Consider the following 55,558-nt stretch of genomic DNA (forward strand, 5'->3'; position numbering starts at 1 on the left):
GGTCCGGAGTAACATGGATGTTGGACGCGACGACATCGATGCGCTTGGCTAGCAAAGCGGGGATGAGTTGGCCAAACGGCATGACCTCGTAATTAATCTTGGCGATGCCGGCCCATTTGAGGGCGGCTTCGGCAAGCTCGACGTCAAGGCCGGCGGCCTTCTTGCTCGACGGATCGAGCGAGGAGTAGGGCGGCGACGGCGATATGCCAAGCGTTACGCCATCCGTTCTGGCTTTGGTCAGCGACGGGTCCCCGCAATTCTCGAATAGCGGGGTAGCCTCGTGCTGGAACTCCTGCGCCATGGCGGAGCCTGCGACGACGACGAAGATCGCCGTCAATACGGTCTTCAACATTGCATCTCTCCCCTGTCCGGATCGGCCAACCTGAACGTCGCCGTTGCCTAGAGAAAAATATGACTTATTGGAATAAATCTGTCCATACGAGTCTTCGTGCGCCCTGACGGTGCCCGAAATAATATGCTTTATGTGGAGCGAGCATCGGTGGCGGGGCGCAACGTGGCGTCGAGCGCGAAGGCTCGGCGATTGGTCGGTGGCCATTTTTGCGTTGGGCAACACGCGCGATCGGCTATCGATGACTGCGGCATCCTGCCAGCATTGTTTACGGGCCTGCGGTGCAAGGCACCCGGCGTAAAATGGAGATCAGGCTTGGTCGAACGGTCATCTACGCCTCGCCGGCGCGCAGAAGCGGACATCTCTGCCGCGGCTGCGGCGGAGGAGCGCGGCACGCGCCAGACACGCCCTTCGGGCTACAGGATCAGCGGCCTTCAGGGGCATGTGATCACCGAGCTCGGCCGCGCCATCGTGTCCGGCCGCTTTGCGCCGGGGGAGCTCTTGCCGCGTGAAACGGAGCTGATGGCCGAGTTCTCCGCCAGCCGCCCCTCACTGCGCGAGGCCCTGAAGGTGCTGGCCGCCAAAGGTCTGATCGAGATGCGCCAGAAGGTCGGCACCAGTGTCCGCCCGCGCGACCTTTGGAACACGTTCGACAGCGACGTGCTGGCCTGGCATTTGGGCGAAGAGGGCACCAAATCCACGCAACGCGACAGCATGCTGCGTGATCTCATTGAACTCCGGCAGGTTATCGAGCCCACCGCCGCACAGATGGCCGCCGGCCGGGCGACCATGGATGATTTGCGCCGCCTTCGTGTCGCCCTGCATGCGATGGAGGCGGCAACAGGAGATTTGGCAAGCTATGCGCGGGCTGATGTGCAGTTCCACATGGCCGTTTTCACCGCGAGTCATAACGTGCTGTTCGCCAGCTTTGCGCATCTCGTGGCCGATTTTCTGCGTATCAGCTTTTCGATCCAGCAAAAGGCCCTCAATGAGGCCGACAACCGCATCGAGGACGATGTCGCCCAGCACCGGCTGGTGTTCGAAGCCATTAATAGCGGGGAAGGCGAGAGCGCCGCGCGGGCGATGCGCAATGTCATTCTCAACGGCAAGAATTCAATGCTCGCGACGCTGGACTAGCCGGCATCCTGTTGTCGCGCTTGGCGATCCATCACGGTGAACCCGCATGTCGCACGTCGATCTTGCCTGGGCGCATGGTACTCTTCGGGCAATACCGACCGGGGCGATGATCGCCGACCTGTCATTTCGTCTCGCCTCGGGTCACGTCTTCGCGCCATTCGCGCACCGCCATTGGTCGCCGGCGGATCCTGGTTGCGCCGGGCTTCCGCCCCATCTGCAACATCTCGGTGCGGAGTTTGCCTGCCTGCCTTTTGGAGTGGGAGGCCCGGTTCGGGACGTTGCGTCACCCTGGCAGGCACTTAATGTCGAACGTTGCAATGACCCGCCTCATGGGCTGGCGGCAAATGCCGCATGGACACTTGAACAGCAAACTGACACCCGGCTGTGCTTCACGCTGGATTATCCGTCCGACCATGCGATCCGGCGCCTGACCCGCATCCTGTCGGTGCAACCGGAGGCACCAGCGCTCGACCTCGTCCTGCGGATCGAGGCCCGCCGGACGGCCTGCATCTCGGTTGGCCTGCACCCGATCCTCTCGCTCAATGCGCCGCCGGAGAGCGTCAGGATCCGCGCGCGCTTTCGCCAAGGCTTCACCTACCCTGCGGCCGTACCGGGCGACGCGATGCTGGCGGCGATCGGACAAACCTTTGGTGAACTCTCTTCCGTGCCCGCGCGCGCAGGTGGGACGGTGGACCTCTCCCGGCTTCCGAAAGTGATGCCGGTGGATGACGTGGTTCAGCTTTGCGCGCTCGATGGTCCGGTGGAGATCATTTTTGCCGAGCAGAAAGCGGCGCTGACATTGGATTGGGACCGCAGCCTGCTGCCCTCCTGCCAATTCTGGATCAGCGATCGTGCGCTCGGCCACGCGCCATGGGCGGGTCGCTATCGCGGGCTGGGCGTGGAGCCGATTGCCTCGGCGTTCGACTTCTCGGAGGCGGTGTCGCTGGCAAAAAACCCGATCCAGACCACCGGTACGGCAACGAGCCTCGCGATAACGCCGGATCGGGTCACCGACATTGCCTATCGCATTGAAGCGCGAAGGGCCTGATCCGGCGCATTAGAACGTCGCGGAAAGGCCACCATCGACCAGCAGGATCTGCCCCGTGACATAACGGGCATCGTCCGAGCACAGGAAGAAGGCCGGGCCGGCAATGTCGACAGGCTTGCCGGCCCGACGCAGCGGAATGCGGCCGTGCTTGACGTAAATGTCCCGGAACCAGTCGGTCTCATGTTCATGGCCGGCGCCGCCAGGCAGCTGCGCCATCCGCGTGTCGATGAAGCCCGGTGCCAGCGCATTGACCAAAATGCCATCATCCGCGAGGTCGCACGCAAGCGCACGGGTGAAATTGACCAGAGCGCCCTTCGCTGTGGCATAGGCGAGGGAATCTCGGGTGCCGCGAAGGCCTTGAATGGAAACGATGTTGAGGATGCGCCGCCCCGCTCCCGCCTTGCGGATAAGCGGCAGCATCGCCAGCGTCACGCGGATCGCGCCATCCTGGTTGATGTCGAGGACAACTCGGTAGTGATTGAAGGTCATCCCATCGATGCCGGCACTATCCAGGATCGCCGCGTTGTTGACGAGGATTTCACAGCGCCCGTGACGTTGATCGACGGCCCGGTAAAGCGCCGCGACAGAGGCAGGATCGGCGATGTCGACCCTCACGGCCATGGCGCGCTCTCCTAATGCCGCCGCAACCTCTTCTGCGCCCGCCTCGTCTATGTCGGCGACCACTACGCTGGCACCCTCGGCGGCGAGCCGCTCGGCAATGCTACGGCCGATACCCTGCGCCCCTCCGGTGACGACGGCAACACGCCCCTCGACGCGGCAAATGGCGGGCGTGGCGGCGGCGCTGGTGGTGCTCATGATGGATTCCCGATGGTGGCGTCGTGATAGGGCGACGGCAAGCGCGCGCGGCCGGGACAGGCGCAAGAGAGCTGCGATTCAGTCGGCTACGATAAAATATGATATTTTATGCAGTCAACCAAGCCCCGATCGGCGACGCGCGAAAATCCCTTTAAACACGACGCGGAGCAGCGCCTGGAATGTCCGGAAAGCATGAGCTCCTGATTGACCGAAAAAATAAAATATGATTTTTTGATCGCAACAAGAAGCGGCCTAATCGGCACCAGCGGAGAACGGACAATGATTTGGACGTCAAAGGCAGTCGCAGCATCGCTCACCGTATTCGCACTTCTCGCATCGGGCGCGGCATATGCCGGGCCCAAGGGCGAGGTGCGCCTCCTCGCTTATGAAGGTTATGCCGACCCTGCCTGGACGGAAGAGTTCGAAAAGGAAACCGGCATCACCGTGAAGGTGACGTATGTCGGCGGTGTCGACGAGCAGATCGCCAAGATGAAGGCATCGAATGGCAAGGATTATGACGTCGTCACCGTCGACACCGCCAGCCTCAAGGCCTTCGCTGACCAGAAGCTGATCGCGCCCATCGACAAGCAGAAGCTGACCAGCGCCAAGAACCTGCTGCCCGCTTTCCGCTCGATGGACAACGCCACGTTCGACGGCGCGACCTATGGGGTGCCGTGGGCCTGGGGCTCGCTCGGTTTGGTCTATGACAAGAAGACCTTCCCGACGCCGCCCGACAGCTGGGAGGTTCTGTGGGACCCCGCCTATAAGGGCAAAGTCATCTCGCTGGACGATGCCAATAATGACATAAATTTCGGCGCTATCGTCCTGGGCATCAAGGACCCCTTCAATCTCACGGACCAGCAGATGGCCGAGGTGAAGGCCAAGCTGATCGCGCTGAAGAAGAACCTTCTGACCTACTTCGCCGGCTTTGACGAAGGCACCACGATCTGGAGCGAAAACAACGTCGTGCTGATGTTCTCGATGGGCGAGCTCGCGGCGATCAACCTGCAGAAGAAGGGCTTTGACGTCGGCTATGTCATTCCCAAGGAAGGCGCCGTCGGCTGGCTCGACAATCTGACGGTCAGCGCCGGCACCTCCAACACCGATGCCGCCTATGCCTGGATGAATTTCGCGCTGCAGAAGAAGATCGGCGCCGATATGGCCAAGAAGTATGGCTACGGTGCCACCACGGACGCACCGCAGGGCATGGACTATGCGGACCGCCTCATCTGGGCGCAAAATCCGGAAAACTACACCCGCCGTCAGGCGGTCTGGAACGAGGTCAAGGCCTCGGAATAATCGGTCACCGCCTCGGTGCGATCCCCCGGTTTGAGGCGGCCACCGGGCGCTCCACTCGATATGGCGGCGACAAACGGGCCGCCACCTTTTCAATCAATGTGTGAGACGACGCGCGTGCAGCCATTGCTCCATCTCGAAAACATTTCGAAGCGCTATGGCAGCGTGCGCGTTCTCGACGGCATCGACATTGCCGTGGCCGACAACGAGTTTCTGACCATTCTTGGCCCGTCAGGCTCCGGCAAGACCACCATACTGCGCATCATTGGCGGCTTCGAGAGCATTGATGGCGGTCGATTGATGTTCGATGGCCGTGATCTGGCTGCGGTGCCGATCAACCGCCGCCCGTTCAACACTGTGTTCCAGGACTACGCCCTGTTTCACCACATGAGCGTGGCGGAAAACATCGGCTACGGCCTCAAGGTGCGCGGGCGGCCTAAGGCCGAGATCGCGACCCGGGTTGCGGATGTGCTGGAGACCGTGGGTCTCGGCGCTTTCGGGGCGCGTTACCCCGCCCAGCTCTCCGGTGGACAGCGCCAGCGCGTCGCGCTGGCCCGCGCCATCATCTGCGAGCCGCGCATGATCCTGCTCGACGAGCCGCTCTCCGCGCTCGACGTGGATCTGAGGGCCCAGATGCAGCGCTTCCTGAAATCGCTGCAACGGCGACTGGGCATCGCCTTCGTGTTCATCACCCATGATCAGGAAGAGGCGATTGCACTGTCCGACCGCATCGTCGTGGTCAATCACGGCCGCATTGAGCAGGAAGGCGCGCCGGAGCAGCTCTATCGCCGGCCCCGCACGCCGTTCATTGCCGCGTTCCTGGGTGAGAACAACCTGCTTTCCGGCGTCCTCGCCGCCGTCGACGGGCAGCTCGGCCAGGTCGACACAGCGGCCGGACGGCTGGTCGCCACGGCGGATGGCCCGTTGCCTGCCCTGGGCCAGGCCGTGCAGGTCGCGGTGCGTCCGGAACATATCACCCTCTCCCCCGCGAGTGCCGCGACACGGGACGCGCTCACGGCCGAGGTCGCCGATATTCGCTTCCTGGGGGCCAACATATTGATCGAGCTGACGCATCCCGCGTTGCCCGACACGGTGCTGAAGGTCCGCCGGCTGGCCGATGGATCCGCCGCCGATTTCCGCACCGGCCAGAAGCTCAACCTGAGCTGGGCGGTGCACGACGCGGCTCTTTTGGTTCCGGGCGGATGAGGAGGAACGGATGAGCGCTGCCCCGACCCGATCCGACACATCCTCATGCCGGCGCGCGAGAGCGCTCGTCGCGCTCCGGCACGCGCTCAATCTGGGCCTGCCGATACTGTTTGTGTTGATCCCGATCCTGTCCTTCGTCTTGGTCAGTTTCTGGACCCTTCAGGATGGCCAGATCGTCCGCACATTCACCCTTGCCAACTACCGCAGCTTCTTCACCGAAGGCAGCTATCTGCCCGTCTATCTGAGCACGGTGTGGCTTTCGTTGCAGGTCACATTCGTCAACGTGACCCTGGCGACCGCCATTGCCCTCTTCATCTTCCGGCGCACGCCAAGGGTCCGCTTCTTCATCTTGATGAGCTTCATGCTGCCGCTCTTCATGAGCTACATCATCAAGGTGTATGCGATCCGTACCATTCTCGGTCAGCGCGGCCTGCTGAATGAAGGGCTGATGGCACTTGGACTGATCGACCAGCCGATCGAGGTGCTGCTGTTCTCACGCACCGCCATCTTCGTCGCCCTCGCCGTGATCTACCTGCCCTATGCGATCCTGCCGATCTATCTGGCACTCGACCGTATCCCGGCCAATTATCTCGCGGCCTCCGCCGATCTTGGGGCAAGCGCGTTGCAGGGTCTGCGCCACATCGTTTTGCCGCTGGGCCGGCCCGGCATTGCGGCAGGGGCGGTGTTCACCTTCATCCTCACCTTCGGCGATTTCGTCACGCCGCAAATGGTGGGTGGGACGCAGGGCTTCACCTTCGGGCGCATCGTGTTCAGCCAGTTCGGGCTTGCGCTCAATTGGCCGTTAGGGTCGGCGCTCGCCGTCATCCTGCTCGCGACCACGCTGCTGGCCGTGGCGCTCGCCGGCCTGACCCTGCGGCGGGAGCATGTGCGATGAAGCAGAAGGCGCCGTTCATCGACAGCCTGCTTGGTTTCACGGCGGTGGTCGGCCTCGTCGCGCTGTATGCGCCGCTGATCGCGGTGGTGGTGCTGTCGTTCTTCCAGATCACTCGCCTGCGGGGAGTGATCGGCTTCGCTCCCTTCTCGCTGGAGCCCTATGCCGCACTGGTCGCCAACCACGAGATCCTCTCGGCACTGGCGACCTCGCTGACGGTGGCGACCATTGCCAGCCTTGCCTCGCTGGTGCTCGCCTTGATGTTCGCCTTCTACTTTGTCACGGCGCGGCGGGGTTTCGGCCTGCTGATGCAGGTGATGGTGTTCCTGCCCTTCCTGCTGCCGCCGATCATCACCGGCCTGGCGCTGCTGATCGCCTTTCGCGAGATCGACTTTTCACGTGGCCTTGCCACCGTCATCATCGGCCATGTCGTGTTCATCGTGCCGGTGGTCTATCGAACCGTGCTGGTACGCCTGCAATTGCTCGGGAGAAGCCTGACCGAGGCCTCGCTCGACCTGGGTGCTTCGCAAACGCAGACGCTAGTCCACGTCATCCTGCCACAAATGCGTCCGGCGCTGATTTCCGGGCTGCTGCTGGCCTTTGCCATCTCCTTCGATGAGACGCTGATCACGCTGTTCGTCGCCGGCTCCGAGACGACGCTGCCGATCCGGCTGTGGGCGATGATGCGGGTCGGTTTCGTACCGGAAATCAACGCCCTGGCAACCCTCATCCTGCTGTTCACCGCCGCGATCACCGTCGCCATCGGGCTGATGCAGCGCAGCCAGGGGGAGCGCGCGTCCTGAACGCCACTACCCGTCGCGCGCGCCGACAGCATCGAACACACACCTCCTCCGGAGAAGAAGCCTTCCCATGAAAATCGAGACCGTCGACTTCTTTTATCTTGCGATGCCGGAGATCACGACCGCCGCTGACGGCAGCCAGGATGCGCTCGTCGTGCGTGTTACGGCCGGCGGCTTCATCGGCTGGGGCGAGTGTGAAGCCGCGCCGCTGCCGTCGATCGCGGCCTTCATCTGCCCGATGTCGCACGGCGCCTGCCAGCCGGTGCAGAATGCCGTGCTCGGCCAGCCACTCGATGGACCGGCGGACATCGCCCGTATCGCCGCGCAGGTGGAATACGACTGCATGGACCTGCTCCAGGCGGCCCATACCTGGTCCGGGATCGAAATGGCACTGTGGGACCTGCTCGGCAAGGTGCGAAGCGAGCCCATATGGAAGCTGCTCGGCTATGGCCGCTCGTTCCGCAAGACGCCCTATGCCTCACAGCTGTTCGGCGATACGCCGCAAGAAACGCTGGAGCGTGGCCGTCGCTCGCGCAGCGACGGATTCCGCGCGGTCAAGTTTGGCTGGGGTCCGATCGGCCGGGGCGCGGTCGACGCCGATGCCGACCATTTCGTCGCCGCCCGCGAAGGGCTGGGGTCTGATGGCATCCTGTTGGTCGATGTGGGGCAGGTCTTCGGCGAGGACGTGGAGCGCGCCGCACGCCGTATTCCCGCGCTGGAGGCGGCAAGAGCAACCTGGCTCGAAGAGCCCTTCGCCGCCAGCGCCTATGGCGAATATGCCGCCCTTGCCGCGCGCACCAGTGTGAAAATGGCCGGCGGGGAGGGGGCTCATAACTTCCATATGGCGCGCAACCTCATCGATTACGGCAATATCGGCTTCGTGCAGATCGATTGCGGGCGGATCGGCGGCATCGGCCCGGCCAAGCGGGTGGCGGACCATGCCGCTGCCAAGGGGGTCACCTATGTGAACCACACCTTCACCTCCAATCTCGCCTTGAGCGCGTCGCTGCAACCTTTCGCCGGCGTGGAAGATTCGGCGCTCTGCGAATTCCCGGTGGCGCTGAAGTCGCTCGCTGTCGATCTGACCACCAATCACATCCAGCGCGACGCCGATGGCGAGATCGCCGCGCCCGATGCGCCGGGCCTTGGCATCGACATCGACCTCACGGCGCTGGAGACATACCGGGTGGAGGTGGAGATCGCGATTCAGGGGAAGATCGTGTTCCGCTCGCCGGTAGCAGCGTGACAATTGGGAGGCTGGCGTGGTCCCTGCCCCGATGTCCAGTCCCGCCAGCGCCGCCATCATCCAGGTTGTGGCTCAAACCCATGACCTGCTCGGCGAGGCGCCGCTCTGGCACCCGCTGGATGGTTGCCTGTACTGGCTCGATCTCGTCGGAGCGCGCCTGCATCGCCTGGCGGCGCAAAGCATTGTCGAGACGCGGCAGATCGACCGTCCTTCGCCGCTCGGCTCCATTGTCGCCGGCCCGGTTGCCGGCAGCCTCATCCTGTCCGCCCTTGACGGGCTTTGGCTCTATGAGTGGGCCTCCAACACGCTGGAGCCGCTGTGCCATCCGGAAGCGCCGCGCGACGGCATCTCCTACAATGACGCCAAGGTCGATCGCGCCGGGCGGCTGTGGATCGGCACCAGCGATCTGGCGGAGCAGGAACCGCGCGGGGCGCTCTGGTGCTGGACGCCGGGCGCCCCGCCGGTCTTGGCGGATGCCGGCTTTACGGTGGTCAATGGTCCCGCCTTCTCGCCTGACGGGTGCACCCTCTATCTGAGCGACAGCGTGGATCGGCGCATCCTGGCCTATGATCTCGCGCCAGACGCCTCGCGGCTCACCAATCGCCGTGTGTTTGCTGTGATGGCGGAGGATGAAGGCTATCCGGATGGGTTGACGGTCGATACCGACGGCGGCGTCTGGGTGGCGCATTGGGATGGCTGGCGTATCACTCGTTTCTCCCCACAGGGCGAGCGCAGCTTGCGGGTGCCGATGCCGGCCCCGCGCATCACAAGCCTCACTTTTGGTGGAGACGGACTGGCGACGCTGTTCGCGACAAGTGCCCGGCTGGAGCTGGAAGGCCCGATGCTTCAGGCGGCTCCGCTATCCGGCTCCCTCTTCGCTGTGGATGTCGGCTTTGCCGGCGTCGCGGAACGGCCTTTCATGCCGAGCTTGCCCAAGCGCGCCGAGGAAGACCGTCCTTTCCGATAGCCGCTCCGACGTCGCGGTGTTAGTGCGAGCTATGGGCAATCACGTCCGGAACGGTCTGACAGGAGCTCGGCGAATTGAGCGTGGCGTTTGCAAAGGAAGAAAGTGCCGAGGCAGCATCGGAGACCATTCTCCCGCCGCGCCCGATTTCCGATCGGACCAATCTTGTCACCGAGCTTGGCCTGCATATGCTGCAGGAAGAGTTGGCCGGCGCTCGGCGCGCGCTAGCGGCGGCCCAAGCAATTGAAGACATCAATGAAAGGCGCCGGCAGTCGGCGATACCCATCCGCGACATCAGCTACTTTTCCCAGCGCGTCGAGACAGCCCGGGTCTCCTCGACGCCATCCTCAAACGACATCGTTGCGTTCGGTCACACCGTTCGCTTCGAGCGTGATGATGGACGCGTGCAGACCTACCGCATTGTAGGGGAGGATGAAGCGAACCCCACGCTGGCGACGATTTCGCACGGTTCTCCTGTTGCCATTGCATTGATGGGCAAGGCCGTTGGCGACGTTGTCCAACTCGGGCGGCACAGTCTCGAAATCCTCTCTGTCTCCTGATTGATCCAAGCCCGATTGATCGAGGCCAGCGGCCACCTCGTTCCACCAAAAAGGCGGATGATGCGGGGGGCAGGTCGTTCATAGCGAAAGCCGCGCCGCAAGAACGGGCTCCGCGTCGAAACAAAAAAAGCCCGGCACTTGGCCGGGCTTTTTGATTGGATCCGTCAGAGGCGCTCAGTCCTTGGCGCGCTCGACATAGGAACCGTCGGCGGTCATCACCACGATGCGGGTACCGACCGCGATGTGCGGGGGCACGGCCGAGCGGACACCGTTGGAGAGGATGGCGGGCTTGTAGGAGGAGGAGGCGGTCTGGCCCTTCATCGCCGGCTCGGTTTCCACCACTTCGAGCACCATGCGCTGCGGCAGCTCGATGGCGATGGCGACGCCCTCATGCACCGACAGATGCACGTGCATGCCGTCGCTGAGATAAGCGGCCTGCTCGCCGATCACATCCGGCGACACCGCGATCTGGTCGTAGTTTTCCGGGTTCATGAAGTGGAAGCCTTCACCGTCCGAATAGAGGAAGGTGTAGGGACGGTCCTCGACGAGGGCGCGCTCCACTTGCTCGGTGGTGCGGTAGCGCTCGGAGACCTTGGTGCCGTCGGAGATGCGGCGCATGTCGAGCTGCGTCACCGGCGTGCCCTTGCCGGGATGGATATTCTCGGCGGTGAGCACGACATAGAGCTTGCCGTCCATGTCGACCACGTTGCCCTTGCGCAGCGTGCTGGCGATGACCTTGACCATTGCGGTCCTCTGGCTGTTGGGTGCGCCGCATCGCGCGGGGCACCGCTGGGATTCCGTTGCGGCCTCCTATACAAGCGCGCCCGCTTTCCGCCAACCCCGCCCGCAGCCCCCACTGCGCGCGCCGGAGCATCGCCATGTCCGTATCCGCCTCGCCCTGGTGGTCGCCCGAGAGCCATGCCGACCGGCGCCCCTTCCTGCTGGCGCGGCAGAAGATCCAGGCCGCGCTACGCGCCGCCTTCATCGAGCGGGACTTCATCGAAGTTGAGACGCCGATCCTGCAGGTCTCGCCCGGCAACGAAACCCATCTGAAGGCCTTCTCCACCGAGCTTGAGCGGCCGGACGGCTCGCGGGCGCCGCTCTATCTCCACACCTCGCCGGAATTCACCGCCAAGAAGCTGCTGGCGGCCGGCGAGCAGCGGCTCTTCACCTTCGCCCGCGTCTTCCGCAATGGCGAGCGTACGCCGCTGCACCATCCCGAGTTCACCATGCTGGAATGGTACCGCGCGCATGAGGGCTATGAGGCGCTGATGGACGATTGCGCGGCGCTGATGGCCGTGGCCGCGCGGATGGTGGGGGCGCCCGTCTTCCAGTTCGACGGCCTGTCCTGCGACGTGACGCTGGCGCCCGAGCGGCTCACCGTCACGCAGGCCTTTTCCCGCTTCGCCGGCATCGATCTGATGGCAACCGTCGGCGCGGGCGGCAACGACCGCGATGCCCTCTGGCAGGCCGCGCGCGCCGCCGCCATCCGTGTGGCGCCCGATGACACATGGGCCGATGTCTTCACCCGGGTGATGGTGGAGAAGATCGAGCCGCATCTGGGTATCGGGCGCCCGACGATACTGTGCGACTACCCGACCTCAGAGGCCGCCCTGGCGCGACCGAAACCGTCAGACCCGCGGGTGGCGGAGCGATTCGAGCTCTATGTCTGCGCGGTCGAACTCGCCAATGGCTTCGGCGAACTCACCGACCCGGCCGAGCAGCGCCGCCGCTTCGATACGTGGATGGACGAGAAGGAGCGCCTCTATGGCGAGCGCTACCCCGTCGACGAGGATTTTCTCGCCGCCCTCGCTCAGATGCCGGAAGCCTCGGGCATCGCGCTCGGCTTTGACCGGCTGGTGATGCTGGCGGCCGGCGCGCGGCGGATCGAGGACGTGCTGTGGGCGCCGGTCGCACCCTGAACGGGCTCAGCCCAGCGCGTCGATATGGCCGCGCACCTTGGCGAAGACGGCGTGGAACATCGGGGTCGTCAGCACCCCGGTATTCGTGTTGTAGCGCGAGCAGTGGTAGCTGTCGAAAAGCACCAGATTGCCCAGCCGGTGCACGGCGCCATGGGCGAATTTGTGGTGCGAGAGCCGTTCGCCATGCGCGGCCAGCACCTGATCATGGGCGATCTTGCCCAGCGCGACAATGGCGCTGAGGCTCGGAAGCAGGCCGATCGTGGCGGAGAAGAACGGGCGGCAGGTCCGTATCTCTTCGGTGGTCGGCTTGTTCTCCGGCGGCACGCAGCGCACGGCATTGGTGAGGCGCGCATCGACCAGCCGCAGCGAATCGTCGGGCCGGGCCTCGAACGTGCCGGTGGCAAAGCCGAATTTGATCAGCGTCGAATAGAGCAGCTCGCCCGCATAATCGCCGGTGAACGGGCGGCCGGTGCGGTTGGCCCCGCGCAGCCCCGGCGCCAGGCCGACGATCAGCAGCCGTCCGTCGACCGGCCCGAAGGAGGGCACCGGCGCGTTGTGCCAGCCGGGCTCCTGCTCCCGCCAATGGTCACGGAAGGCGACGAGGCGCGGGCATAGCGGGCAGTCGCGCGGCGGCTCGGGCGCCGCCACCGCCGGGGAGCCGTCGAGCGTCGCCATTGGGCTCAGGCGTCCGCCGTGTCGTCGTCGGAGGAGGGCGCCGGTGTGCGACGTTCCAGGAAGCGGGGCGTCTCCTGCATGCGGCCGGAACGGTCCGCCGGGTCGCGGCCGACGCGGGCCTGCAGGTCCACCAGGTCGAGGAATATGTCCGCCTGCCGGCGCAGTTCGTCGGCGATCATCGGCGGCTGGGTGTGGATGCTGGAGACCACCGTCACCCGCACGCCCTTGCGCTGCACCGCCTCGACCAGCGAACGGAAATCGCCGTCACCGGAAAAGATCACGATGTGGTCGACATGGTCGGCCAGTTCCATGGCGTTGACCGCCAGCTCGATATCCATGTTGCCGCGCACCCGGCGGCGGCCCTGGCTGTCGGTGAACTCCCGCGCCGGCTTCGTGACGACCGAATAGCCATTGTAATCCAGCCAGTCGAGCAGGGGGCGGATCGACGAATATTCGGTGTCTTCGACCAGCGTGGTGTAATAGAACGCCCGCAGAACGTAGCCGCGCCCCTGGAAGTCCTTCAACAGGCGCTTATAGTCGATATCGAAGCCGAGCGACTTGGTGGCGGAGTACAGATTTGCCCCATCAATAAAGAGGGCGATCTTTTCCATGCCGTTGACCATAATGATAAAATACCCGGACTGATAAATCTGGATCGGTCGCGGACGCCCCGACGACGCAGGGCCCCGTCCGCCGCCTATAGACATAACCGATTTATGGCGACGGCGAGACGAAGCGGCCTGTTGTCCGCGGCTTTTAATCGCTTGATCGTGAGCGGCCCGACCGCACACCCGGCTGGGAAAGCTTGCCCCTGAGGCCGGATTGGTTTAAGGACCCCGCTTCCTTATCCCGTCAGGAGTGCCGAAGCATGGCTCGCGTCACCGTCGAGGACTGCATCGACAAGGTCGACAATCGCTTCGAGCTGGTCCTTCTTGCCGGCCACCGGGCGCGCGCCATCGCGTCCGGCGCGCCGATCACGGTTGACCGTGACAACGACAAGAACCCGGTTGTGGCCCTGCGCGAGATCGCCGACGAGACCGTCTCGCCGGAAGATCTGCGCGAGGAACTGATCCACTCGCTCCAGAAGTTCACCGAGGTGGACGAGCCGGAACCCGAGGCCGTCCCCATGATTGCCTCATCCCATTCGTCGGGCGGCGACGATTCCGACGTCATGCTCGACCGCATGACCGAGGAAGAACTGCTCGCCGGCCTGCAGGGCCTTGTGCCGCCCGAGCCGAGCGACGACGACGAAGGCTGATCAGGTGGGCTGATCGGTTTCGGGCTTGTCGCCTGAACCCAAATCACGCAAGCGGCCCGGCCATGTGCCGGGCCGTTTCCGTTTAGCCTGCCTTTTCCACGACATGCGGCTTGCGCTGGCCGGGCTTGCGGACGATATCTAGCCCAGCGGCCGCCTCGGTCGATCCTTTTCGCGAGTCCCTGTCATGATGCGGCAGTACGAGCTCGTCGAGCGCGTGCGCCGGTACAATCCCAATACCGACGAAGCGCTGCTCGATCGCGCTTACGTCTATGCGATGCGTGCCCACGGCACGCAGAAACGCGCCTCGGGCGATCCCTATTTTTCGCACCCGCTTGAAGTCGCCGCCATCCTCACCGACCTCAAGCTTGACGACGCCACCATCGTGGCGGCGCTCCTGCACGACACGATCGAGGATACCGACGCCACTCGCGAGGAGATCGACCGCATCTTCAGCCCGCAGATCGGCGCGCTGGTCGAGGGCCTGACCAAGATCAAAAAGCTCGATCTGGTGTCCAAGCAGGCCAAGCAGGCCGAGAATCTGCGCAAGCTGCTGCTCGCCATCGCCGATGATGTGCGCGTGCTGCTGGTGAAGCTCGCCGACCGCCTGCACAATATGCGGACGCTCAAATGGGTGCCGGAGGAAAAGCGCTCCCGCGTCGCCCAGGAGACGCTCGACATCTATGCGCCGCTCGCCGGGCGCATGGGCATGCACGACATGCGCGAGGAGTTGGAGGACCTGTCCTTCCGCCAGCTGTCGCCGGAAGCCTATGATTCCATCCTCGGCCGGCTGCAGGCGCTGAAGGAGAACAATGGCGAGCTGGTCGCAGCCATTGAGCGCGAACTTTCCGACGCCATCGCCCAGAAGGGCATCGAGGCCGTCGTCACCGGGCGGCAGAAGCGCCCGCACTCCATCTGGCGGAAGATGGAGCGCAAATCGGTGGCGTTCGAGCAGCTTTCCGACATTTACGGCTTCCGCATTCTCGTCGACACCGTCGAGGCCTGCTACGCCGTGCTCGGCGTGGTGCACACCAAATGGCCGCTCGTGCCGGGGCGGTTCAAGGACTACGTGTCCACCCCCAAGCAGAACGATTACCGCTCGATCCACACCACGGTGGTCGGGCCCGGCCGGCAGCGCGTCGAGCTGCAGATCCGCACCCGGCAGATGCATGAGATCGCGGAATACGGCATCGCCGCCCACGCGCTCTACAAAGACACGGGCGGCTCCGATCCGCTGACCCGCGATTCCAACGCCTATGCCTGGCTGCGCCGCACCATTGAATTGCTGGCCGAAGGCTCCAGCCCCGAGGAATTCCTGGAGCACACCAAGCTCGAACTGTTCCACGACCAGGTGTTCTGCTTCACCCCCAAAGGCCGGCTCATCACCCTGCCGCGCCGCGCCACCCCGATCGATTTCGCCTATGCCGTGCATACCGGCGTCGGCGACCGGGCGGTCGGGGCGAAGATCAACGGCAAGATCTCGCCGCTGGTCTCGGAACTGCAGAATGGCGACGAGGTGGAAATCATCACCGCGTCGGGCCAGACGCCGCCGGCGGCGTGGGAATCCATCGTCGTCACCGGCAAGGCCCGCGCCGCCATCCGCCGCGCCACCCGCGCCGCCGTGCGGTCGCAATATGCCGGGCTCGGCAAGAAGATCGTCGAGCGGGCCATCGTGCGCGCCGGCAAGGTGTTCTCCGAGGAGAAGCTGGCGACCTCTGTCGGCCGCCTGGCACGCACATCGCTGGAGGATGTCTATGCGGCGGTCGGGCGCGGCGAGATGCGCTCGGACGACGTGGTGAAGGCGGTCCATCCCGAATGGACCGGCCCGCGCCCGGAGGAGCGCGCCGCGCTCAAGGGCGAAGGCTGGTTCGAGCTGGAGCAGGGCCAGAGCCTGAAATTCAAGATCCCCGGCATCGAGAGCGACCCCGATCCGCTCACCGCCATCCCGATTCGCGGCATCAACCGCGAGCTGCCGGTGCGCTTCGCCCCCAATGGTGGCGCCGTGCCGGGCGATCGCATCGTCGGCATCCTGTCGCCGGGGGAGGGGATCACCATCTACCCGATCCAGTCGCCGGCGCTGCAGGATTTCGAGGAGGAGCCGGAACGCTGGCTCGACGTGCGCTGGGATGTCGAGGAGGACGACCCGCAGCGATTCCCGGTGCAGATCGTCGTCGTCGCCACCAACGAGCCGGGCTCGCTCGCCCAGATCGCCCAGGTGATCGGCGAGCGCGACGGCAATATCGAGAACCTGCGCATGTCGTCGCGCTCGGCCGATTTCACCCGGATGGTGATCGACATCGGTGTCTATGACTTACGCCATCTCAACGGCATTCTCACCGATCTGCGCGCCCGGCCTGTCGTGTCGAGCGTGGAACGGGTGAACGGCTGATAAGGAACCGTTAACCCTATCCGGCGTTTCCTCAGCAGTTCCAGAACGCGACCGCAGGAGACACCGATGAGCGAGCAGATCCAGGCCAATGTCCGCATTGTTTCGGGTGTCGCCAAGGTCCTGTGGGGCCGGCTCGTCGGCGATGGCCACCGTGTCGCCAGCGGCCGCGTCGAGCAGCTTTCGGGGGAAGCGGCGCTGGCCTGCGCCCGCGCCCGCAGCCGCGCCGTGCGCGAAGGCTCCGTCGCCGGCGCCTGAGCGAGCGCGGCGAATGGGTGACGTGGCCCCACGGATGGGCTATCACGCCACCCATTCAGCAACCTGCTCCGGGCGTTCGAAATGACACAAGACGAGGTCGTGGCCGAGTTCCGTGCGGCGGGTGCGCTGCTGGAGGGGCATTTCATCCTCTCCTCTGGCCTGCGCAGCCCGATTTTCCTGCAGAAGATGTTCATCTTCCAGGACCCGGTCCGCACCGCGCGCCTGTGCAAGGCGCTGGCGGAGAAGGCCGAGGCCGCCTTCGGCAAGATCGATTATGTCGTGTCGCCGGCGGTGGGCGGCATCGTCCCGGGCTATGAGACCGCCCGCCAGCTTGGCGCGATGGCGGTGTTCGTCGAGCGCGAGGGTGGCACCTTCCAGCTGCGGCGCGGCTTCACCATTCCGCCCGAGGCCAAGGTGCTGATGGTGGAGGACATCATCACGACGGGCCTTTCCTCGCGCGAATGCCTCGCCTCGATTGCCGAGCACACCTCGAATGTCGTCGGCGCCGCCTGCCTGATCGACCGTTCCAACGGCAAGGCCGATCTCGGCGTGCCGCTGGTGGCGCTGGCCCGGCTCGACATTCCCGCCTATCCCGCCGACGCGCTGCCGCCGGAACTGGCGGCCCTGCCGCCGGTGAAGCCCGGCTCGCGCAGCATCCAGGGGGTGAAGGCGTGACCACGCTCATTCCCCCCATCCGGCTCGGCGTGAATGTCGATCACGTCGCCACCATCCGCAACGCGCGCGGCGGCGACCTGCCCGATCCGGTGCGTGCCGCCCAGCTCGCCTGCGCCGCCGGTGCCGACGGCATCACCGCGCATCTGCGCGAGGATCGCCGCCATATCCGCGACAGCGACATGCGGCGCCTGCGCGAGCAGCTGACCGTGCCGCTGAATTTCGAGATGGCGGCAACCGATGAAATGGTCGCCATCGCCCTTGAACATCGCCCGCACGCCGCCTGCCTGGTGCCCGAGCGCCGAGAGGAGCGCACCACCGAGGGCGGGCTCGATGTCATCGGCGGCGGTATCGACCTCGCCCACAAGGTGGAAAAGCTCGGCGCTGCCGACATACGCGTGTCGCTGTTCGTCGCGCCGGACGCCGACCAGATCGCCCGCGCCGCCGATATCGGCGCGGCAGTCATCGAGCTTCACACCGGCGCCTGGTGCGAGCTCATTGCCGCCGGAGAGAGCGACAAGGCCGAGGCCGAGCTGGCGCGGCTGCTGGCGGCGGCCGGGCAGGGGAGCGCACTCGGGCTTGAAATCCATGCCGGGCATGGGCTCGACTACGCCACCGCCGAGGTGATGGCCGGCGTCGCGGCGGTGCGCGAGCTCAATATTGGCCATTTCCTCATCGGCGAATCCATCTTCGTCGGGCTGGAAGGCGCCATCCGCCACATGCGTACCGCCATGGCGCGCGGCCGGGCTCGCCTCGGCGCGCCGCAGGCGGCGTGAGGGAGGGCAGGGCGTGATCCTCGGCATCGGCTCCGACATCACCGACGTGCGGCGCGTCGCCGAAGTTCTGGAGCGCCATGGCGAGCGCTTTCTCGACCGCGTGTTCACGCCGGTCGAGCGCGCCAAGTCCGATCGTCGCGTCCGCCGGGCGGAGAGCTATGCCAAGCGCTTCGCCGCCAAGGAGGCCTGCGCCAAGGCGTTGGGCACCGGGCTGGCGCAGGGCGTGTTCTGGCGCGACATGGGCGTGGTCAACCTGCCCTCGGGGCGGCCGACCCTGAACCTCACCGGCGGCGCCAGGGCGCGGCTCGACGCCATCACCCCGGCCGGCTTCGAAGCGCGGATCGACCTCACCATCACCGATGACGGCCCGCTAGCGCAGGCCTTCGTCATCATCAGCGCCGTTCCCGTCACGCCGGACGTTTAGAGAAGTTCCGCCGCAGCACCTCGTGCGATCGTGAGCGGCGCGCGTTGCCGCCGCCGCACTGAGCGGCTATAGGAGCCGCACGGCCGCCCTGCGCGGCGCATGCCGTGCCGCTGAGCACCGGAAGGCAACATGACGTCCACCACCGAACCGAAGAAGCAGGAAGGTGGCCTCGGCGAAACCGTCAAGGTCATTCTCCAGGCGTTCCTGATCGCGCTGCTGATCCGCACCTTCCTGTTCCAGCCGTTCAACATCCCTTCCGGCTCGATGAAGGAGACGCTGCTGGTCGGCGATTACCTCTTCGTGTCGAAGTTCAGCTATGGCTACAGCCGCTTCTCGCTGCCGCTCTCGCCACCGCTGTTCGACGGCCGCATCCTGGGCTCGACGCCCGATCGCGGCGACGTCGTGGTGTTCAAGCTGCCGCGCGACGAGAGCACCGACTATATCAAGCGGGTGATCGGACTTCCCGGCGACGAAATCCAGATGATCGGCGGCCTGCTGCACATCAACGGCGTGCCGGTGAAGCGCGAGGACGCCGGCTACTGGATGGACGACGAGGGCAATGGCCGGGTCGAGCGCGTGAAGCGCTGGACCGAGACCCTGCCCAATGGGGTGAGCTACTACACGCTCGACCTCGTCGAAAACGGCTTCTACGACAATACCGACGTCTACAAGGTGCCGCCCGGCCACTATTTCATGATGGGCGACAACCGCGACAATTCCACCGACAGCCGCGTGCTCAGCCAGGTCGGCTATGTCCCCTATGAGAACCTGATCGGCCGCGCTCAGATCATCTTCTTCTCGGTGAAGGAAGGCGACGCGGCCTGGCAGTTCTGGAAGTGGCCGTGGACCGTGCGCTGGAACCGCCTCTTCTCCTTCGTGCGATGACGCGCGGCAAGAACCGCGTCCCCGACGACGCCGGGCTCGACGCACTGGAAAGCGCGCTCGGCCATGTCTTTGCCGACCGCGCCCATCTGCGCCTCGCGCTGACGCACATCTCGTCGGTGACGGGCGTGCAGGGTTCCCGGGCGCGCGTGCGCTCCTACCAGCGGCTGGAATTCCTCGGCGACCATGTGCTGGGCCTCGTGGTCTCCGACATGCTCTACCGCGCCTTTCCCCACGCCGAGGAAGGGGAGCTCTCGCGGCGCCTCGCCGATCTTGTCTGCGAGGATGCCTGCGCCGAGGTGGCGCTCGCCATGGGGTTGGGCCCGCATCTGCGGCTTGGCGCCGGCGAGGACCGTTCCGGCGGGCGCGAGCGCCCGGCTATTCTCGCCGACGTGGTGGAAGCGGTGCTGGCGGCGGTCTATCTTGACGCCGGCTATCCCGCCGCCGAAGCCATGGTCGACCGCTTCTGGCGCGCCCGGCTCGCCACCCCCGGCAGTTCCGCCCGGGACCCGAAGACGGCGCTGCAGGAATGGGCGCAGGGGCGCGGATTGCCGCCGCCGCATTACCGGCTGGTCGAACGCTCCGGTCCCGATCATAATCCGGAGTTCCGGATCGCCGTCGACGTGCCGGGTTTCGAGCCGGTCGAGGCGACCGGCTCCTCCAAGCAGAACGCTCAGAAGATCGCCGCTGCGGCGTTCCTCCAACGGGTTACGCAATGAACGACATCATCGACGAGACACCCGAAGAGGGCCGGGAGGAGGGCTCTCTTGCGGCCCCCGAGGCGGCGCGCGAAAACACACGCTGCGGCTTTGTCGCTCTCATCGGCACGCCCAACGCGGGCAAGTCGACGCTGACCAACACGCTGGTCGGCACCAAGGTCTCGATCGTCTCGCACAAGGTGCAGACCACCCGCTCGCTGGTGCGCGGCATCGCCATTGAGGGCGCGACCCAGATCGTGCTCGTCGACACCCCCGGTATCTTCGCGCCCAAGCGCCGGCTGGAGAAGGCCATGGTGCGCTCCGCCTGGAACGGCGCGGGCGATGCCGACGCCGTCGTGCTGCTCATCGACGCCCGCGCTGGTCTCAATGAGGAAGTCGAATCCATCATCCGCGGCCTCGCCGATGTGCGCCGCCCGCGCGCGATCCTGCTCAACAAGATCGACCTGGTGAAGCGCGAGAGCCTGCTGGAGCTTGCTGCCAAGGTGGCGGAACTCACCAGCTTCGACCGGCTGTTTATGGTGTCGGCGCTCGCCGGGCACGGGCTGAAGGAACTGCGCGCCTGGCTGGCACAGATCCTCCCCTTCGGCCCCTGGCTGTATCCTGAGGACCAGATTTCCGACGCGCCCATGCGCTCGCTGGCCGCCGAGATCACCCGCGAGAAGCTGTTCCATCGGCTGCATGAGGAACTGCCCTACCGCTCGACGGTGGAGACCGATTCCTGGCAGGAGCGCAAGGACGGCTCGGTCCGCATCGAGCAGACCATCTTCGTCGAGCGCGAGAGCCAGCGGAAGATCGTGCTCGGCAAGGGCGGCGATACGATCAAGGCGATCTCGATGGCCGCCCGCAAGGAGCTGACCGAGATCGTCGAGGCGCCCGTCCACCTGTTCCTGTTCGTCAAGGTGCGCGAGAACTGGGCCGACGACCCGGCGCGCTACCGCGAAATGGGGCTGGATTTCCCGCAGGAGTGAGGCCGCCCGATGGAGTGGTCGGACGAGGGCATCATTCTCGGCGTGCGCCGCCACGGTGAGGCCAATGCCATCGTCGAAGTGATGACCGCCGGCCATGGCCGCCATCTCGGCCTGGTGCGCGGCGGCGGCTCGCGCCGGCAGGCGGCGTCGCTGCAGGCGGGCAATGGCGTGCGGGTGACCTGGCGCGCCCGTCTCGACGAGCAGCTCGGCGCCTATGCGCTTGAGGTGACGGCCGCGCATGCCGGCAGGCTGATGGCGCAGGCCCATTCCGCCTTCGCGCTGAGCCATCTCGGCAGCCTGATCCGGCTGCTGCCCGAGCGCGATCCCCATCCCGTGCTGCACGGCCATCTGGCCACCATCGTCGAGCATCTCCACCATGAGCGCCTGACCGGCATGATGATCGCTCGTTTTGAGCTGACACTCCTGACCGAACTGGGATTTGGTCTCGATCTGGAGCGTTGCGCGGCCACTGGCGGGCGCAACGATTTGCTCTATGTCTCGCCGAAATCCGGCCGCGCGGTGAGCCGCGATGCCGGCGCGCCTTGGCAGGCGCAGCTTTTCACGCTGCCCTATTTCCTCATCAGCGAGGTGCCCGAGCCGCCGCTGCCTGAGGATGTCGAGGCCGCTTTCGCCCTGACGGGATATTTTCTGGCACAGCGCGTCTTCGACCCGCGCGGCCTGCCGCTGCCGGACGCCCGCGCCTCCCTCCTCACCGCGCTGAAACGGCCCGGTGGATAGCTTTGCGCGGGCGCGTTCGCGTCTTGTTCCCGCCCGCGCTTCGCGCTAGCAAGGGGCATGGGTGAGCCACCGATTCCGACCGATGATGGCACGATCGAGCCGATCGGGCTGAAGGCGGCGCTTGAAGAGCGCTACCTCGCCTATGCGCTGTCGACCATCATGCACCGGGCGCTGCCGGACGCCCGCGACGGGCTGAAGCCGGTGCACCGCCGCATTCTCTATGGCATGCGGCTGCTGCGGCTCGACCCCGGCGGCGGTTTCCGCAAGAGCGCGAAGATCGTCGGCGACGTGATGGGCTCGTTCCATCCGCACGGCAATGCAGCGATTTACGACGCCATGGTGCGGCTGGCGCAGGACTTTTCCCAGCGCTACCCTCTGGTCGACGGGCAGGGCAATTTCGGCAATATCGACGGCGATAACGCCGCCGCCGAGCGCTATACCGAAGCCCGGCTGACCGAGGTCGCGCGCCTCATCCTCGACGGCATCGACGAGGACGCGGTCGATTTCCGCCCGAACTATGACGGCACGACGGAAGAGCCCGTCGTCATGCCGGGCGCCTTCCCCAATCTGCTGGCGAATGGCTCGACGGGCATCGCCGTGGGCATGGCGACCTCGATCCCGCCGCACAACGCTGCCGAGTTGATCGACGCCAGCCTGCACCTGATCGACAACCCGCAGGCCACCACTGATGATCTGCTGGCCTTTGTGAAGGGGCCGGACTTCCCGACCGGCGGCGTCATCATTGAATCCCCGTCCTCGATCGCCGATGCCTATGCCACCGGGCGGGGCGGTTTCCGCCTGCGGGCGCGCTGGGAGAAGGAAGAAACCGGGCGCGGCACCTATGTGATCGTCGTCACCGAGATTCCCTATGGCGTGCCCAAGTCCCGCCTGGTGGAGAAGATCGCCGACCTGCTCAATGAGAAGAAGCTACCGCTTCTTGCCGATGTGCGCGACGAGAGCGCCGAGGATGTGCGGCTGGTGCTCGAACCGCGCGCGCGCAACGTCGATGCCGAGCTGCTGATGGAGAGCCTGTTCCGGCTCACCGAGCTGGAGACGCGCTTTCCGCTCAACATGAACGTGTTGGTCGGCGGGCAGGTGCCCAAGGTCGTCAGCCTGCTGGAAGCGCTGCGCGAATGGGTCGACCATCGCCGCGAGGTGCTGCTGCGCCGCTCGCGCCACCGGCTCGGGGAAATCGAGCACCGGCTGGAGGTGCTGGGCGGCTACCTCATCGCCTATCTCAATCTCGACGAGGTGATTCGCATCATCCGCGAGGAGGATGAGCCCAAGCCTGCGCTTATCGCGCGGTTCGAGCTGACGGATGTGCAGGCCGAGGCCATCCTCAACATGCGCCTGCGCAGCCTGCGCAAGCTTGAGGAATTCGAGATCCGCAAGGAGCACGACGCGCTTTCCAAGGAGAAGGCCGGCATCGAGAAGCTGCTCGGCTCCGTGACGCTGCAGTGGAAGAGGGTGGCCGGACAACTGGCCGAGACCCGCAAGATGTTCGCTCCCGAAACGCCCCTCGGCCGCCGCCGCACCACCTTCGGCGAGGCCTCGGTGCACAAGGCGGACGCAGTGATCGAGGCGCTGGTGGAGCGCGAGCCGATCACCATCGTCGTCTCCGAGAAGGGCTGGATCCGGGCGCTGAAGGGCCATGTGGCCGATCTCACGGCGCTTGCCTTCAAGGGCGACGACCGGCTCAAGATCACCTTCTTCACCGAGACGACGGCCAAGCTGCTGGTGTTCGCCACCAATGGCCGCTTCTACACTCTCGACGCCTCGAAGCTGCCGGGCGGGCGCGGCCATGGCGAGCCGCTGCGGCTGTCGATCGAGTTGGAGCAGGAGGCCGATATTCTCGATGTGCTGCCTTATCTCGGCGGGCGCCGGCTGCTCGTGGCGGCGAAGGAGGGGCGGGGCTTCCTCGTCGCCGAGGACGATTGCCTTGCCAATACCCGCAAGGGCAAGCAGATACTCGGGGTCGATGCGCAGGACGCGGTGAAGGTGACGCCGGCGACCGGCGACAGCGTCGCGGTGATCGGCGAGAACCGCAAGCTGCTCGTCTTCCCACTGTCGCAGATTCCCGAGATGGCGCGCGGACGTGGCGTGCGGCTGCAACGCTACAAGGACGGCGCGATGAGCGACGTGAAGGTATTCCCCGCCGCCGACGGCCTGACCTGGACCGACACCTCCGGCCGCACCTGGACCGTGACCGACCTCACAGAATGGCGCGGCGAGCGCGCCGGTGCCGGCCGCCTGCCGCCCAAGGGTTTTCCGCGCAACAACAAGTTCGGCTGAGCGGTGCCCAGGGGATGAGGGCAGATTTATCCCTGTCGCTCTCCCGTTTGCCAGACCCGGACGCCGGATAGGCGCGACGCTGCGCGTCGCGTTCCGGGCAGCGCTCCATCTCCCTCATGGCCGGGCTTGACCCGGCCACCCACGTTTTTAACCGGATGAATGCGGGCTCAGCCCCCTGGTCAAGCCTGCGGATGAGGAAGAGATGCGGAAGGCTGCGGAGGGGCAGGCCAAAGCCCTCTCCCCGTCGGGGAGAGGTGATGGGGCGGGCCCGCCTCAGCTTCCGATCACGCCGCCATCCTTCTTGGTAATGACGACCACCGCCGGCCGCACCGGCATGTCGTCCTTGAAGTCCGGCCAGCGGGTGGACAGGTCTTCATAGTAGGACGGCCGACCGAAGGGCGCCCAGTCGGTGCCGCCATCGCCGGGGTGCTGCGCGGCCACAAAGGCAGTGCGGTCGTCCGGCGTGAACAGCGGGCCGCACATCTCGGCACCCACTGGCACACGGAAGAACAGCTTCGAAGTGGCCCGCGCGCCGCCTTCGGTGTCGACGGCCCACAGCCCGTCGGTGCGGCCGGTATCCTTCGGGTTGTTGCCGTCGGTGGAGACCCAGAGCCGGCCGGCGGCATCGACAGCGCAGTTATCCGGCATGCCGAACCAGCCATTGCGGGTGGTGTCGGTGGAGAAGGAGGCGCCCACCGCAGCGACCGAGGGATCGCCGCATTTCAGCAGCACTTCCCAGGTGCCCTTGGTCGCCGCGAAGTCGCCATCGGCTTCTGCGATCTCGATGATGTGGCCGAAGGCGTTCTTGGCGCGGGGATTGGCAGCGTCGACCTGGTCGTCCTTGCGGCGCGTATTGTTGGTCAGCATTACATAGACCTTGCCGTTGACGCCGTTCGGCTGGACGTCCTCGGGGCGGTCCATCTTGGTAGCGCCGAGCAGATCGGCGGCGCGGCGGGTCTCGATCAGCACATCGGCCTGACTGTCGAAGCCGTTCGCCGCCGTCAGCGGGCCCTGGTCGAACACAAGCGGCAGCCATTCCAGCGCGCCGCCGGCGTCGAACTTGGCGACATAGAGCGTGCCGGAATCCAGCAGGTTCATGTTGGCGGCGCGGTCATTCGGGTTGAACGTGCCGGACGTGACGAATTTGTAGACATAGTCGAAGCGCTCGTCGTCGCCGAGATAGAACACGACGCGCCCGTCCTTGGCGACGATCGATTCGGCGCCCTCATGCTTGAAGCGGCCCATGGCGGTGCGCTTCTTCGGCACAGAATTGGGGTCGTTGACGTCCACCTCAACGATCCAGCCGAAGCGGTTCGGCTCGTTCGGCACCTTGGCGAGGTCGAATCGGTCGTAGATGTTGCCCTACTCATAGGAGGCTTCCGGCACGCCATAGCGCTTGTAGTTGGCGGCTTCCTTATTGCCCTCGGGCAGCTTGCCGAGGAAATAGCCGTGGAAGTTCTCCTCGGCCATCACATAGGTGCCCCAGGGCGTGACGCCGCCGGCGCAGTTGTTGAGCGTGCCGATCACCTGGGTGCCGGTCGCGTCTTCCGCCGTCTTCAGGCGGTCGCTGCCGGCGGCCGGGCCGGTGATCTGCATCGGAGTGGTGGACGTGATGCGGCGGTTCAGCTTGCCGTCGCGCGCCACCTGCCACTTGCCGTCGACCTTGCGGATTTCGACGATCGTGCCGCCATGGGCTGCCATCTCGATATCGACGCGGGCCTTGTCCGCCGGCGCCACCTTCAGCTTGCCGTCGGCCACGCTGACGATGCCGGGGAACATGAGGTGCTCGTTGGTGTATTCGTGGTTCACCACCAGCAGGCCATGCTCGGGCGAGCCATAGAGCGGGATGAAGCCGACATAGTCGTTATTGTAGCCGAACTGCCGGCGCTGGGCGTCGGCGCTCTGGTTCTTCGGGTCGAAGGCAGGCGAATCGGCAAAGAGCGGATCGCCCCAGCGCAGCAGCACCTCGGCGTCATAGCCTTCGGCGACATGGTGGGTCTCGTCGACGCCCGCCTCGACTTCGATAAAGCTGAAGGCCGAGCCATTGGCGGCAGCGGTGCCGTCGCTGGCAGCTTGCGCCTTCTCTGCCGACATCAGCGCGGCGGGTCCGACGGTGGCGGCAATGGCGGAAACCGCGAGCGCCCCCTTCAAGAGCCCGCGGCGGGAGAAGCGGATCGAAATCAGCTCACCCATGGTCGGGTTGAGCGTCGGGTTGCTGCCCGCGCCGTCGGCCTCTTCGAGCAGGCTGGTGCGGAATGGCGATTCGTGTACGGGATCGAGGGGGTTGTCGGTCATGGGGGGCTCCGGCAATCTGTCCCGCTCCGGGTTGGAAGCGTTCCAGACAGCTAGTGCCGCTGCGTCACATCCCGATGACGCAGGGCGCCAGAAGGCATCATTCTGTCATATGACAGCCCGGCGACCTACTCTTCTACCCGCAGCCAGCCTGACGGCGCGAGGCGCTCCTGCGGTAGGAAGCGGCGCTTGTAGTTCATCTTGTCCGAGCCTTCGACCCAGTAGCCGAGATAGACATAGGGCAGGCCCATGGCTTTCGCCTTCACGATATGGTCGAGGATCATGTAGGTGCCGAGCGAGCGGCCGGCCTGATCAGGATCGTAGAACGAATAGACCATGGACAGGCCATCGGCGAGAACGTCGGTCAGTGCCACGCCGTAGAGCGGCCCCTGTCCCCGCCCGCTGACCGCCGATGCCGGCCCGTGGCGGCGATATTCGATCAGCCGGGTGCGGACATGGCTGTCCTCAACCATCATGGCGTAGTCGAGCACGGTCATGTCGGCCATGCCGCCATCGGAGTGCCGGCTGTCGAGATAGAGGCGGAAAAGGGAATATTGCTCAGCGGTGGGGATCGCGGCGCGAATGTCGCCGATGAGATCTGCATTGGCCTGGCGGACACGGCGGAAGCCCCGGGTCTCGCGGAAATCGTCGACGCATACCCGCACCGAGACACAGGCGCGGCACTGTTCGCAGGCGGGTCGATAGGCGATGGACTGGCTGCGTCGGAAACCGCCATGGGTCAGCACGTCATTGAGCTGGGTGGCGCGCTCGCCAACCAGATGCGTAAACACCTTCCGCTCCGAGCGACCCGCCAGATAGGGGCAGGGCGAGGGGGCGGTCAGGTAGAATTGCGGTGTGTCGCGCGAATGTTCGGTCACGGCATGTTCACGTTGCGAATGGCTGAGGATCGCGCGCCCCGGCCGCGGCGTCAAAGCCTTCGTTGATGCGGGCCATTACGATCCGCAACGGCTGCGGGATCAGCGATAGCCGCGCAGTTCGCCCGCCCGCTCATCATTGTTGGTCACGACCGTGCCGATGACGAAGTCATGCGCAAGGCGCTTGCGTCGGTTGAGCAGGCCGATGACGATGATGAAAGGGGTGAAGACGCTCACTGACACCCAGAACAGCACGAGGCTGACCACTGCCAGCATGGGCGTCATCGGCGCGCCGTGCCACACCCGCATCTCGATCCCCATAGCGCGCATGCCAAGCGTGGCCGAGCGCGGTCCGCCGAGGGTGAGCCCGACATAGACCAGCGCCCATACCACATAGCCGGGCCCCAGCAGGCTGAACAGGAACCAGCCGAGCCCGAAGGTGAGGAAGCCGAAGATGAAAATCAGCAGGGCCGCCATGCCGACGGGCACGCAGATGATTACGGTGTCGATGAGGAACGCCATGAACCGGCGGGAGAGCACGCCGCGAAAATATTCCGGCTCGACGAGCGGATCGAAGGCATAGGGCCTCTCCTCCTCGCCATTGCGTGTATCGAACATGCCGGTCTCCTCCTGCCCCGTCAGGTGGGGGCGCCCTCCGGCGTGGGCAAGGGTGCGCCCGCCCCGGCCACCCGCCGAAACGGACGCCCTCGCTCAAATCATGCTAGCCGGCGGACTGCCAGTCGACCCGCACCACATCCATGCCGTTCTCGATCAGCGCGTGGTAGACCGTGTCGGCATGGGCGCGGTCGCGGGTCTCCACCGTCACGTCGAGCCGGGCGCCCTTCGCGTGCACGTCGAGGAAATGGCGCTTGTGCTCCACTTCAAGGATGTTCGCACCAAGCCCGCCAAGCAGGCTGGCGATGATGCCGAGTTCGCCGGGACGGTCGAGCATGGAGAAGCGGAAGGAGACGATCCGCTCCTCGCGCTCCAGCTCGCGCATCATGATCGAGGCGACGATGCGCGGATCGATGTTGCCGCCCGACACCACCAAGCCAACCTTTCGGCCGCGGTAGCGGTCCGGGTCGGCGAGCAGCGCCGCGAGGCCAGCGGCGCCAGCGCCCTCGGCCAGCGTCTTCTGCTGGGTGAGGAACAGGTTCACCGCCCGCTCGATGGTCGGCTCGCCGACCAGCACCACGTCGGACACCAGCGCCGAAACCAGTTCGCGCGTCAGCGTTCCCGCCTGCTTCACCGCGATGCCCTCCGCCAGCGTCGCGCCCTCGCAGGGCAGGGACTGCTGGTGCAGCGCGTTCCACATGGAAGGGTAGAGCCGCGTCTCGACGCCGACGATCTCGATGTTCGGCCGCATGTCACGCGCCGCCACCGCCATGCCGGAGATCATGCCGCCGCCGCCGACGGGCACCAGAAGGGCGTCGAGGTCCGGCGCGTCCTCCAGCATCTCGGAGGCGATGGAGCCCTGGCCGGCGATGACATGGCGGTCGTCATAGGGATGGACCCAGACGAGATGTTCGGAATGGGCGATGCGGTCGGCCTCTTCCGAAGCGTCGCCGACCGAATCGCCATGCAGCACCACCCGAGCGCCATGCGCCTCGGTGGCGGCGACCTTCACGATCGGCGTGAACTTCGGCATCACGATGGTCGCGCGAATACCGAGCCGCGCGGCGTGATAGGCCACGGCCTGCGCGTGATTGCCGGCCGACATGGCGACGACGCCAGCGGCGCGCTCCTGGGCGGAGAGGCTGGCAAGCTTGTTCAGCGCGCCGCGCTCCTTGAAGCTGGCGGTGACCTGGAGATTCTCATATTTCACATAGACATGAGCGCCCGTAATCGCCGAGAGGCGCGGCGCCGGCAGGGTGGGCGTGCGCAGCACCGCGCCATCCAGCACCTTGCGTGCGGCGGCGACATCGGCGGGGGTTACGGGCAAGGTCATCGAACCACTCAGAATTCTCGCGGCGAAAGTGCCGCACGCTGAAAAAGGCCTCCCGGCCTCAGGACTAGAACGGCCGCCAGGAGCGAATAGATCACCGCATCGCGATAGCCGATATCGAAGGCCGACGACCACACGATTTCGACGCAAGCAACGAGGGCAGCACCAAGCAAGGCGCCCGGTACTGAGCCAATGCCGCCAATAATAGCCGAAATCAAGGCTTTGAGCGTCATCGACATGCCGTCACCGGGCGTTATCGTCCCATAGGCTACCACCATGGCCACTCCCGCAAGCCCGGCGCAGCCTCCCGCAAGCGCGAAAGTAGCGCCGACAAGCTGTGGAACGCGCACACCTGTGAGCGCCGCCATCAGCGGATCGTCGGCATAGGCGCGCCAGCTGCGACCATATCCGGTAAAGCGGACGAGCCCGAGCAACAGCGAAATGCCTGTCAGGGTGAGGCCGGCGGCGAGGAATTGCGCCGGCGTCGCGGTGGCAACGAAGCCGTCCTGCCCGGCGATGAAAACCGGCCGGTTGATGAGGGCGGGCAGCCAATTTTCACGAAAAGGCGAGGTGAGGCGGAAGATCTCTGCCAGCACGATGGCGACGGCCAGCGTGGCGATAAGCACCGGCTGGGGCGAGCGGGCACGGGTAAGAATGGGCATGACCACCGTGCGACCGATGACCCAGCTCAGCAGTGCCGCCCCACTCATGCCCGCCACAAGGGCCATCGCCAGCCCGGCCGGCCCGAGCCGCCCCGCCGCGCTGGCGAGGCTGACCGCCACGAGCATGTAGATGCCCCCGGCCACGGCGACCTCCCCGAAGGCGAGGTTGATCCGGCCATAAAGGCCGTGGACCAGGGCAAAGCCGGTGGCGATGAGACCGTAGACTCCCATCAGGACAAGGCCGCCGAGTGCCTGCTGGAGCCAGTAGGCGCCGCGCGGGCTCAGGCGAAGGATCGGTGCGCCGCGCGCTTGGCTCCGCGCGTCCTCCAGCCACCAGCGCTTGAGGATGAAGAGCTTCACCTCGCCCAGCGGCGCGCCATCCTGGATCAGCGCGACAAGATTGAAACGGCCGGCACCCGTCTGGGCCGCGAACCGGCAGATCAGTTCATGCGGCCCGCCGCCAAGGGAGGAGCGGACGCGGTAGCGATAGCGCAATGCCGTGGGGTCGTTCGGCACGGGCACCAGCTGGGTCTCGACGATCTCCACTGCCTCATCATGGAGGGCGGGGGCCGCCGCCCGGCACAGGCGGGCCTGGTCGGCGTCGATCATCGAGCCGCAACCGGACAGTTGCAGGCCGAAGCCGATCAGGGCGAGACGCAGCAGGAGTTGAGCGCCGCGCGTGCCGTTGCCCATGGCGCGGCGCGCGGGGCTAGGCGTCGCGGGCGAGCTTTTCCGCCACGCGCGGGGCGAAATAGGTGAGGATGCCGTCGGCACCCGCGCGCTTGAAGGCCATGAGGCTTTCCATCATCGCCTTGTCGCCATCGAGCCAGCCATTGCGGGCGGCAGCCTCGATCATCGCGTACTCACCCGACACCTGATAGGCGAAGGTCGGCAGGCCAAAGGTTTCCTTGAGGCGATAGACGATATCGAGATAGGGCAGGCCGGGCTTCACCATCAGCATGTCCGCGCCTTCCTCAATGTCCAGCGCCGCCTCGCGCAGCGCCTCCATGCCGTTGGCGGGGTCCATCTGATAGGTGCGCTTGTCGCCCTTGAGGCAGCCGGTGGAGCCCACCGCGTCGCGAAACGGTCCATAGAAGGCGGACGCATATTTGGCGCTGTAGGCGAGGATCTGGGCGTCCAGATGCCCTCCCGCGTCCAGGGCCCGGCGAATCGCCCCAACGCGGCCGTCCATCATGTCGGAGGGAGCAATGACGTCGGCGCCCGCATCCGCCTGGACGAGTGCCTGCTCAACCAGCACGGCCACCGTCTCGTCATTGAGGATACGGCCGTCGCCGTCGAGCAGCCCGTCATGGCCGTGGCTGGTATAGGGGTCGAGCGCCACGTCGGTGATGAGGCCGATCTCCGGCACCGAGTCCTTGATAGCCCGCAGCGTGCGGCAGACGAGATTACCGGCGTTCAGCGCCTCGCGCCCATCGGCCGAGCGCAGGGCCGGATCGGTGTAAGGGAAAAGCGCCAGCGCCGGAATGCCGAGTCGCGCCGCCCGCTCCGCCTCGCGCACCGCCTCGTCGACGGTGAGCCGATCGACACCCGGCATGGAGCTGATCGCCGTGCGCTCGCCATGGCCGTCCTTGACGAAGATCGGCCAGATCAGGTCGGCAACGGTGAGCGTGTTTTCACGCAGCAGCTGGCGCGCCCATTCGGACTTGCGGTTCCGCCGGGGGCGCTGCACCAGATCGAGCTTCGACGACGCATCAGGCCGGCCGGAAGGCTCGGGATGGACAGGGCGCGGACGGGCGAAGGGAATGGTCATGGACACGCTCGCAAAGACACTCGCCAGGAGGGCGGGATCCCGCCGCGTCGCCTCCGGCGCGGCACTTTCGAATGGTTATAGCTCCATACGACGCCGCGCGCGACCTCTTCACCCGGTTGATTGCGTATGCGCCCGACCCCACGCGGCAGGGCATGTTGACGCGGGCGGCTGGTGCGAGCCTGTCCGTTCCCTGCCTCCCAGTCAGGCGCTCGGGCTTTGCGCGAGGCGAAGAACGGCTTAAGTGGCAGGATAGGACAGAGACGAGGCGGGATCGACGTGATGGCAGACATCGGCATCAGCTTCGAAGAGCGCGATGCCGTCGGCATCGTGACACTCGACCGGCCCCGGGCCCTTAACGCCCTTGACCATCCGATGGTCCTGGCAATGGACGCCCGATTGCGTGCCTGGATCGCCGATCCCCGCATTGTGCATGTGGTGCTGCGCTCGGCCCATCCGCGCGCCTTCTGCGTGGGCGGCGATGTACGCGCCATGGCCGAGCTTGGGCGCAGTGGCCGCACGCAGGAGGCCCGGCAATACTGGCGCGATGAATACGCGCTAGACTATCTCATCGCGCGTTACCCCAAGCCGTTTGTCTCACTGGTCGACGGTCTGTGCTTCGGCGGCGGATTCGGCCTCACCGGCCATGGCCGCTTCCGCGTGGCCGGGGAAAATCTCGGCTTCGCCATGCCGGAGGTCGCCATCGGCCTGTTCCCCGATGTCGGCGGCACATTCGTGCTGCCGCGCCTTCCCGGCTGGAGCGGCACCTGGCTCGCCATGACAGGCGCGCGCATCGGCATGGCGGATGCGCTCGCGCTCGGCCTCTACACCCATCATGTTCCGACCGCGCGCTGGCCGGAGCTCCAGGAAGCGCTGGCGGCGGGCGAGGCGGTGGAGGCGCTCCTCGCACGCATGGCTATCCGTCCACCGGCGCCCGAGCTTGCAAGCCTCTACCCGCACATCGACCGCATCTTCGCCGGCGGCTCGGTGGCGGCGATTCTCATCGCGCTGGAGAAGGTGGGGGAAGGCGAGGGTGACGTCGCCGCCTTCGCCCGGCTGCAGCTGGAGACGATCCGCCGCGCCTCGCCTACAAGCGTGCACATCGCCTTCCAGCAGATGCAGCGCGGCCCGACTCTCGATCTGGCGGGCTGCCTGGCGCTGGAATTCCGCCTGGTGACGCGCCTGCTCGACCAGCCCGACTTTTTCGAAGGCGTGCGTGCGCTGCTGGTGGACAAGGACCAGAAGCCGGCATGGTGCCCGGCGCGGCTGGAGGAGGTCGATCCCGCCGCCATCGCCGCCCTGTTCGATGCGCCGCTTGACGACGAATTGCTGCTTGCCTGACCGCGTTTTGGAGTATGCAGGCGCCATGAGTTCTCCCTACGATCCCATAGACGCCACCCTTGGCCCCGCTGGGGCGCGCATGCCGCTGTGGCAATCGCGCGTGATCCTCTATCTGCGCTGCCTCGCCGGCTTCCTGATGGTGAAGACGGTCTATAGCTGGACCCTCGTCTGCGGTGTCTGGGACGGGGACACCAGCCGGTTCGAGATGCTCTCCCTCGCCGCCCAGTCGGCGGTCATTTGGGCCGCCATCATGAATCCCGTGGCCGCTGTCGGCCTCTGGCTCGGTGCGTCGTGGGGCGTCGTGCTCTGGCTGGTGACGGCGATGGTTCAGATCCTCATCAACGCCTCGGCGCCGGAGGGCGTCGGCCGGCTGATGATCGTCGCGGCCATTGAGACGGTGCTGGTCGCCGCCTACGCCTTCCTCACCTACAAGGCCGCGCGCGAAAGCGAGCGCTGAGCCTTCATCTTTCGTTAACCCGTTGCAGTGACGAAGGATTCAGCCTGTCGCTTAAACCGATCTTAGCCCCGCTGGCGTGAGAGTCGCCGCCTCATGAGAGGGAGCCAATCCCCACTTTCTGAGACCGGGGTACGAACCATGCGCGCAGCTCAGGCGACCAATGTCATCAGCATCACCGGTGCCGAGGACGAGCGGCGGGAGTCGATCCGCCCACTCTACCGGGAGGCTGTCACGCTGGTGGAACGGCTGCACCGGCGGCTGCTGGATGTGGTGAAAGATGAACTCGACAGGCGCGCGCGCGAGGATATCAACGCGGTGCAGGCGCTGCTGCTGTTCAATATTGGTGATGCCGAGCTGACCGCCGCCGAACTGCGCACGCGCGGCTACTATCTCGGAGCCAACGTTTCCTACAATCTCAAGAAGCTGGTCGAGACCGGCTTTCTCGACCACCGCCGCTCGCGGGTCGATCGGCGTTCGGTGCGGATCCGGCTGACCAAAAAAGGCGAGGAGGTCCGCGACATTGTGGAAGGCCTCCACGCCAAGCATCTCGCCACCATCGAGCAGATCGGCGGCATCGGCCCGCAGGACTTCCAGCAGCTCAACAAGGCGTTGACCCGGCTCGAGCGGTTCTGGACCGACCAGATTCTCTATCGCCTCTGATCGGCCCGCCGTTCCGGCTAGCGCTGAAGAAAGCCTTCCAACGTATTGGCGACATTGACCCCGATCGCCTCGACCGCATAGCCACCCTCCATCACGAAGAGGGTCGGGCGGCTGAGGGCGGCGATGCGGGCGCCGATCTTGAGATAATCCGGGCTGTCGAGCTGGAACTGCGAGATCGGGTCGTCCTTGTAGGTATCGACGCCGAGCGACACGACCACTACATCCGCCCCGAACGCGTCGATCCGCGCGCAGGCCGCATCCAGTGCCGTGCTCCAGCCGCTATAATCCGTGCCCCAGCGCAGCGGGAAATTGGCGTTGAAGCCCTCGCCGGCACCGCTGCCGATCTCGTCGGCATAGCCAAGGAAATAGGGGAATTCCTGCAGTGGATCCGCGTGGATGTTGCACACCAGCACGTCGGGACGGTCATAGAAGATCGCCTGCGTGCCGTTGCCGTGATGGTAGTCGACATCGAGAATGGCCACCCGCGCCGCGCCACGGTCGCGGAAGCTCTGCGCCGCCACGGCGGCATTGTTGATGAAGCAGTAACCGCCCATCGTCCCGGCATGGGCGTGGTGGCCGGGCGGCCGGCACAGGGCGAAAGCGGACTTTTCGCCACCGGCGACGAGGTCGACCCCGGTCAGGGCGATATCGGCGGCGGCCTGCACCGCATCCCAGGTACCCGCCACCATGCAGCAGCCGGCATCGAAGGAGAAATGGCCGAGCTTGCCGTCAATGGTCTCGGGCTCGATGTCGGTGCGCATCCCGGGTGCGCGCCAGAAGCTGGGCAGGGCCGGGAAGTCGCGCCCGTCCGCCGTCCAGAGCGACCAGGCATTGGTGAGAAAGCGGACATAGGCAGCGTCGTGGACCTTGAGCAGCGGTTCGAGGCCATGGGCGGCCGGCTCGATCAGGGTGCCGAAGGGCCGCTCGCCGATGGCGTTCAGAATCATCGCGACCCGCTCGGGCTTCTCGAAGGCCGGCACGACCTGCCCGTTCATCAGTTCGACATGGCCGGAATGGCCGAGATGGCGCGGCGAGTGAATGATCTTCATGACAGGGCCCGGATTCGCGACAGGTGAGGGCGCGACGATACGCGCCACGGCCGCGCCCTGTCATCAGTCTCCTGCGCCGGTGTCGCGCCCTTCCGTTGCGGCTGCCGCCTTGATGCAAGGCACCCCTGCAGGCGGCATGCTTTGAAAGCCCCGGGTGCTGTGCTAAGCGACCCGCCTCGATTTCGCGGTCGGCACGCCGCCGGCCGGGAGGCATCGCCACCGCCCAGGGAGGCCGGTCTATGTCGTCCGAAGCTCAAGCTTCTAGCCACAACTTCATCAACCGTTTCTTCTCGGCGCCGCTGGCCGAGACCGATCCGGAGCTCGCGGGCGCCATCTCCGCCGAGCTCGGCCGCCAGCGCGACGAGATCGAGCTCATCGCGTCGGAGAACATCGTCTCGCGCGCCGTGCTGGAGGCGCAGGGCTCGGTGCTCACCAACAAATACGCCGAGGGCTATCCGGGGCGCCGCTATTATGGCGGCTGCCAGTATGTCGACGTGGCTGAGCAGCTCGCCATCGATCGCGCCAAGAAGCTGTTCGGCGCCGGCTTCGCCAATGTGCAGCCCCATTCCGGCGCGCAGGCCAACACGGCCGTGTTCTTCGCCCTCATGCAGCCCGGCGACACCTTCCTTGGCCTGAACCTCGCCGCCGGCGGCCATCTGACCCACGGCGCCCCGGTCAGCCTGTCGGGCAAGTGGTTCAAGCCGGTGCCCTATAATGTGCGCCGCGACGACCAGCGCATTGACTATGAAGAGGTCGCCAAGCTCGCCGACGAGCACAAGCCGAAGGTCATCATCGCCGGTGGCTCGGCCTATCCGCGCCATATCGACTTCGCGAAGATGCGCGCCATCGCCGATTCGGTCGGCGCCTATCTCATGGTCGACATGGCCCATTTCGCCGGCCTGGTGGCGGGCGGCGCACACCCCAACCCAGTGCCGCACGCCCACGTGACCACCACGACCACGCACAAGACCCTGCGCGGCCCGCGCGGCGGCATGATCCTGACCAATGACGAGGACCTGGCGAAGAAGTTCAACTCCGCCATCTTCCCCGGCACGCAGGGCGGCCCGCTGATGCACGTGATCGCGGCGAAGGCGGTGGCCTTTGGCGAGGCGCTGCAGCCCGAGTTCAAGCTCTACGCGAAGAACGTGGTCGAGAACGCCAAGGCGCTGGCCGAAAACCTCAAGGGCCACGGCTTCGAGATCGTCTCCGGCGGCACAGACACGCATCTGGTGCTGGTCGACCTTCGCCCGAAGAAGCTCACCGGCAAGGTGTCGGAAGCGGCACTGGGCCGCGCTCACATCACCTGCAACAAGAACGGCATTCCCTTCGACCCGGAAAAGCCGATGGTGACATCGGGCGTGCGCCTCGGCACCCCGGCCGGCACCTCGCGCGGATTCGGCGTAGCCGAATTCAAGCAGGTGGGCGACATGATCGCGGAAGTGCTCGACGTGCTCTCGCAGAAGGGCGCCGACGAGGATAGCCTCGTGGAAGGCGCGGTGCGGGGCAAGGTCGCCGATCTGCTCGCCCGCTACCCCATCTATAGCTGAGGCCGAACGATGCGCTGTCCTTACTGCGGAAGCCTCGACACCCAGGTCAAGGATTCCCGTCCGACCGAGGACAGCGCCGCCATCCGCCGCCGCCGCATCTGTCCGGATTGCGGCGGCCGGTTCACCACCTTCGAGCGGGTGCAGCTGCGCGAGCTGACCGTGCTGAAGCGCTCCGGCCGGCGTGTGCCGTTCGACCGCGACAAGCTCGCCCGCTCGATCGAGGTGGCGCTGAGGAAGCGCCCCGTCGACCCAGAACGGGTCGAGCGGCTTGTGTCCGGTCTGGTTCGCCGCCTGGAGAGCATGGGCGAGAGCGAGATCACCTCCGAGATGATCGGCGAGCGGGTGATGGAGAGCCTCAAGCAGCTCGACGACGTCGCTTACGTCCGCTTCGCTTCCGTCTACCGCAATTTCCGCGAAGCCAAGGATTTCGAGACCCTGCTCGGGGAGCTCGGTCCACGGCTCGTCGAGGAAGAAGCGACGGACGAACCGGCCGCTCGCCGCCTCCGTGAGCCGGGACTCGACGACTGATGCCCTGCGTTCGAGTCCACTTCGCCACGTCATGACCGGAACCACGTCTGACGCCTCCCTGATGGCGGCGGCGCTGAGCATCGGCCGGCGCGAGCGCGGCCACACCTGGCCGAATCCCGCCGTCGGCGCGCTGGTCGTGCGCGAAGGACCGCGTGGGCCGCGTGTGCTGGGCCGGGGCTGGACGTCGCTTGGGGGACGCCCCCACGCCGAGCCGCAGGCGTTGGCCCAGGCCGGGGAGGGGGCACGGGGCGCCACGCTCTATGTGACGCTGGAGCCCTGCTCGCATCATGGCGGCACGCCGCCCTGCGTCAACGCGATACGGGCTGCGGGCATCGCCCGTGTGGTTGCTGCCGTTCAGGACCCCGATTTCCGTGTCGCCGGCCGGGGCTTCGCCATTCTGCGCGAGGCTGGAATCGCGGTCGAAGTTGGCACCGGCGCGGCGCAGGCTCTGGTTGACCATGCCGGGCACATTCGCCGCGTCACCGAGGGGCGCCCCCATATCATGCTCAAGGTGGCCGTCTCCGCCGACGGCAAGGTTGGGCTGGCGGGGCGCCGTCCGGTGGCGATCACTGGCCCGGCAACGCGCGACCGGGTTCACATGCTGCGCGCCACCCATGACGCGGTGCTCACCGGCATCGGAACGGTGATCGCCGACGACCCGCTGCTCACCTGCCGCCTGCCGGGAATGTCGCATCGCTCGCCTCTGCGCATCGTGCTCGATGCGGATCTGCGCCTGCCGCCGACCAGCGCGCTCGCCCGCAGCCTTGATGTCGCTCCGCTGTGGATCGTCGCCGCCGAGGACGCGCCGGCGGCGCCCGAAGCGACATTGGGGGGCATGGGTATCGAGGTGATGCGCGTGCGCCGCCGCCCCGATGGCTGCCTCGATCTCAACGACACGCTTAAGCTGCTGGCCCTGCGCGGCCTGACGCGCGTCATGGTGGAAGCCGGTCCGCGCCTCGCCTCATCATTCGTCGATGCGGGGCTGGTCGACGAGGTGAACCTGTTCGAGGCACCGCTGGCGCTGGGAAGCGGCGCACTTGATGCGCTGGAGGGACTGCCGCTTTCCGCCCTGAGCGACTATCTCTGCGTGGTGGAAGAGGAACAGTATGGCGCGGACCATCTGCGCATCATGAGGCGTCGCTAGAATGTTCACCGGCATCGTTACCGACATAGGCACCCTGCGCGCGGTCGAACCCCGCCACGATGTGCGGCGGCTGACCATCGCCACGCGTTACGACACGTCCGGCATCGAACTCGGCGCCTCCATTGCCTGCTCGGGCGTGTGCCTCACCGTCGTTGCGCTTCAGCCTGACGCCTTCGATGTCGAGGCGGCGCCGGAAACGCTGGCTGTCACCACGGCGGGAGACTGGACCGCCGGGCAGCGGCTTAACCTCGAACGCGCGCTGAAGATCGGTGACGAACTCGGCGGCCACATCGTCCAGGGCCATGTCGACGGCGTCGCGCAGGTGCTGGCACGCGAGGATCTGGGGGAGACGACGCGCTTCACCTTCGACGCACCGGCCGCGCTGGCGCCCTTCATCGCCATGAAGGGCTCGGTGACGCTCGACGGCACGTCGCTGACGGTTAACGAGGTCGACGGCACCCGCTTCTCCTGTCTGCTCATCCCGCACACCCTTGCCAACACCACCTGGGACGCGGTGAGGGCGGGAGGGCGTGTCAATATCGAAGTCGACATGATGGCCCGTTACGCCGCGCGGCTTGCGGAGTTCCGTTGACGCCTGTACGTCGTCGGCTCTGTCAGTTCATGAGGTAACACCATGGCGAGCCCCCGCCCGCCGCGCGCATCTGATGCCGCCGATACCATGCCGCTTGCCGGCGAACGGGTTCTCGTCGTCGAAGCGCGCTTCTACGACGACATCGCCGACGAGCTTCTGGCCGGCGCGCTTGGCGCCATCAAGGCTGCCGGGGCGCATGCGGAGGTCATCTCCATGCCCGGGGCCCTGGAAATTCCGGTCGCCGCCGCCATCGCTCTCGACGCCGCGGCCGCTTCCGGCAAACCCTATGACGCCGTTGTGGCGCTTGGCTGCGTCGTGCGCGGCGAGACCTACCATTTCGAGGTCGTCGCCGGCGAATCGTCGCGCGCGCTGATGGACCTGGCGGTTGCCCGCAAGGTGCCGCTCGGCAATGGCATCCTCACCGTCGAGACCGACGAGCAGGCCTGGGTCCGGGCCCGGGTTTCGGAAGGCAACAAGGGCGCCGGCGCGGCCGAGGCGGCACTGGCGCTGCTTCGCCTCAAACGCCTGGTCGGGTGAGCACCATGGCCACCGACGACAAACCGACCATCAAGACCGCCGGCCACAAGCCGGTGCGCAAGAGCGCGGCCCGGCTCAACGCCGTCCAGGCGCTGTACCAGATGGACCTTGCGGCGACGCCGCTTTCGGAGATCCTCGCCCAGTTCGAAAGCCACTGGATCGGACAGGAGATCGAAGGCGACGAAATCGCGAGCGCCGACCTCACCCTGTTTCGCGACATTGTCGGCGGCGTGGTGCGCGAGCAGCGGGCCGTCGACACGCTGCTGGACGCCGCGCTGGTCCATGGCTGGCCGCTCAAGCGCATCGAAGCGGTGCTGCGGGCCACCCTACGGGCCGGGACCTATGAACTTTCCGAGCGCCCGGACGTTCCTGCCCGTGTGGTCATCGCTGAATATGTAAATGTTGCCGCGGCCTTCCTCGATCGAGAGGAGACCGGCATGGTGAATGCGGTGCTCGACGGCATTGCGCGGGAGAAGCGGCCGGCCGATTTCACCGGCTAGACGGGAGCAGGCGATGGCGGACGGTTCCAGCGGCGCAAGGCCGTCCGGCGAAGATGCGCTGATCGCCCGGCTGTTCGCGCCAATCGCCACTCATGCCGGGGCGCTGGGCCTTAAGGACGACGCCGCTCTCCTCAGCGTTCCAGCCGGACATGAACTGGTACTGACCAAGGACGCGCTGGTGGCCGGCGTGCATTTCTTCGCCGACGATCCGCCGGAAGCGATCGCCCGCAAGGCGATGCGGGTCAACCTGTCCGATCTTGCCGCCAAGGGCGCCCGCCCGCTGGGCGTGATGCTCGCCTTCGCCATCCCCCCCGACATGGACGCCAGCGCGCTCGATGCGTTCGCCCGCGGCATCGGCGCCGACGCTGCGCTGTACGACGCGCCGCTGCTGGGCGGCGACACGGTGCGAACCCCGGGGCCGTTCACCGTCTCCCTCACCGCCATCGGCGCCGTGCCGACGGGTGAAATGGTCCGCCGCACGGACGCTCGGGCCGGCCAGGCCATCGTGGTCAGCGGCACCATCGGCGATGCGGCCCTCGGCCTTGCCTTGCGGCTGGAGCCGGAGCGACCGGGACTTGCGGCATTGAGCGAGGAGGAGCGCGCCTTTCTTCTCGACCGTTACCTGCTGCCTCGCCCGCGCCTTCCGTTGATCCGCGCGCTGCGGGAACATGCCAGCGCAGCGATGGACGTCTCGGACGGGCTGGTGGGCGATCTCGCCAAGATGCTGGCGGCCTCCGGCATCGGCGGCGAGATCGACGCGGCGCGCGTTCCGCTCAGTCCCGCCGCCCGGCGGGCGGTTGAGGCGGAGCCGGCCCTGCTCGAGGTGGCACTCACCGGCGGCGACGATTACGAAATTCTCGCCGCCGTGCCACATCACGCGCTCAGCCGGTTCCACACTGTGGCGACCACAGCCGGCATTGGCGTGTCCGTGATCGGGCACACGGTGGAGGGGCAGGGCCTCACGGTCCGCGATGGCGAGGGCGCGCCGCTGTCCTTCGCCCAAGGCAGCTTCAGCCATTTCTGACAAGCCCCGCCGAAGGTTGGGTGATTCCACGATTGCCTGTGGCACGCCATCGACCTAGCCTCGCAGCCAGACGCCGGACTATCCGGCGCTGGTTACGGGAACAGCCAAAATGAAAATCGCCAGGATACTGCTCGCGGCCGCCGCTCTCGCCATCGGGGCGGGGGGCGCCCAGGCCGAGATGAAGAAGGTTCGCATCGGCACTGAGGGCGCCTATCCGCCCTTCAATTCGGTCGACTCGGCGGGCAAGCTCGTCGGCTTCGACATCGAGATCGGCGAAGCGCTGTGCGCCAAGATGAAGGCGGAATGCACCTTCGTGGCGCAAGATTGGGATGGCATCATCCCCGCGCTGCTCGCCAAGAAATACGACCTCATCCTCGCCTCGATGTCGATCACCGACGAGCGCAAGGAGAAGGTGTCCTTCACCATTCCGTACTACCTGACGCCGGGCAGCTTCATCGCCCCCAAGGACACCAAGATCACCGACATCGCCCCTGCGGCGCTGAAGGGAAAGACCATCGGCGCGCAGTCCTCGACCACCGGCGCGACCTATCTCGAAGACAAGTACAAGGATGCCGAGATCAAGCTCTACCCGACGCAGGACGAGGCCAATGCCGACCTCGCCGCCGGCCGACTCGATGCCGTGCTGGCCGACAAGTTCGTGCTCTATGAATGGCTGGAGAAGTCCACCGACGGCAAGTGCTGCAAATTCGTCGGGCCGGACCTCAAGGACGTGAACCCCCAGGGCACCGGCATCGCCGTGCGCAAGGAGGACAACGAACTGCGGGAGTCGCTGAACAAGGCGATCAAGGAGATCGTGGCCGACGGCACCTTCGCCAAGATCAACGCCAAGTACTTCCCGTTCCCGATCAACTGACCCCGTGTCGGGTGGCGCGGACTCCCGCCGCCCGACGCTTTCGCCGCCCATTGCCTGTGTTCACCTCGCTGCCCCTTTCGCCTCCTGCAGGTTCATCATGAAGACCGACACTATCGTGCTCGGCGCCGGCATCGTCGGCACCAGCGTCGCCCATCACCTTGCGCAGCGGGGACGCTCCGTCGTTCTGGTCGACCGACGCGGTCCCGGCGAGGAGACCTCCTACGGCAATGCCGGGCTGGTAGAGCGGGCGTCGATCTACCCCGTCGCCTTCCCGCGCAAGATTTCGGCGCTTGTCGAGGTGGCGCTCGGGCGCAACCCGGGCGCGAACTACCATTGGGACGCGCTGCTGCGCCTAGCGCCGTGGATGTTCGCCTATTGGCGCGCTTCCGCGCCGGCCCGCTTGCTCGACTATGCCCGGCATATGGAGAAGCTGCTCGCCTTCACGGTGGACGAGCATGACCGCCTCGCCCGTGCCGCCGGCGCCACCCATTTCTTCCGCGACGGCGGCTGGCTGAAGCTCTACCGCACGGCGGCCGGCCTCGATGTCGAGCGCAGCGAATTCCCGCTGGCCCATTCCTATGGCCTCAGCGCGCGCGAAATCAGCGTCGACGAGGCGCTGGCGATGGAGCCGTCGCTGCGCCCGGTGTTCAACGGCGCGGTCATTTGGTCGGACCCGCATTCGGTGTCGAGCCCGGGCGGAGTGACGCAGGCCTACGCCGCCCATTTCGCCGAACTCGGCGGACAGGTGCGCAAGGGCGACGCCCTCAGCCTCGCCCGGCTTGGCTCCGGCTGGGCGGTGATGACGGACGAGGGCAGCGTCGAGGCGCCGGAAGTGGTGGTCGCTTTGGGCCCTTGGTCGATGGACCTGCTTCGCCCGTTCGGCGTCAAGCTGCCGCTTCAGGTCAAGCGCGGCTACCACATGCATTACCATGCCGAGGGTGGCGCCTCGCTCTCGCGCCCGGTGCTGGACGAGGAGGGGGGCTATGTCATCACGCCGATGGTCGGCGGCATCCGCCTGACCACAGGTGTCGAATTCGCACGCCGCGACGCGCCTAAGACCCCTGTGCAACTCGACAAGACCGAGGTTCTTGCGCGGGGCCTGTTTCCGCTCGGCGCGCGAGCGGAGCCGGAGCCGTGGATGGGAAGCCGTCCGGCGTTTCCGGACATGCTGCCGGTGATCGGGCCGGCGCCAGGGCAGAATGGCATGTGGCTCGCCATCGGCCACCAGCATCTGGGCTTCACGCTCGGGCCGATCACCGGCCGCCTTCTGGCGGAGATGATGAACGGCGAGGTGCCCTGCACCGACCCGGCGCCGTTCTCAGCCGACCGTTTCGGCTGAGCGGCGCGCTACGCCCGGTTCACAGGCCGGGGGTGAACGTGGTGGCGTTGAAGATCTGCCCCATCAGCGAAACCTCCGTGCCGCCGGTCGGCGTCGTCCGGCTGATGAAGTCGAACACCTTGCCATCCTTCAGGCCATAATCGGCGACCCGAGTGACGCGCTTGTCCTTGGGGTCGAAATAGACCGCGATCACCCGCTGATTGGTAATCTCCGGCCGCAGGAACATCACTTTCTTAGCCTTCTGCGAGATATAGTAGAACACTTCGCCGTCGACGGTGGCGACGGTCGAGGGTGTCCCGAGCACCAGCAACACCTGCTCCTGGCTCGATCCGACCGGGATCTGCTCCAGTGCCTCCGGAGCGATGACGTAGCCGCGCTGCTGTTCCTGCACGAAGCCGGTGGGCGAGCGGGGAAGCCCCATGCTGGCCGTCGCCATCGGCATGTCGCCGGAGCAGCCGGTGAGGCCCACCATCGCCACGCCGGCAACCGCCAGCGAGGCCCGGGCGGCGATCCGGGTGCCGGGAGCCTTGTTCCGCGTCGCGCGCGTCGATGCCATCCACTCAACTCCGAAGCTCGTGCCGCCTCCGCCGGAAGGCGTTGCGACCATGGGCAGAAAGCACAGGGCGGGCCCCTGATGCAACCATCGACCACCCTCTCGCCGCGCCATCTCGGCACTGCGACGGACCGCGGGGTTGCCAGCGAAGGCCACCCGCGTTAACCCGCCAGCACGGCCGCATCCGCCGAGGCGGCAGCGGCAACGAGGCAGGAGCCGTCCATGATTCTGCGTTTCTTCCGCCGGAATGACGGAGGCGAGACCATTCAGCGGCTCTATGGCGCGATCGTGGCGCATTCGCGCCAGCCTGTATTTTACACCGATTACGGCGTGCCCGACACCATTGAGGGCCGCTTCGAGATGATCCTCGTCCATGCCTTCCTGCTGTTTCATCGCCTCAAGGTCGAGAGCGAGGAGCGCCGCGGGCTCGGCCAGGGCGTCTTCGACGCCTTCTGCACCGACATGGACGCCAATCTCCGGGAGATGGGGGTTGGCGACCTGACCGTGCCGAAGAAGATGAAGAAGGTGGCCGAGGCCTTCTATGGCCGCATAGGCGCATATGAGGGGCCCCTTGAAGCAGGCGACATCGACGCGCTCTCGGCGGCGGTGCTGCGCAATGTCCACGGCTCAAAGCCGGCATGTGCGCATGAAGCGCGCGCCTTGGCACACTATATGATAGGAGCGGCGGCCGCGCTGCAGGCGGTTCCCTTCGCCAGCCTTGCCACCGGCGATTTCCCGCTGGCCCCGCCGGCCGCCATCGGCTCCACGGAGACAAACCCGTCATGACCGACGCTTCGCCCCTTTCCAAGCCTGTACTCGTCGCCAGCCTGCCGGACGATGGCCTGACCTTGAAGCTCGCGCCCGATGCCGCCGCCCGGGGCGCTTTGGCGAAGGATTTCGGCATTCCCGGCATTCCCTCTTTCACCGCCCTGGTCATTCTGACACCTGGCCGCGGCGCCACGGTCCGTGTCACCGGCCATGTCGATGCCGTCGTTACCCAGACCTGCGTGGTGACGCTGGAGGATTTCGACACCCGGGTGTCCGAGGAGATCGACGTCACCTTCGCCCCCGCCGAAAAGCTGCCGGAGATCCGCCCCGGCGCCGAAATCGACGTTTCCGAGCTCGACCTTCCCGATCCGATCATTGATGGGACCATCGATGCCGGCGCGGTGGCGGCGGAATTCCTCGCCCTCGGCCTCGATCCCTATCCGCGCAAGCCCGATGCGCTCTTCGAAGGCCCGGCTGAGCCGGGACCCGAGGAGGTCTCGCCCTTCGCGGCGCTGGCCAAGCTGCGCGGAAGTGCCGGCGGGGATGCCGATTAGGACGGGGCATAACGGGGAAATGCAACGACGCTATTGTCATGGCGGCTCAACTCGGGCATGCCGTCAGCGCGGCGCCGATGTCGCATCGCCGTCCCCCCGACCAATGAGACCTCGCCGCTAGATGTCCTCGCCCGTTCGAATAGCGCTCGACGTCATGGGCGGCGACCATGGGCCTGACGTGGTCCTGCCCGGCGCCGAGATCGCGCTTACCCGCCATCCAGACATCGCCTTCCTGCTTTATGGCGACTCCGCTCGGATCCAAGAGTTGCTGAAGGGACGCCCGCGTTTGGCGGCGGCGAGCACGGTAGTGCATACCGACGTCGTCGTGCGGATGGACGACAAGCCGAGCCAGGCATTGCGGCAGGGCCGGCGCGTCTCCTCCATGTGGCGCGCCATCGACGCGGTGCGGATGAAGGAGGCCGACTGCGCCGTCTCCGCCGGCAATACCGGCGCGCTGATGGCGATGGCTAAAGTTAACCTCAAGATGATGTCCGGCATCAGCCGTCCTGCGATTGCCTGCCTGTGGCCGACCATGCGCGGCGAGAGCGTGGTGCTCGATGTCGGCGCCTCCATCGGCGCAACGGCGCAGCATCTGGTCGATATGGCCGTCATGGGCGCGGCCATGGCCCGAATCGTCTTCGATATCGAACAGCCGACGGTCGGCTTGCTCAATATCGGCGTCGAGGAGATCAAAGGCGTCGAAGAGGTCAAGGACGCCGCCGCCGCCCTGCGCGTGGCGAAGCATCCGGGTCTGACCTATCACGGCTTTGTCGAGGGCGACGACATCGGTCAGGGCATTGTCGACGTGGTCGTCACAGAAGGCTTTTCCGGCAATATCGCGCTCAAGGCCGCCGAAGGCACCGCCAAGCAGGTTTCGGAGTTCCTGCGGGGAGCTATCAGCCGCAGTTTCATCGCGAAGATCGGCTATCTGCTCGCGCGCGGCGCGTTCCGTGCGCTTCGCGACAAGCTAGATCCACGCAAGTCGAATGGCGGGGTGTTTCTCGGCCTCAACGGCGTCGTGATCAAGAGCCATGGCGGAACCGATGCCGAAGGCTTCGCCTCGGCGGTCGATATCGGCTACGACATGGTTCGCTACCAGCTTCTCTCGCGCATTGAAGCAGGGATGAATGACCGTCCGCAGGTCGGCCGTGCTGCCGCCGCGGATGCCTCCGCCTCTGACGAGCTACAGGTTTCATCGTGAGTGCAATCCGTTCCGTGGTGCGTGGCGTCGGCTCCTACCTGCCGGCCCGCTGTCTGACCAATGCCGACCTCGCGCAGATGGTCGACACTTCCGATGAATGGATCGTCCAGCGTACCGGCATCCGCACGCGGCACATCGCGGCGGAGGGGGAGGTGACGTCCGATCTCGCCATCCACGCCGCGCGGGCCGCATTGGCGGATGCCGGGCTGGTGCCCGATGACATCGACCTGATCGTCCTCGCCACCTCGACGCCCGACAACACGTTTCCGGCGACGGCTGTGAGCGTGCAGGCCGGCCTCGGCATCACCCATGGCGCCGCCTTCGATCTCCAGGCGGTGTGCTCGGGCTTCGTCTTCGCCCTGGCGACGGCGGACAACTTCCTCAAATCGGGCGCCTATCGCCGCTGCCTGGTGATTGGGGCGGAAACCTTCTCGCGTATTCTCGACTGGTCGGACCGCACAACCTGCGTCTTGTTCGGCGACGGCGCCGGAGCGCTGGTGCTGGAAGCGGTGCGCGACGAGGAGGAGGGGCGTGGCGTGCTGACCTCGCATCTGCGTTCCGACGGGCGGCACAAGAACAAGCTCTATGTCGATGGCGGCGTCTCCTCGACCCGCAGCGTCGGCTTTCTGCGCATGGAAGGCCGCGAGGTTTTCCGCCACGCCGTCGGCATGATCACGGATGTGATCGTCGATGCCTTCGAGGCGACGGGGGAGTCGGCCGACACGATCGACTGGTTCGTGCCGCACCAGGCCAACCGCCGCATCATTGACGCCAGTGCCGTTAAGCTCGGTATCGCGCCCGAGAAAGTGGTCATCACCGTCGACAAGCACGGCAACACCTCTGCCGCCTCGATCCCGCTCGCCCTCGCCGCCGCGCACGCCGATGGGCGCATAAAGCGCGGCGACCTAGTGCTCCTGGAGGCCATGGGTGGGGGCTTTACCTGGGCTTCGGCGCTCATACGCTGGTAATCCGCGCCCCGTGCGCGAAGTGCCGTTGACCGGCGACGGCCACGGCGCCTAGTTTGGCGTTCATAAACAACGGTACCGACGGGATAGGGAACACGGCAATGGCAGGTCGCACCATCACGCGCGCCGATCTGTGTGAGGCGGTTTATCAGCGGGTCGGGCTCTCACGCACGGAATCAGCGGCGCTGGTCGAGACGGTTCTCTCCGAGATCGCCGACTGCGTGGCGCGTGGAGAGACGGTGAAGCTCTCTTCCTTCGGCTCCTTCGTCGTGAGGCAGAAGGGCGAGCGCGTCGGCCGCAACCCCAAGACGGGCGAAGAGGTGCCCATCGCCCCGCGTCGGGTCATGGTGTTCAAGCCCTCCAACATCCTCAAGCAGCAGATCAACGGGGCCTCGCCCGAGTCGTGAGCGCGCGACAGGAACAGCCGGGGGGAGAGAAGGGGCCTGACGCCTTCCGCACGATCAGCGAGGTCGCCGAAGACCTCGATCTCCCCCAGCATGTCCTGCGCTTCTGGGAGACCCGATTCCCGCAGATCCGCCCGCTCAAGCGCGGCGGTGGCCGGCGCTACTATCGGCCGGACGATGTGGAACTGCTGCGGGGCATCCGCCACCTGCTCTATGGGGAAGGCTATACGATCCGCGGGGTTCAGCGCATCCTGAAGGAAGAAGGTCCGCGCTACGTGCAGGCCATCTGGCGCGATATCGAAGCGGACGAGCAGGCGATCATCGAGCTGGACCAGCGGGAAGGGCGCGGCACCTATGCGCCGGAGGCGCTGCCGCCGGTTGAAGCCGCTTCTGCGCGACCGCCCGAGGATGCGCCGCCGCGCAGCGTTTCCCCCGCCAGCGGCGCGGCTGGCGGCCCACTGGGTGGCATTCTCAACCTGCTGCCGGGTCGCCAGCGCGAGCCTGCCGAGGAGAACCCGGCCCGGCGGGCACGCCGGCGGCAAGAGAGCGAACCGGATCATCTCGACTTGCCGCTGCTCGCCGATCTTGAGCCGCCAGTGCGGCCCTCACGAACCGAGCCGCCGTCTCGCAGCGAGCCGCCGCCGCTGACGACGGGTGCGCTGCCGCGTTTCGAGCCGCTGCCGCCGGTGCAGGGGGGAGTGCCGGACCTGCGTCCTTCAACGCACCGACCGGCCATTGGCGACGCGCTCCCCACCGATCCTCGCCGGCCGCAGGTGCACGCGCCTGAGCCACCTTCCTCCGAGTTCCAGGCGCCGGAATCGCGCCCACCCGAACCGCGCCCGCCGGAATCTCGGGCGTCGTTTCCGTTCCGCCCGGTCGGACCCGGGCCGGCTTCGCAGCTGCCTGATGATGAAGTGAGTTTCGTGCCGGAGCGGGCACGCGCGACACTGCCGTTGGAGACGCCCTACCAGCCGACGTCCGCACCAAGGCCTGTCTTGACGGCGGCAATTGCGCCGCGCGCGGGCGGGGTACAAACAAACGAGACCCCCGCCCCGACGAGACTGAGCCGCGAGGACGTGCTGCGGCTTCAGGCGGCGATCCACGAATTGCAGGATTGTCAGCGGCTTCTTGACGCCGCGCGGGACCGGGGCGCCTGAACGCACGCCCCGGTCGGCGATCGGTTGTTAGTTCAGTCGACGACCGCGATATCGACCTTTGCCACGCCACGCTTGCGAAAGCCGAGTTCATCGGCAACCGCTGTCGAAACGTCGATGATGCGACCCTTTACAAAGGGCCCACGGTCATTGATCCGCACCACGACAGAACGGCCATTGGCCTTGTTGGTGACGCGAACCCGGGTGTTGAAGGGCAGGCTGCGATGCGCCGCCGTCATGGCCTGCGCACTATGCCTCTCCCCATTGGCGGTACGCCCGCCATAGCCGTAGAAGGACGCCATGCCGGACGCCGCGGGCGTGTTGGTCTTCTTTGAACTTGCAAGGGCAGCATTGCCGCCGGCGATAAAGATGATCCCCGTCGCGAATGCCGCTCCGGCAACCCGTCCCATTCCCCAAGCCGTCAATACCTCAGTCCTTCTCCTGTTGCACGAAGCGCGATGCATGAGAAGGAAATGTGGCGGGGGCATCACGACATTGTGGCTATACCTAGCATCACCGAAGCATGTCGTCGTTTGCATCATAATAAACATCGACAGCATAGTCACGCTCGACTTCGACTTATCCCAGATGAAAGACACACGGCGCAGGTCGCGCGGCGAACGATAGCCTCCAATGTAACGCATTGAATTCAGGTGCCATTCCCAACTTGTGCGGCAGGCGTCGTGCTCATCTGACACCATCCATCGACAGAGCCATCAGCCAAAAGCCCCGATGGATTTGGCTGGGGTCCCGGTGCTATTGAGCGCGACGGGCTGCGGCCATTTGTCGAGGAGCATTGAGAATGGCGACGAACGAAATCCGGGTGCTCAAACCGGTCGAGGACGAGGTCCTCTCCCTCCTGCGAAGCCTCGGCGTGCCGGAATCCAGCTGGCGCAACGGCACGAGGCCCGTTCGCTCGCCGATCAGCGGCGAGGTAGTCGCGGAGCTTCCCGAGGCGGATGCATCGGATGTGTCCCGGGCGGTCGAGCGCTCGGTCGCGGCCTACGAAGCCTGGCGCGCCGTGCCTGCCCCCCGGCGCGGCGAGCTGGTACGCCTGCTAGGCGAAGAGTTGCGCGCCCACAAGGCCGAGCTCGGCCGGCTGGTGACGCTGGAAGCGGGCAAGATCGTCTCGGAGGGCCTCGGCGAGGTCCAGGAGATGATCGATATCTGCGACTTCGCTGTCGGCCTGTCGCGCCAGCTCTATGGTCTCACCATCGCCTCCGAACGCCCCGGTCATCGCATGATGGAAACGTGGCACCCGGTCGGCCCGGTCGCCATCATCACCGCCTTCAATTTTCCGGTCGCCGTGTGGTCCTGGAACGCCGCGCTGGCGCTGGTCTGCGGCAACAGCGTGCTTTGGAAGCCGTCGGAGAAGACGCCGCTGACGGCTCTGGCCGTGCAGGCCCTGTTCGAGCGTGCGGCCCACGCCTTCGGCACCGCGCCGGAAGGCCTCTCCCAATTGCTGATCGGCGGCGCCGAGGTCGGCGCCGCGCTGACCGACGACGCCCGAATTCCAGTCGTCTCGGCGACCGGGTCGACCCGCATGGGCAGGATCGTCGGCGAGCGGGTGGCGCGTCGTTTCGGACGCTCCATCCTGGAACTTGGCGGCAATAATGCCGCCATCGTCTGCCCCTCGGCCGATCTCGACCTCGCTCTGCGCGGCATCGCCTTCGCCGCCATGGGCACGGCGGGACAGCGCTGCACCTCGCTGCGCCGGCTCATCGTGCATGAAAGCGTCTATGACACGCTGGTGCCGCACCTCGCCAAGGCCTATGGCACCGTCAGTATCGGCGACCCGCGCGAGGCCGGTACGCTGATCGGCCCGCTGATCGACAAAGCGGCCTTCGAGGCGATGCAGCACGCGCTTGATGCCGCCCGCGCGGCGGGGGGGCGCGTGCATGGCGGCGAGCGTGTCGCCGTCGGCGGGCATTCGGACGCCTATTATGTCCGCCCGGCACTGGTCGAGCTCGATGCCCAGATCGACATCGTCAAGCACGAGACCTTTGCGCCGATCCTCTATGTGCTGCGCTGCACCGGCCTGCCGGAGGCAATCAAGCTGCATAACGGCGTGCCGCAGGGCCTGTCCTCGTCGATCTTCACCAATGATCTGCGCGAGGCGGAGACCTTCTTGTCGGCGGAGGGCTCGGATTGCGGCATCGCCAACGTCAATATCGGGCCTTCGGGCGCCGAGATTGGTGGAGCGTTCGGCGGCGAGAAGGAAACCGGCGGCGGGCGCGAATCCGGATCGGATGCGTGGAAGGCCTATATGCGGCGGGCCACCAACACCATCAACTATTCCCGGGCACTGCCGCTCGCTCAGGGCGTCTCGTTCGATATCGACTGATCGGGCGACCAGAAACGCACGACCTCGTCGAGGACCGGCCGCGGTCGGTCCTCGTTCACGGCCGACGGCCTCCCAATATGGATGAAGCCGGCGACCCGCTCACCCGCCGTAACGCCGAGCAGCGCGGTCGCCTCGGGATCGCGGCCCGGCCATTTCAGCAGCCATTGGGTGGCAAAGCCCATCGCCGAGGCGGCAATGGTGAGCGCCATGCCCGCCGCGCCGGCCGAGAGAACCTGGTTCCACTCCGGCACCTTCGTAGCAGGGTCGGGCCGGCTGACGAGGACGACCGTGATGGGTGCGCGTAAGAGATACAGCGTCCACATGTCGGCTTTGGCGTGCGGCAAGCCCAGGTTCTGCCGCGCATAGAGCGAATCGAGCCGCTCCCCGAGCGTCCGCCTTGCGTCACCGGCCAGCACGATGAAACGCCAGGGGCAGAGCCTTCCGTGGTCGGGCACGCGCATGGCCAGGCGAAGCATTCGCCGCAGTTCTTCCTCACTCGGACCCGGTTCCACCAGCCCGCGCAGCGGCGAGGAGCGGCGGGCCGCCAACCGCGCCAGCATTGGCGGGCTGGCGGGAAGATCGAGCGGCGCGGCGGGTTCGATAGTGGCGGGCAGGGCGTGCCCGTGCGCGGGGTGGTTCATCGGGACACATCCAGTGGGCGGGTGCTCATCATAGTCCGTTAGATGCGCGCGGACCGTATCCTTCGTCCACAGGGCACGGGCCGGCTTGCATCCGGGCCGGCAAATGGCTAGACAGACGGCGCCTCACGGCGTCGGAGCGTAGCGCAGCCCGGTTAGCGCACTAGTCTGGGGGACTAGGGGTCGGAGGTTCAAATCCTCTCGCTCCGACCATTTTCGCCGGCCCCCCATTATGGCCGGCGGTTCTCTCCGCGAAACACCCATCTCTTTAACACGGTAGAAACCATGACGGTGCCTAATAGGCTCCATGATGGACCCGTGCGAAAGTTCTGCGCAGATGGCCGCCAGCACCGCCGATCAGGCGGCGGCGCCAGGCCGGGGGAATCAGCCCGCGCGTGTGCGCTTCTTGCGCAGCATGCTCGTGCCGGCACTTGCCGGCCTCGCCATTGCGGCGGCAGCTAGCGAGATCAGCGTGCCTCGTTACGAATCGCGGGCCCGGCTGTGGATCGATGGGCGCGATGCGGCTGCGGGGCGTGACGGCGTCAAGGTTCTCTCCTCGCGCGATTTTGCTCGCCAGGTCATCGAGGCCCGCCGATTGGGTGCCCGTCTGGCGGCGCCGGCCGGCGCGGGCGGCGGGGCGCTATCTGGCGCGGCTTTGCACCTCGCCGGATTCAGCCTGTTGCCGGCCCCGGCTCCGGTGTCGCGCGAGACGCTGGCGCTGCGCACGGTGGAGCGGGGCCTCGACGTGCAGCAAGTGGGGGGAGGTCAGGTGGTGATCGACTTTGTCTCGCCCGACCCGCGCCTCTCCGCCGATGTCGCCAACGCCTTCGCCGCGACCTATGTCGAATTGCGCCAGGCACGCGGCCCCCATGCAGCGGAAGCGGATGGCCCAACCGCCGCTCCGGCGCGAATCATCGCGACCGCCGTTCCAGCTGGCACGGCGCGGTGGCCGACGCCGCTGCTCACCAGCCTTGTCGCCGGTCTCGGCACCTTCCTGCTGGTGTTTGGGTTCCAGAGCTGGGCCCGCCGGCGACCGGGGGCCGCAGGGCATGAATTCGGAGCCGTGCCGATGCCGGAGACGACACCGCACCCGCTCCAGCATCTGCCGTGGATTGGCGCGGCGACCGGTGAACCCAAGGATGATGCCGAGATGGCGAGCTCGCTGCGCCTGCTCTCGCGCGAGCGCGAGAATGCCGATCTCTCACGGCTGATCGAACTGCGGGGTGGCGCGGCCCGCTTGGTCACCGTGACCGGCGGCCGTCCTGACGAGTCGATCGCCCGCTGCGCGCTCGCTCTCGGGCGCTCGCTGGCGGGAGCGGCCGAGCGGCGGGTCGTGGTCGTCTGCCTCGATGTTGCCTCCCCGGCGCTCGACGGGCTCACCTCGGATCCGCGCGCGCCGGGCCTGACCGATCTTTTGACCGGCGTGTGCGGCTTCTCCGACGCCATTCATCGGGAAAGCGCCTCCCGCTGCCACGTCATTCCGCCCGGGCGCGGCGCACGCGAAGCGGACGGGCTTGTCGCCGCCGATCGATTGCCGCTGATCCTCACCGCGCTGAAACAGACTTATGATCACGTCATCGTGGCCGCGCCGCCGCTGGGGGGCATGGTCGGCGCCGAGCGCCTCGCTGGGTTGAGCCCCACAACCATCCTCGTCACCCAGCCAGGCGGGCTGGCAACCGATGCGGTTCACGCCTTCGACGCTCTTGCCTCGCTAGGCTTTGGCGAGATCGCCATGATCACCTTCACGCCGGAAACGGCGGAAAAGGCATTTTCCCGCGCTGCCTGAGCGCGCGCAGCATCCGATCCGGTGGAGTCGCAAGGGAGCGAATGGCGATGCCGCCGACGCGCGTTCAGTTCCTCAACGCATTGAGCAGGAACACTGTGCGGCGCGCAACCGGCTCTAGAGAGTGTCGTGCCGCCGGTCGTGCCGCAGCATCCAGCGAATGAGCACTGCCGCCGGGACTATCCAGCCCGCACCAAGGACGACATAGGCCAGGAACTGCCAGAAGGCGGGCAGGGTTGTCACCCGGCCTTGCGCCAGGGCCATCGCCGCCAACGCCCAGCAGAGCACCAGCAACACCATCAGAACCGTGCCGACGAATTTACGCGAACGGGCGGAAAGACCTGGACGGGGGGCGGACATGGGCGGCTCCGGGCTGGACGGACGGGCGCGAGACAATGAGTCTCGTTGCGTACGCGCTTCGGCCTCTATATCGCTCGCCGCGCCCGGGAGGAAGCTGTCCGGCGCAGGTGGCCGGCGGGGCAGGCGGCCGCCATGACAGGGAGCGCCCACTTATGATCCAGGATCACGTCGCCACCACCGTCCCTGCCAACAGCGATATTGCGCGCATCGGCGAGCAGCTGAAAATCGACCGGCTACGGCCTGTGCGGCTCTGGCTCTACGCCGTCGCAGCGCTCGTGGTGCTGATGGTGGTTGTCGGCGGCGCCACTCGGCTGACCGAATCCGGCCTGTCGATCACCGAATGGAAGCCGGTGACGGGCACGCTGCCGCCGCTCAGCGACGCTGCCTGGCAGGCGGAGTTCGATAAGTACCGGCAGATCCCGCAGTATCAGCAGATCAACCGGGGCATGAGCCTTGCGGAGTTCAAATACATCTTCTGGTGGGAGTGGGGCCACCGGCTGCTGGGGCGGGTGATCGGCTTCGCCTTCCTGCTGCCCTTCCTGTTCTTCCTCTGGCGAGGGCTGATCGACCGGCCGCTTGGTTGGAAGCTCACGGGTCTTTTCGTGCTCGGCGGAGCGCAGGGCGCCGTCGGCTGGTGGATGGTCGCCTCCGGGCTGGTGCACCGCGTGGATGTCAGCCAGTACCGGCTGGCGACCCATCTCACGCTGGCCTGCGTCATCCTGGCCGCCACGGTGGCGGTGGCCGTGTCGCTGAAGCCCGCACGGGAGTTGCGGGCGTCGCCCGACTGGCTGCGTGGCTACGCGAAGATCCTGTTCGCCGCCGTGATCGTGCAGATCTTTCTCGGCGGGCTTGTCGCCGGCCTCGACGCTGGCCTGACCTACACGACCTGGCCGCTGATGGATGGCCACCTTGTGCCGCCGATGGAAAATCTCTTGGTGCAGCAACCCGTTTGGCGGAATTTTTTCGAGAATGTGCTCACCGTCCAGTTCAATCACCGCCTGTTCGCCTATGTGCTGTTCGCGCTGGCGGTGGGGCATTGGCTCAGTGCCCGGCGAGTCGGCGGCGCGGTTCGCCGGCGGGCGACGCTCATCCTTGCGCTGGTGATCGCGCAGGCGGTGCTCGGCATCCTGACGCTCATCAACCAGGTGCCAATCGACATCGCGCTGGCGCACCAGTTTGGCGCGACGATCGTGCTCATCGCGGTGACGGTCAATCTCGTAAGGCTGAAGGAAGGCGCCTGACGCCTTCCGGCTGCAGTCCTGACTGCAGAATCGGCTGCAACAGGAACTGCGTCGGCGGCTGCCATCTCAAGCTGCCGATCGGCCGTCCGCGAACTGCAGCGCCGGGCGATCACTGCAGACACGGGCGGCACTGCCGCGTCCCTCGGCTGCGTCGGCGGCCGGCATGCGTGATCCCGGC

56 protein-coding genes, 1 tRNA gene and 2 pseudogenes (1 of these 59 running past the window's edge) are annotated in these 55,558 nt (G+C 66.3%); 43 read left to right on the top strand and 16 right to left on the bottom strand.

Annotated elements, in window-relative coordinates:
* Positions 1 to 352, bottom strand: partial view of a substrate-binding periplasmic protein gene (locus J2S76_RS01325; protein WP_307056796.1) — the 5' portion only. It extends 500 nt beyond the left edge of the window; only the first 352 of its 852 coding nucleotides appear in the window; the start codon lies at positions 350 to 352; its stop codon lies off the left edge, out of view.
* Between the two features lie 312 nt (positions 353 to 664).
* On the opposite strand from J2S76_RS01325, the gene J2S76_RS01330 reads away from it, so the two are divergent.
* The gene (locus J2S76_RS01330) at positions 665 to 1,486 is read left to right on the top strand and encodes a FadR/GntR family transcriptional regulator (protein WP_307056799.1); all 822 of its coding nucleotides are present in this window, start codon (positions 665 to 667) and stop codon (positions 1,484 to 1,486) included.
* Positions 1,487 to 1,532: 46 nt separating this feature from the next.
* Positions 1,533 to 2,534: an aldose epimerase family protein gene (locus tag J2S76_RS01335; protein ID WP_307056800.1), complete on the top strand. Its 1,002-nt coding sequence runs from the start codon at positions 1,533 to 1,535 to the stop codon at positions 2,532 to 2,534.
* 9 nt (positions 2,535 to 2,543) lie between these two features.
* Here J2S76_RS01335 and J2S76_RS01340 read toward each other — a convergent pair whose 3' ends face one another.
* Positions 2,544 to 3,350 (bottom strand): SDR family NAD(P)-dependent oxidoreductase, encoded by an 807-nt coding sequence (locus J2S76_RS01340; RefSeq protein ID WP_307056803.1) that lies wholly within the window; start codon positions 3,348 to 3,350, stop codon positions 2,544 to 2,546.
* 279 nt (positions 3,351 to 3,629) lie between these two features.
* Here J2S76_RS01340 and J2S76_RS01345 point away from each other — a divergent pair, with 279 nt between their 5' ends.
* The 7 genes from J2S76_RS01345 (at position 3,630) to greA (ending at position 10,314) form a co-directional block, all read left to right on the top strand.
* Positions 3,630 to 4,649: an ABC transporter substrate-binding protein gene (locus J2S76_RS01345; RefSeq protein WP_307056806.1), complete on the top strand. Its 1,020-nt coding sequence runs from the start codon at positions 3,630 to 3,632 to the stop codon at positions 4,647 to 4,649.
* A 60-nt stretch (positions 4,650 to 4,709) separates the two neighbouring features.
* A complete protein-coding gene (locus tag J2S76_RS01350) occupies positions 4,710 to 5,852 on the top strand; it encodes an ABC transporter ATP-binding protein (RefSeq protein WP_307056808.1) in 1,143 nt (380 codons plus the stop codon).
* 10 nt (positions 5,853 to 5,862) lie between these two features.
* Complete coding sequence (locus tag J2S76_RS01355) at positions 5,863 to 6,747, top strand: ABC transporter permease (RefSeq protein WP_307056810.1); 885 nt, start codon at positions 5,863 to 5,865, stop codon at positions 6,745 to 6,747.
* Positions 6,744 to 7,547 carry an ABC transporter permease gene (locus J2S76_RS01360; RefSeq protein WP_307056812.1) on the top strand — a complete coding sequence of 268 codons (804 nt, stop codon included), beginning with the start codon at positions 6,744 to 6,746 and terminating at the stop codon, positions 7,545 to 7,547. The genes J2S76_RS01355 and J2S76_RS01360 overlap by 4 nt, the downstream gene beginning before the upstream one ends.
* A 67-nt stretch (positions 7,548 to 7,614) precedes the next feature.
* Complete coding sequence (locus tag J2S76_RS01365) at positions 7,615 to 8,790, top strand: mandelate racemase/muconate lactonizing enzyme family protein (RefSeq protein WP_307056813.1); 1,176 nt, start codon at positions 7,615 to 7,617, stop codon at positions 8,788 to 8,790.
* A 16-nt stretch (positions 8,791 to 8,806) separates the two neighbouring features.
* Positions 8,807 to 9,757 carry an SMP-30/gluconolactonase/LRE family protein gene (locus tag J2S76_RS01370; RefSeq protein WP_307056815.1) on the top strand — a complete coding sequence of 317 codons (951 nt, stop codon included), beginning with the start codon at positions 8,807 to 8,809 and terminating at the stop codon, positions 9,755 to 9,757.
* Between the two features lie 74 nt (positions 9,758 to 9,831).
* Complete coding sequence (greA, locus tag J2S76_RS01375) at positions 9,832 to 10,314, top strand: transcription elongation factor GreA (RefSeq protein WP_307056817.1); 483 nt, start codon at positions 9,832 to 9,834, stop codon at positions 10,312 to 10,314.
* Positions 10,315 to 10,488: 174 nt separating this feature from the next.
* On the opposite strand, the gene efp is transcribed toward greA, so the two are convergent.
* A complete protein-coding gene (efp, locus tag J2S76_RS01380; RefSeq protein ID WP_018390953.1) occupies positions 10,489 to 11,058 on the bottom strand; it encodes an elongation factor P in 570 nt (189 codons plus the stop codon).
* 134 nt (positions 11,059 to 11,192) lie between these two features.
* Between efp and epmA the strand changes: the two genes are divergently transcribed.
* Complete coding sequence (epmA, locus tag J2S76_RS01385) at positions 11,193 to 12,236, top strand: EF-P lysine aminoacylase EpmA (protein ID WP_307056821.1); 1,044 nt, start codon at positions 11,193 to 11,195, stop codon at positions 12,234 to 12,236.
* A 6-nt stretch (positions 12,237 to 12,242) separates the two neighbouring features.
* Here the strand turns inward: epmA and J2S76_RS01390 are convergent, their stop codons facing one another.
* Both J2S76_RS01390 and J2S76_RS01395 read right to left on the bottom strand, forming a co-directional pair.
* Complete coding sequence (locus J2S76_RS01390) at positions 12,243 to 12,911, bottom strand: uracil-DNA glycosylase (protein ID WP_307056822.1); 669 nt, start codon at positions 12,909 to 12,911, stop codon at positions 12,243 to 12,245.
* Between the two features lie 5 nt (positions 12,912 to 12,916).
* Positions 12,917 to 13,534 carry a LabA-like NYN domain-containing protein gene (locus tag J2S76_RS01395; protein WP_370874673.1) on the bottom strand — a complete coding sequence of 206 codons (618 nt, stop codon included), beginning with the start codon at positions 13,532 to 13,534 and terminating at the stop codon, positions 12,917 to 12,919.
* Between the two features lie 245 nt (positions 13,535 to 13,779).
* On the opposite strand from J2S76_RS01395, the gene rpoZ reads away from it, so the two are divergent.
* The 11 genes from rpoZ (at position 13,780) to parC (ending at position 24,281) form a co-directional block, all read left to right on the top strand.
* Entirely contained in the window at positions 13,780 to 14,169 is a 390-nt protein-coding gene (gene rpoZ / locus J2S76_RS01400; protein WP_307056826.1) for a DNA-directed RNA polymerase subunit omega, read from the top strand.
* A gap of 184 nt (positions 14,170 to 14,353) precedes the next feature.
* Positions 14,354 to 16,555 (top strand): RelA/SpoT family protein, encoded by a 2,202-nt coding sequence (locus J2S76_RS01405; RefSeq protein ID WP_307056828.1) that lies wholly within the window; start codon positions 14,354 to 14,356, stop codon positions 16,553 to 16,555.
* Between the two features lie 66 nt (positions 16,556 to 16,621).
* Positions 16,622 to 16,810 carry a CsbD family protein gene (locus J2S76_RS01410; protein WP_307056830.1) on the top strand — a complete coding sequence of 63 codons (189 nt, stop codon included), beginning with the start codon at positions 16,622 to 16,624 and terminating at the stop codon, positions 16,808 to 16,810.
* Positions 16,811 to 16,891: 81 nt separating this feature from the next.
* Positions 16,892 to 17,485: an orotate phosphoribosyltransferase gene (pyrE, locus tag J2S76_RS01415; RefSeq protein WP_307056833.1), complete on the top strand. Its 594-nt coding sequence runs from the start codon at positions 16,892 to 16,894 to the stop codon at positions 17,483 to 17,485.
* Positions 17,482 to 18,258 (top strand): pyridoxine 5'-phosphate synthase, encoded by a 777-nt coding sequence (locus J2S76_RS01420; protein ID WP_307056835.1) that lies wholly within the window; start codon positions 17,482 to 17,484, stop codon positions 18,256 to 18,258. Before pyrE ends, J2S76_RS01420 begins: the two co-directional genes overlap by 4 nt.
* A 13-nt stretch (positions 18,259 to 18,271) precedes the next feature.
* Positions 18,272 to 18,682: a holo-ACP synthase gene (gene acpS / locus J2S76_RS01425; RefSeq protein WP_307056837.1), complete on the top strand. Its 411-nt coding sequence runs from the start codon at positions 18,272 to 18,274 to the stop codon at positions 18,680 to 18,682.
* A gap of 129 nt (positions 18,683 to 18,811) precedes the next feature.
* Positions 18,812 to 19,567 (top strand): signal peptidase I, encoded by a 756-nt coding sequence (lepB, locus tag J2S76_RS01430; RefSeq protein WP_018390963.1) that lies wholly within the window; start codon positions 18,812 to 18,814, stop codon positions 19,565 to 19,567.
* Complete coding sequence (rnc, locus tag J2S76_RS01435; protein WP_307057703.1) at positions 19,564 to 20,283, top strand: ribonuclease III; 720 nt, start codon at positions 19,564 to 19,566, stop codon at positions 20,281 to 20,283. The genes lepB and rnc overlap by 4 nt, the downstream gene beginning before the upstream one ends.
* Complete coding sequence (gene era, locus J2S76_RS01440; RefSeq protein WP_307056841.1) at positions 20,280 to 21,251, top strand: GTPase Era; 972 nt, start codon at positions 20,280 to 20,282, stop codon at positions 21,249 to 21,251. The genes rnc and era overlap by 4 nt, the downstream gene beginning before the upstream one ends.
* Before the next feature lie 9 nt (positions 21,252 to 21,260).
* Positions 21,261 to 21,989, top strand: coding sequence for a DNA repair protein RecO (recO, locus tag J2S76_RS01445; protein WP_307056843.1), 729 nt, complete (start codon positions 21,261 to 21,263; stop codon positions 21,987 to 21,989).
* A gap of 57 nt (positions 21,990 to 22,046) precedes the next feature.
* On the top strand, positions 22,047 to 24,281 hold the full coding sequence (parC, locus tag J2S76_RS01450) for a DNA topoisomerase IV subunit A (RefSeq protein ID WP_307056845.1): 2,235 nt from the start codon (positions 22,047 to 22,049) through the stop codon (positions 24,279 to 24,281).
* Between the two features lie 273 nt (positions 24,282 to 24,554).
* On the opposite strand, the pseudogene J2S76_RS01455 reads toward parC, so the two are convergent.
* The 6 genes and pseudogenes from J2S76_RS01455 to hemB form a co-directional block, all read right to left on the bottom strand.
* Positions 24,555 to 26,576: pseudogene (locus J2S76_RS01455) on the bottom strand (PhoX family protein).
* A 125-nt stretch (positions 26,577 to 26,701) separates the two neighbouring features.
* Positions 26,702 to 27,451: an arginyltransferase gene (locus J2S76_RS01460; protein WP_307056846.1), complete on the bottom strand. Its 750-nt coding sequence runs from the start codon at positions 27,449 to 27,451 to the stop codon at positions 26,702 to 26,704.
* Between the two features lie 99 nt (positions 27,452 to 27,550).
* Positions 27,551 to 28,066, bottom strand: a complete 516-nt coding sequence (locus J2S76_RS01465) for an RDD family protein (RefSeq protein ID WP_307056848.1) — start codon at positions 28,064 to 28,066, stop codon at positions 27,551 to 27,553.
* Between the two features lie 103 nt (positions 28,067 to 28,169).
* Positions 28,170 to 29,396 carry a threonine ammonia-lyase gene (locus J2S76_RS01470; RefSeq protein ID WP_307056850.1) on the bottom strand — a complete coding sequence of 409 codons (1,227 nt, stop codon included), beginning with the start codon at positions 29,394 to 29,396 and terminating at the stop codon, positions 28,170 to 28,172.
* Between the two features lie 8 nt (positions 29,397 to 29,404).
* A complete protein-coding gene (locus J2S76_RS01475; RefSeq protein WP_307056852.1) occupies positions 29,405 to 30,748 on the bottom strand; it encodes a branched-chain amino acid ABC transporter permease in 1,344 nt (447 codons plus the stop codon).
* 16 nt (positions 30,749 to 30,764) lie between these two features.
* Entirely contained in the window at positions 30,765 to 31,826 is a 1,062-nt protein-coding gene (hemB, locus tag J2S76_RS01480) for a porphobilinogen synthase (protein WP_307056854.1), read from the bottom strand.
* A gap of 279 nt (positions 31,827 to 32,105) precedes the next feature.
* Between hemB and J2S76_RS01485 the strand changes: the two genes are divergently transcribed.
* From J2S76_RS01485 to ldtR, 3 genes are all read left to right on the top strand, one after another.
* Positions 32,106 to 33,164 (top strand): enoyl-CoA hydratase/isomerase family protein, encoded by a 1,059-nt coding sequence (locus J2S76_RS01485; RefSeq protein ID WP_307056856.1) that lies wholly within the window; start codon positions 32,106 to 32,108, stop codon positions 33,162 to 33,164.
* 25 nt (positions 33,165 to 33,189) lie between these two features.
* A complete protein-coding gene (locus J2S76_RS01490) occupies positions 33,190 to 33,621 on the top strand; it encodes a DUF6163 family protein (protein ID WP_018390975.1) in 432 nt (143 codons plus the stop codon).
* A gap of 138 nt (positions 33,622 to 33,759) precedes the next feature.
* Complete coding sequence (gene ldtR, locus J2S76_RS01495) at positions 33,760 to 34,281, top strand: transcriptional regulator LdtR (protein WP_307056859.1); 522 nt, start codon at positions 33,760 to 33,762, stop codon at positions 34,279 to 34,281.
* 17 nt (positions 34,282 to 34,298) lie between these two features.
* Here ldtR and J2S76_RS01500 read toward each other — a convergent pair whose 3' ends face one another.
* Positions 34,299 to 35,330, bottom strand: coding sequence for a histone deacetylase family protein (locus tag J2S76_RS01500; RefSeq protein ID WP_307056861.1), 1,032 nt, complete (start codon positions 35,328 to 35,330; stop codon positions 34,299 to 34,301).
* 239 nt (positions 35,331 to 35,569) lie between these two features.
* On the opposite strand from J2S76_RS01500, the gene glyA reads away from it, so the two are divergent.
* The 9 genes from glyA to J2S76_RS01545 all read left to right on the top strand — a co-directional run bounded on the left by glyA (position 35,570) and on the right by J2S76_RS01545 (position 43,415).
* The gene (gene glyA / locus J2S76_RS01505) at positions 35,570 to 36,877 is read left to right on the top strand and encodes a serine hydroxymethyltransferase (RefSeq protein ID WP_307056863.1); all 1,308 of its coding nucleotides are present in this window, start codon (positions 35,570 to 35,572) and stop codon (positions 36,875 to 36,877) included.
* Positions 36,878 to 36,886: 9 nt separating this feature from the next.
* Positions 36,887 to 37,405 (top strand): transcriptional regulator NrdR, encoded by a 519-nt coding sequence (gene nrdR, locus J2S76_RS01510; protein ID WP_307056865.1) that lies wholly within the window; start codon positions 36,887 to 36,889, stop codon positions 37,403 to 37,405.
* A 31-nt stretch (positions 37,406 to 37,436) separates the two neighbouring features.
* Positions 37,437 to 38,549 (top strand): bifunctional diaminohydroxyphosphoribosylaminopyrimidine deaminase/5-amino-6-(5-phosphoribosylamino)uracil reductase RibD, encoded by a 1,113-nt coding sequence (ribD, locus tag J2S76_RS01515; protein ID WP_307056867.1) that lies wholly within the window; start codon positions 37,437 to 37,439, stop codon positions 38,547 to 38,549.
* A gap of 1 nt (position 38,550) precedes the next feature.
* Positions 38,551 to 39,141, top strand: coding sequence for a riboflavin synthase (locus J2S76_RS01520; protein ID WP_307056869.1), 591 nt, complete (start codon positions 38,551 to 38,553; stop codon positions 39,139 to 39,141).
* Positions 39,142 to 39,183: 42 nt separating this feature from the next.
* Positions 39,184 to 39,678: a 6,7-dimethyl-8-ribityllumazine synthase gene (gene ribH, locus J2S76_RS01525; protein ID WP_307056871.1), complete on the top strand. Its 495-nt coding sequence runs from the start codon at positions 39,184 to 39,186 to the stop codon at positions 39,676 to 39,678.
* Positions 39,679 to 39,683: 5 nt separating this feature from the next.
* Positions 39,684 to 40,178 (top strand): transcription antitermination factor NusB, encoded by a 495-nt coding sequence (gene nusB / locus J2S76_RS01530; protein WP_307056873.1) that lies wholly within the window; start codon positions 39,684 to 39,686, stop codon positions 40,176 to 40,178.
* Between the two features lie 13 nt (positions 40,179 to 40,191).
* On the top strand, positions 40,192 to 41,202 hold the full coding sequence (thiL, locus tag J2S76_RS01535) for a thiamine-phosphate kinase (RefSeq protein ID WP_307056875.1): 1,011 nt from the start codon (positions 40,192 to 40,194) through the stop codon (positions 41,200 to 41,202).
* Positions 41,203 to 41,311: 109 nt separating this feature from the next.
* On the top strand, positions 41,312 to 42,076 hold the full coding sequence (locus tag J2S76_RS01540; RefSeq protein ID WP_307056878.1) for an ABC transporter substrate-binding protein: 765 nt from the start codon (positions 41,312 to 41,314) through the stop codon (positions 42,074 to 42,076).
* Positions 42,077 to 42,173: 97 nt separating this feature from the next.
* Positions 42,174 to 43,415 (top strand): NAD(P)/FAD-dependent oxidoreductase, encoded by a 1,242-nt coding sequence (locus J2S76_RS01545; RefSeq protein ID WP_307056880.1) that lies wholly within the window; start codon positions 42,174 to 42,176, stop codon positions 43,413 to 43,415.
* A gap of 19 nt (positions 43,416 to 43,434) precedes the next feature.
* Here the strand turns inward: J2S76_RS01545 and J2S76_RS01550 are convergent, their stop codons facing one another.
* Positions 43,435 to 43,971, bottom strand: a complete 537-nt coding sequence (locus J2S76_RS01550) for an outer membrane protein assembly factor BamE (RefSeq protein ID WP_307056881.1) — start codon at positions 43,969 to 43,971, stop codon at positions 43,435 to 43,437.
* Between the two features lie 219 nt (positions 43,972 to 44,190).
* Here J2S76_RS01550 and J2S76_RS01555 point away from each other — a divergent pair, with 219 nt between their 5' ends.
* The 6 genes and pseudogenes from J2S76_RS01555 to J2S76_RS01580 all read left to right on the top strand — a co-directional run.
* A complete protein-coding gene (locus tag J2S76_RS01555; RefSeq protein WP_307056884.1) occupies positions 44,191 to 44,754 on the top strand; it encodes a ubiquinol-cytochrome C chaperone family protein in 564 nt (187 codons plus the stop codon).
* On the top strand, positions 44,751 to 45,290 hold the full coding sequence (locus tag J2S76_RS01560) for a YceD family protein (protein WP_307056886.1): 540 nt from the start codon (positions 44,751 to 44,753) through the stop codon (positions 45,288 to 45,290). Before J2S76_RS01555 ends, J2S76_RS01560 begins: the two co-directional genes overlap by 4 nt.
* A 121-nt stretch (positions 45,291 to 45,411) precedes the next feature.
* The gene (plsX, locus tag J2S76_RS01565; protein ID WP_307056888.1) at positions 45,412 to 46,491 is read left to right on the top strand and encodes a phosphate acyltransferase PlsX; all 1,080 of its coding nucleotides are present in this window, start codon (positions 45,412 to 45,414) and stop codon (positions 46,489 to 46,491) included.
* A complete protein-coding gene (locus J2S76_RS01570) occupies positions 46,488 to 47,459 on the top strand; it encodes a beta-ketoacyl-ACP synthase III (RefSeq protein WP_026221436.1) in 972 nt (323 codons plus the stop codon). The genes plsX and J2S76_RS01570 overlap by 4 nt, the downstream gene beginning before the upstream one ends.
* A 98-nt stretch (positions 47,460 to 47,557) precedes the next feature.
* Positions 47,558 to 47,863, top strand: coding sequence for an integration host factor subunit alpha (locus J2S76_RS01575; protein WP_018390992.1), 306 nt, complete (start codon positions 47,558 to 47,560; stop codon positions 47,861 to 47,863).
* Positions 47,860 to 48,156, top strand: a pseudogene (locus tag J2S76_RS01580) (MerR family transcriptional regulator); the annotation flags it as partial. The gene J2S76_RS01575 and the pseudogene J2S76_RS01580, both read left to right, overlap by 4 nt.
* 893 nt (positions 48,157 to 49,049) lie before the next feature.
* Here the strand turns inward: J2S76_RS01580 and J2S76_RS01585 are convergent.
* Positions 49,050 to 49,424 (bottom strand): septal ring lytic transglycosylase RlpA family protein, encoded by a 375-nt coding sequence (locus J2S76_RS01585; protein WP_370874689.1) that lies wholly within the window; start codon positions 49,422 to 49,424, stop codon positions 49,050 to 49,052.
* 392 nt (positions 49,425 to 49,816) lie between these two features.
* On the opposite strand from J2S76_RS01585, the gene amaB reads away from it, so the two are divergent.
* Positions 49,817 to 51,358: an L-piperidine-6-carboxylate dehydrogenase gene (gene amaB, locus J2S76_RS01590; RefSeq protein WP_307056891.1), complete on the top strand. Its 1,542-nt coding sequence runs from the start codon at positions 49,817 to 49,819 to the stop codon at positions 51,356 to 51,358.
* On the opposite strand, the gene J2S76_RS01595 is transcribed toward amaB, so the two are convergent.
* On the bottom strand, positions 51,331 to 51,999 hold the full coding sequence (locus J2S76_RS01595; RefSeq protein ID WP_307056893.1) for a nitroreductase family protein: 669 nt from the start codon (positions 51,997 to 51,999) through the stop codon (positions 51,331 to 51,333). The two genes, amaB and J2S76_RS01595, sit on opposite strands and share 28 nt — an antisense overlap.
* Positions 52,000 to 52,131: 132 nt before the next feature.
* On the opposite strand from J2S76_RS01595, the gene J2S76_RS01600 reads away from it, so the two are divergent.
* A tRNA-Pro gene (locus J2S76_RS01600) sits at positions 52,132 to 52,209 on the top strand.
* Positions 52,210 to 52,411: 202 nt separating this feature from the next.
* Entirely contained in the window at positions 52,412 to 53,782 is a 1,371-nt protein-coding gene (locus J2S76_RS01605; protein WP_307057707.1) for a tyrosine-protein kinase family protein, read from the top strand.
* A gap of 114 nt (positions 53,783 to 53,896) precedes the next feature.
* Here the strand turns inward: J2S76_RS01605 and J2S76_RS01610 are convergent, their stop codons facing one another.
* Complete coding sequence (locus tag J2S76_RS01610; protein WP_307056894.1) at positions 53,897 to 54,139, bottom strand: DUF2842 domain-containing protein; 243 nt, start codon at positions 54,137 to 54,139, stop codon at positions 53,897 to 53,899.
* Between the two features lie 152 nt (positions 54,140 to 54,291).
* Here J2S76_RS01610 and J2S76_RS01615 point away from each other — a divergent pair, with 152 nt between their 5' ends.
* A complete protein-coding gene (locus J2S76_RS01615) occupies positions 54,292 to 55,380 on the top strand; it encodes a COX15/CtaA family protein (RefSeq protein WP_307056896.1) in 1,089 nt (362 codons plus the stop codon).
* Positions 55,381 to 55,558 lie beyond the last annotated feature (178 nt).

This window comes from Ancylobacter vacuolatus (assembly GCF_030813595.1).
Lineage (GTDB): Bacteria > Pseudomonadota > Alphaproteobacteria > Rhizobiales > Xanthobacteraceae > Ancylobacter > Ancylobacter vacuolatus.

Bases quoted from the DNA above. Each gene is read 5' to 3' on its own strand.
- J2S76_RS01365 (WP_307056813.1), top strand. From the start codon at position 7,615: ATGAAAATCGAGACCGTCGACTTCTTTTATCTTGCGATGCCGGAGATC.
- J2S76_RS01595 (WP_307056893.1), bottom strand. From the start codon at position 51,999: ATGAACCACCCCGCGCACGGGCACGCCCTGCCCGCCACTATCGAACCC.
- J2S76_RS01485 (WP_307056856.1), top strand. From the start codon at position 32,106: ATGGCAGACATCGGCATCAGCTTCGAAGAGCGCGATGCCGTCGGCATC.
- J2S76_RS01395 (WP_370874673.1), bottom strand. From the start codon at position 13,534: ATGGTCAACGGCATGGAAAAGATCGCCCTCTTTATTGATGGGGCAAAT.
- J2S76_RS01575 (WP_018390992.1), top strand. From the start codon at position 47,558: ATGGCAGGTCGCACCATCACGCGCGCCGATCTGTGTGAGGCGGTTTAT.
- J2S76_RS01605 (WP_307057707.1), top strand. From the start codon at position 52,412: ATGCTCGTGCCGGCACTTGCCGGCCTCGCCATTGCGGCGGCAGCTAGC.
- J2S76_RS01350 (WP_307056808.1), top strand. From the start codon at position 4,710: ATGGCGGCGACAAACGGGCCGCCACCTTTTCAATCAATGTGTGAGACG.
- J2S76_RS01410 (WP_307056830.1), top strand. From the start codon at position 16,622: ATGAGCGAGCAGATCCAGGCCAATGTCCGCATTGTTTCGGGTGTCGCC.
- J2S76_RS01465 (WP_307056848.1), bottom strand. From the start codon at position 28,066: ATGTTCGATACACGCAATGGCGAGGAGGAGAGGCCCTATGCCTTCGAT.
- recO (WP_307056843.1), top strand. From the start codon at position 21,261: ATGGAGTGGTCGGACGAGGGCATCATTCTCGGCGTGCGCCGCCACGGT.
- ribH (WP_307056871.1), top strand. From the start codon at position 39,184: ATGGCGAGCCCCCGCCCGCCGCGCGCATCTGATGCCGCCGATACCATG.
- J2S76_RS01345 (WP_307056806.1), top strand. From the start codon at position 3,630: ATGATTTGGACGTCAAAGGCAGTCGCAGCATCGCTCACCGTATTCGCA.
- J2S76_RS01360 (WP_307056812.1), top strand. From the start codon at position 6,744: ATGAAGCAGAAGGCGCCGTTCATCGACAGCCTGCTTGGTTTCACGGCG.
- nrdR (WP_307056865.1), top strand. From the start codon at position 36,887: ATGCGCTGTCCTTACTGCGGAAGCCTCGACACCCAGGTCAAGGATTCC.
- rnc (WP_307057703.1), top strand. From the start codon at position 19,564: ATGACGCGCGGCAAGAACCGCGTCCCCGACGACGCCGGGCTCGACGCA.
- parC (WP_307056845.1), top strand. From the start codon at position 22,047: ATGGGTGAGCCACCGATTCCGACCGATGATGGCACGATCGAGCCGATC.
- J2S76_RS01615 (WP_307056896.1), top strand. From the start codon at position 54,292: ATGATCCAGGATCACGTCGCCACCACCGTCCCTGCCAACAGCGATATT.
- J2S76_RS01610 (WP_307056894.1), bottom strand. From the start codon at position 54,139: ATGTCCGCCCCCCGTCCAGGTCTTTCCGCCCGTTCGCGTAAATTCGTC.
- J2S76_RS01550 (WP_307056881.1), bottom strand. From the start codon at position 43,971: ATGGCATCGACGCGCGCGACGCGGAACAAGGCTCCCGGCACCCGGATC.
- efp (WP_018390953.1), bottom strand. From the start codon at position 11,058: ATGGTCAAGGTCATCGCCAGCACGCTGCGCAAGGGCAACGTGGTCGAC.
- J2S76_RS01335 (WP_307056800.1), top strand. From the start codon at position 1,533: ATGTCGCACGTCGATCTTGCCTGGGCGCATGGTACTCTTCGGGCAATA.
- J2S76_RS01540 (WP_307056878.1), top strand. From the start codon at position 41,312: ATGAAAATCGCCAGGATACTGCTCGCGGCCGCCGCTCTCGCCATCGGG.
- era (WP_307056841.1), top strand. From the start codon at position 20,280: ATGAACGACATCATCGACGAGACACCCGAAGAGGGCCGGGAGGAGGGC.
- J2S76_RS01340 (WP_307056803.1), bottom strand. From the start codon at position 3,350: ATGAGCACCACCAGCGCCGCCGCCACGCCCGCCATTTGCCGCGTCGAG.
- plsX (WP_307056888.1), top strand. From the start codon at position 45,412: ATGTCCTCGCCCGTTCGAATAGCGCTCGACGTCATGGGCGGCGACCAT.
- thiL (WP_307056875.1), top strand. From the start codon at position 40,192: ATGGCGGACGGTTCCAGCGGCGCAAGGCCGTCCGGCGAAGATGCGCTG.
- J2S76_RS01555 (WP_307056884.1), top strand. From the start codon at position 44,191: ATGATTCTGCGTTTCTTCCGCCGGAATGACGGAGGCGAGACCATTCAG.
- J2S76_RS01520 (WP_307056869.1), top strand. From the start codon at position 38,551: ATGTTCACCGGCATCGTTACCGACATAGGCACCCTGCGCGCGGTCGAA.
- ribD (WP_307056867.1), top strand. From the start codon at position 37,437: ATGACCGGAACCACGTCTGACGCCTCCCTGATGGCGGCGGCGCTGAGC.
- J2S76_RS01560 (WP_307056886.1), top strand. From the start codon at position 44,751: ATGACCGACGCTTCGCCCCTTTCCAAGCCTGTACTCGTCGCCAGCCTG.
- hemB (WP_307056854.1), bottom strand. From the start codon at position 31,826: ATGACCATTCCCTTCGCCCGTCCGCGCCCTGTCCATCCCGAGCCTTCC.
- J2S76_RS01500 (WP_307056861.1), bottom strand. From the start codon at position 35,330: ATGAAGATCATTCACTCGCCGCGCCATCTCGGCCATTCCGGCCATGTC.
- J2S76_RS01405 (WP_307056828.1), top strand. From the start codon at position 14,354: ATGATGCGGCAGTACGAGCTCGTCGAGCGCGTGCGCCGGTACAATCCC.
- nusB (WP_307056873.1), top strand. From the start codon at position 39,684: ATGGCCACCGACGACAAACCGACCATCAAGACCGCCGGCCACAAGCCG.
- epmA (WP_307056821.1), top strand. From the start codon at position 11,193: ATGTCCGTATCCGCCTCGCCCTGGTGGTCGCCCGAGAGCCATGCCGAC.
- J2S76_RS01490 (WP_018390975.1), top strand. From the start codon at position 33,190: ATGAGTTCTCCCTACGATCCCATAGACGCCACCCTTGGCCCCGCTGGG.
- J2S76_RS01355 (WP_307056810.1), top strand. From the start codon at position 5,863: ATGAGCGCTGCCCCGACCCGATCCGACACATCCTCATGCCGGCGCGCG.
- J2S76_RS01545 (WP_307056880.1), top strand. From the start codon at position 42,174: ATGAAGACCGACACTATCGTGCTCGGCGCCGGCATCGTCGGCACCAGC.
- J2S76_RS01585 (WP_370874689.1), bottom strand. From the start codon at position 49,424: ATGGGACGGGTTGCCGGAGCGGCATTCGCGACGGGGATCATCTTTATC.
- lepB (WP_018390963.1), top strand. From the start codon at position 18,812: ATGACGTCCACCACCGAACCGAAGAAGCAGGAAGGTGGCCTCGGCGAA.
- ldtR (WP_307056859.1), top strand. From the start codon at position 33,760: ATGCGCGCAGCTCAGGCGACCAATGTCATCAGCATCACCGGTGCCGAG.
- J2S76_RS01470 (WP_307056850.1), bottom strand. From the start codon at position 29,396: ATGACCTTGCCCGTAACCCCCGCCGATGTCGCCGCCGCACGCAAGGTG.
- amaB (WP_307056891.1), top strand. From the start codon at position 49,817: ATGGCGACGAACGAAATCCGGGTGCTCAAACCGGTCGAGGACGAGGTC.
- rpoZ (WP_307056826.1), top strand. From the start codon at position 13,780: ATGGCTCGCGTCACCGTCGAGGACTGCATCGACAAGGTCGACAATCGC.
- J2S76_RS01475 (WP_307056852.1), bottom strand. From the start codon at position 30,748: ATGGGCAACGGCACGCGCGGCGCTCAACTCCTGCTGCGTCTCGCCCTG.
- pyrE (WP_307056833.1), top strand. From the start codon at position 16,892: ATGACACAAGACGAGGTCGTGGCCGAGTTCCGTGCGGCGGGTGCGCTG.
- J2S76_RS01390 (WP_307056822.1), bottom strand. From the start codon at position 12,911: ATGGCGACGCTCGACGGCTCCCCGGCGGTGGCGGCGCCCGAGCCGCCG.
- glyA (WP_307056863.1), top strand. From the start codon at position 35,570: ATGTCGTCCGAAGCTCAAGCTTCTAGCCACAACTTCATCAACCGTTTC.